This window comes from Streptomyces odontomachi (genome assembly GCF_024435355.1).
GTDB classification, from domain to species: Bacteria; Actinomycetota; Actinomycetes; order Streptomycetales; family Streptomycetaceae; genus Streptomyces; species Streptomyces odontomachi.
The window spans coordinates 632,249-689,466 of sequence record NZ_JAMJWG010000003.1 but is presented as its reverse complement, the minus strand read 5'-3'; the positions used below and the strand labels follow the sequence as shown (position 1 = coordinate 689,466).

The window sequence follows — 57,218 nt, the reverse complement described above, 5'->3', positions numbered from 1 at the left end:
CGGTGGCGATCCTGGTGGCCCTCGCCGACCGCGGCTTCGCCATCGCGCTGTGGGCGCTGGGCGTCGTGATCGCCGTGCAGCTCCTGGAGGGCCACGTCCTGCAACCGCTGGTCCAGAGCCGCACCGTCCAGATGCATCCCGCCGCCGTGCTCCTGGCCCTGACCGCCGGCGCGACCGTCGCCGGCATCCTCGGCCTGCTCCTCGCCGTCCCCCTGACGGCCGCGGCCTTCGGGGTCGTGGCTGAGCTACGGCGGCGGTACCGGTGACGCGGGGCGTTCGCTGCGCGACCAGCCACGCCGCGACCTTGCCGGTCGCCACCGCCCCGAAGGGGCAGTCTCTGTCGCAGCCGGACACCGGCCGGTGCTGGGCTGAGCGCGCAGTTCCCCGCGCCCCTCAGGGAACGCGCCCCTCAGGGAACGCGTCACCCCTCGTCACTCCGCGGGAATGGTCCCCAGGCGGCCGGCCTTGAAGTCCTCGAAGGCCTGGGCCAGCTCGACGTGGGTGTTCATGACGAACGGCCCGTACTGCATCATCGGTTCACGAATGGGCAGACCGCCCAGGAGCACGACCTCGAAGTCGTCCGTGCGCGAGTCCTGGGTCTCGTCGGCACGAAGGGTGAGGGTGTCGCCGCGCCCGAAGACGACCGCCTGTCCCATGCGGAACGGCCGGCGCTCCGCACCGGCGGAGCCACTCCCCGCGAGCCCGTACGCGAGAGCGTTGAAATCCGAACGCCACGGCAGCGCCAGTTCGGCACCGGGGTTGATCGAAGCGTGGATCATCGTGATGGGCGTGTGGGTCGCGCCCGGTCCGGCGTGCCCGGCCACGTCGCCGGCGATCAGCCGGAGCAGGGCCCCGCCGTCTTCCGAGGCGAGCAGTTTGACGGTCTTCCCGCGGATGTCCTGGTACTTGGGCGCGATCATCTTGGCCTCGCGCGGCAGGTTCACCCAGAGTTGCAGGCCGTGGAAGAGGCCGCCGCTGGTGACCAGCTCCTCCGGCGGGGTCTCGATGTGCAGGAGACCGCTGCCGGCGGTCATCCACTGCGTGTCGCCGTTGGTGATGGTCCCGCCGCCACCGTGCGAGTCCCGGTGGATGAAGGTCCCGTCCATGATGTACGTGACGGTTTCGAACCCGCGGTGCGGGTGCCAAGGGGTGCCTTTCGGCTCCCCGGCCGCGTAGTCCACCTCGCCCATCTGGTCCATCATGATGAACGGGTCCAGGTTCTTGTAGTCGATCCCCGCGAACGCGCGGCGGACCGGGAAGCCCTCGCCCTCGAAACCGCTCGGCGCGGTCGTCACCTGGAGGGCGCGTCGCGGCTGGCCGTCCGAGCGGGCAGCGACGCGCGGCAGGATGAGCGGGTTCTCGGCAGTCACGGCAGGCATGGCGTAATCCTCCAGCTCAGACGGGTGTTTCCGCAGGTCAAGGCGTGGCGCGGCAGGGCCCACTGGCGGGTCGGCCATCCTCGCCCCCAGGATAGTTGAACGTAGAACTTCTTGTCCTCGGGAACGGCGAACGCCCGCGGGGAATTCCCGCGGGCGTTCCAAGGGGCTTGAAGGGGCTTGAAGGGGCCTGAAGGAGTTTCAAGAGGATTCAAGAGGTCTCAAGGGGCGGCGTTGCACGGCGCCGGGGCGGGCTGGGCCGTCTCGTTGCGCGCAGCAGGGATCTTGAGGAGACGCTCGGCGTTGCCGTGCGCGATCAGCTCGCGCTCCTCGCCGCTGACCTCGATGTGCCCCAGGAAGGAGTGGGCTTCCTCCATGGACCCGAACGGGTAGTCGGTGGAGAAGAGGATGCGGTCCGGCCCCACGAGACGTCGCACGGCCTCGAACATGGACATCCAGTTCCAGCCGCCGAAGGTGTAGAAGAAGTTCTCCCGCAAGTACGCGCGCACGGGGCGGGCGAGCCCGGTGACCCGCTGCGGGAGGTTTCGCTCGATCCTGGGAAGCAGGAGGGGGATGGTCTCGCCGTGGTGCCCGAGCATGATCTGGAGCCCGGGGAAACGGTCGAAGACTCCGCCGAGGATGAGACGCAGGGCGTGGGTGCCGGTCTCGTGGTGCCAGCCCCATCCCGCACCCGCGAGGCGATACGCGGCCTCCGGCGGGAACTCACCCGCGTAATGTGCGGAGATCACCGGTTCCGGGGGCGGGGTCGGGTGGAGGTAGAACGGTACGCTCAGCCGCTCGGCGGTGGCCAGCACGGGCTCGAACATGGGGTGGTCCAGGTACCGCCCCTGCGAGTGCCCGTTGATCACGGCTCCGACGAAGCCCTCCGCGATGGTCCGTTCCAGCTCCTCGGCTGCCGCTTCCGGGGCTGACATCGGCAGGGCCGCGAGCCCCGCAAGGCGTTCGGGCCACGCGCGCACGGTTGCCTCGAGGTGCTCGTTGGCAGCCCGCGCGGCCTCCACGGCCTCCTCCGGAGCCAGTGGCTCGATTCCCGGCGCGGTCAGGGAAAGTACCTGCATGTCCATGCCGGCTCGATCCATGGCTTCGATGCGGCCGGCGCCCACCTCCAGCAGCTCGGCGACGGTGGTGGCGAAGCCCTCCGCTTCGACCATCCTCCGCGCACCGCCCCTGAGCACGGCTTGCGTGCCGAAGTGTTCCTCGACGCCGATGGTCCTGGAGGGCACGTCGGGCTCATACAGGGGCATGCCTACCTCCTTGATCGGCAACGGCCACATATGATTACGCTCCAGGAACGTAATCATCAAGTGCCGTAATCGGCAAGTGCCGTAGTGATCGAGTGACGCGATGATCAAGTGGAGGTGTGAGGTGACGGACGAGACCAGGCCGGGACCGGGACGCCCGCGCGACCCGCAGGTGCAGGACGCCATCCTGCGTGCAGCGCACGACCTGCTGGCCGACGAGGGCTACGCGCGGATGACCATCGGGAAGGTCGCCGCCGGCGCCGGCGTCGGCAAGCCCACCGTCTACCGCCGCTGGCCCGACAAACACGCCCTGGCGACCGAGGCCCTCCGGTACGCCTTCGAGCGACGCCAGACGGAAGTGGGAGCGCTCGACCTGGCCCACGCGTCTGCGCGCGAGGTCGTCACCCACGCTGTCCAGCGTCTCTTCGGGCGGTCCGACGACGGCAGTGGCGTCCGTATCGTCGCGAAGGTGATGGCCGAGGCGGACCAGAACCCAGCGCTCCTGGACACCCTTCGAACCGAAGCCCTCCAGCCTCGTCGTGAGCTGTTCATCCGGACGTTGCGTGAGCTGCAATCCCGCGGCGCGCTGAACGCGGACATCGATCTGGAGACGGTCGCCGACCTGTGCCTCGGCGGATATCTCGCCGCCTATCTCATGACCGGCCCGGACAACCTCGACGACGACCGAGCAAGGGCGTCCCGCCTCGTGAACGGCCTCTGGCCTTACCTGTCGCGAGCAGCCGACACCTGATACGCCGTCAGCACCCACCCGGGAACGGGGTCCTGGTGCGGTCGGCGGCCTCAGCGACCCGTGAAGTTCCCTTGACACATGTTAGGACTACCGGCCGGTGTTGATCGCCGTCTCGTTCGTCCTCCTTCTCCTGGCCGCTTTTCTGCCGACCCGGCCCTGACAGCGAACCGCATCCTGACGTGCGTGCCCGCCACCACACACAGGCAAGAACCGAGAGACAACAGGAAATTACGCATGAACAAGAGGAATGCGCTGGCGTTCTGCGGCGTCGTGCTTTCCGTCACGCTTCTGAGCAGCTGCGGAGACACGAAGGAGAGCGATGGCTCCGGCGACCGGGCGGCCGTCAGGGAACTGCACGCCGAGATCGACGCCGCATGGAACTCCGGAAACGCCAAGGAATTCGCTGCCCATTGGACGAAGGACGGCACGGTCACCAGCCCCCTGGGGCAGTTGTCACAGGGACGCAGCCACATACAGAAGGACGAGGCAGCGGGGTTCGCAGGCCCGATGAAGGGCACCCGGCACAAGCTCGCCGTGTCGAAGATCTACTGGGTCGGTGCGCAGACAGCCGTCGTGGACGGTGACGCAGAAATCAGTGGGCTCAAAGGCACTGACGGGAAGACGATGGCCCCGCTCAAGGCAAAGTTCACCAGTGTCTGTATCGAACAGAACGGCAAGTGGCTCGTCTCCCACCTGCGCTCGTACGTGTTCCTGAAACCCTGAGCGCCGAACGCGGCGACTCCGCAGGGGGCGATCTTCCCGCTGCCGAGCGAATTGCCGAGCAACGTGGCTCTCTCGGTCCTTGGGCGAGCGCATCTCCCAAGGACCGGGCGACCCCGGCGACAGCCGTCACTCGGAGGAAGCCGTCACCTCGTGGCGCGGTCGGCCGTGCAGTTGCCGGTGGGACTGGGACAGCGGCTGGCCGGCCAGCCGGGCGGTGACGCCCGCGTTGAAGTTGCGGCATTGCGTGATGTCCTCATGGGGGCAGCGCAGTCCGTGCCGGATGGCCTCGCGTGCCGCCTGTGCCCTGGCGATCTGCTCGTCGAGTTCCGTGAGCTTGTGCCGGGCGAGCCGTTCCCATGCACCGGACGTGCTCGTGCGCGGGGCCATGAGGGTCCTCTGCTCGGCGAGGGTGAATCCCGCGTCGCTGTAGAGCAGGATCGTGCCGACGACCCGGGCGGCCGATTCGGGGTAGCGGCGCTGCCCCGAGATCCTGGCCGGCGCGGGGAGAAGGCCGACTTCCTCGTAGTAACGCAGGGCCGAGGTGGTGACGCCGGTGCGGCGGGCCAACTCGCCGATGGTGAGCAGGGCGCCGGGCGCGTTGACTTCAGGTGCGCTTGAAGACGTTGGCTGTCGACCATGGGAAAACGACATGAGGCAAGCGTGCCACGGGCAGTGCGGCGAGCTGTGACGGCGGCCGTCGAGTACGGGGTCGGGCGTGCCGGGATCGCCGTCGTGCGGGCGCTGGACCGCGACGTCATCGGCCAGGCCCATCGCCCCAGGGGCGCGGCCGGGCGCGTGAACGGCTGGATGTTCGCCCACCGCCCGTCCAACCGGCAGCGCAACGGCTGGGTGGTCTCGTTGCTCGACGTGCAGCCCACCGACCACGTTCTCGAAATCGGCTTCGGCCCCGGTGTCGCGGTCGCTGAACTGGTCCGCGCCGGCGCGGGTCACGTGTACGGCATCGACCATTCCGGCGTGATGCTCCGGCAGGCGTCCAGGCGCAACGCTGCCGCCATCAGGGGCGGGCGGGTCACCCTGATGAGGGCTTCGGTCGATGGGATTCCGGCGGCCCTCGAAGGCCCCTTCGACGCCGTCCTGGCCGTCAACTCGCTCGGGTTCTGGCCGGCGCCGGCCGAGCGGCTCGCCGAGCTGCGCCGACGGCTGAAGCCTGGCGGGCGCATCGCCATCGCCTCCCAGCCCCGCTGTCCCGGGGCCACGGCCGGCACGTCACGCAAGGCCGCCCGCGAGATCGAGGACCTGCTGAGGGACGCCGGCTTCACGCACCTGAGCACCGAGACCCTCGCCCTCGCCCCTCCGGCAGTCTGCGTCCTGGCCGCCGGCCCGTCCCGGACGTCCTGAGGTCACGCGTGCGGTCGTCGACATCCCGTCGATGCCGGTCCGGACGTGGAAGGAGCCGGCGTCGATCAGGTCAGGGTGGCGAGGGCTTGCAGGGTGAGGCGGTGCAGCTGCGTCTGTTGCTCCGCGTCGAGGCCGGCCAAGGCCTGCTGGGTCGCCTCGGTGAGGAGGTCCTCTCCGCGTCGAAGGGTCTGTTCGCCCGCGGGCGTGATCGACAGCAGGTGACGTCGGCGGTCGTGCGGGTCAGGTTCGCGGCGCAGATGTCCGGAGTGTTCGAGGTGGTCGAGGACCTTGACCAGGTCGCTGCGGTCCATGGAGACCCGGTCGGCGAGTTCACGCTGGGACAGCCGGCCGTCCTCGCGCAGGCACAGCAGCACGAAATGGGTCCGGGAGGACAGGCCCGCGTCGGCGAAGGCGCCGCGGACGACGGCGTGGGCGAGCCTGCCGAGGCGCACCAGCGCGAAGACCGGCACGTCCAGCAATGCGCCCGATGCCCGCTCCGGCTCCTTCTGGGGATCAGGCGAGGCTGCCGTGGACATGGACACGAACCTATCCTACCCCGATTTTGGATGGCTAACCTATGATGGGAAATCCCACTAACATGGTTGGCGGGGGGAGACAGGATGGCCAGGACCGTTCAGTCGCGTCAGGCGCAGGCAGCGTTGCCGCCGGTGCCGTGGCAGGTGTGGCGGTTGGCGATCGTGGTGGTGCTCGGCTCGTTCATGTCCACGCTCGACTCGTCGCTGGTCAACGTGGGGTTGGACACGATCAGCCGGTCCTTGCGCGCCTCGCTGACCAGCGCCCAGTGGCTCAGCAGCGGCTACGTGGTCGCGTTCGCCGCCGCGCTGCCGCTGAACGCGTGGCTGAGCCGGCGCATCGGCTCGGGCCGGCTGTGGCTGACCGCCCTTGTCGGCTTCGTCGCCGCCTCCGCCCTGTGCGCCGCGGCACCGAACCTGCCGGCCCTGATCGCCTTCCGTGTCGTGCAAGGGCTGACCGGGGCGCTGCTGGTCCCGACCGGGCAGACGATCATCGGCCAGGTCGCCGGCCGGGAGCGGATGGGCCGCGTGCTGAACATCACCAAGATCGTGGTGATCCTCGCCCCGGCCATCGGCCCGACCATCGGCGGGCTGCTGATCAGCGGGCTGTCCTGGCGATGGCTGTTCCTCGTCAACGTTCCCGTCGGCGCGGTGGCCGTCCTGGCAGGCCTGCGGCTGGTGCCACGCGGTACGCCCGCTCGCGGGCGGCGCTTCGACGCCCTCGGGTTCACGCTGGTCGCCGCCGGACTGCCGCTGGTCCTCTACGGCATCACCAGGCTCGGTCGTGCCGGCAGCCTCGCCGACCCCGCCGTGCCGGCCACCCTGGCACCCGGGCTCGCCGCGCTCGCCTTGTTCGTGTGGCGCAGCCTGACCATCGCCCACCCGCTGCTGGACCTGCGCCTGTTCGCCAACCGCGTCTACTCCGCCGCCACCGCCTCGGTGTTCTTCACCGGCGCCGCGCTGCTCGGCACGCTGATCCTGCTCCCCCTCTACTACCAGCAGTTGCGCGGCCAGAGCGTGATCGACACGGGGCTGCTGATGCTCGCCGTCGGTGGTGGTACCGCCGTGTCCATGCCGTTCGGCGGTATGCTCACCGACCGCATCGGTGGTGGCCTGATCTCCATGGCCGGTCTGGCCCTGAGCGCCGCCGGCATCCTGCCGCTGGCGTTCCTGCCCGCCGACACCGGGCTGGTCCTCGCCGGGACCCTGCAAGCGGTCACCGGCTTCGGACTCGGCCTTGCCGCCATGCCCGCCCTGTCGGTCGCCTACAAGACCGTGCCACGCGACCGGCTGCCCGACGCCACATCGGAGGCCAACATCATCCAGCGCGTCGGCGGCTCCACCGGCACCGCGCTCCTCGTGGTCCTCCTCGAACGCGACGGCACCCCCACCGTCGGCGCCTTCCACACCGCCTTCGGCTGGCTGGTCGCCACCTGCGTCATCGCGCTCCTGCTCGCCGCCTGGCTCACCATCGAAGAAGCCCACCGCCGCCACGGCCGAACCGACGAAGCGCCCTAGGAGGTGTCCGAAGCCCCGCCTGCGCGCGACGAGAGGACTTCGAACCTGCTCGGCTAGCCGTACATGCGCCGCATCGCGTAGTCGACCATCTCCTCGACGGCCTTGGCGTCGAAGACCATCCGGTGCTCGCCCTCCATGTCGAGGACGAAGCCGTAGCCGGTGGGCAGCAGGTCGATCACCTCGGCGCCGGTGATCACGAAGTACTTGGAGTCCTTGCCGGCGTACCGGCGCAGCTCCTTGAGCGAGGTGAACATGGGGATCACCGGCTGCTGGGTGTTGTGCAGGGCCAGGAAGCCGGGGTTGTCGCCGCGCGGGCAGTAGACCTTCGAGGTGGCGAAGATCTGCTGGAAGTCCTCCGCCGTCGTCGATCCCGTGGTGAAGGCGCGCACGGCGTCCGCCAGCGACGGCGGAGACGGCTCCGGGTAGAGGGGAGGCGGCTGGCCGTAGCCGCCGGGCATCTGCTGCGGCGGCGGCTGATGGGGTGGCGGTGGCTGTGGCGGGATGTACTGCTGGCCGGCGCCCGGGCCCCCCGCATGCTGGTCGTAGCCGTACATGTACGCAAGCGTACCCAGCTTTTCGGGGGCGAGCGCGCGCTCCGAGCCGTGCGCCCGGCGGCCCGCCACCCGCCGCCGCCCCGGCCCGGCCGCCCACCGGCCACCCACCAGCCGCCCACCCGCAAACGGTTCCGTATGTAAGAGCCTGGTCACACTCGGGCGATAGGGGTTGATTCTTATTACCCGTGGGTAGCATGATCGAGGCTACCGGTCGGTAGACGGACACAGCCGTGCCCCGTCCGCATCCGCACACAGCGGGACGCACACCCCGTGCCCGGCTGCCGGCGGTCATGATCCGCACCAGGACACACAGGACACATCCGCAGAACGAGGACTGAAGCCCTCCGACCCCATACGGAGCCGTTGCCATGGGCCACTACAAGTCGAATCTCCGCGACGTCGAGTTCAACCTCTTCGAGGTGCTCGGCCGCGACAAGCTGTACGGCACCGGCCCGTTCGCGGAGATGGATGCCGAGACCGCCAAGGACGTCCTGACCGAGGTCAGCCGGCTCGCCGAGCACGACCTCGCGGAGTCCTACGCGGACGCCGACCGCACCCCGCCCGTCTTCGACCCGGCCACGCACACGGCCCCGGTCCCCGCGTCCTTCAAGAAGTCGTACCGGACGTTCATGGACTCCGAGTACTGGCGGCTCGGCCTGCCCGAGGAGATCGGTGGCACCACCACGCCGCCGTCCCTGATCTGGGCCTACGCGGAGCTGGTGCTGGGCGCCAACCCGGCCATCTGGATGTACGCCTCGGGCCCCGCGTTCGCGCGGATCCTCTTCGAGGAGGGCACCGAGCAGCAGAAGGAGATCGCCAAGCTCGCCGTCGAGAAGCGCTGGGGCGCCACCATGGTGCTCACCGAGCCGGACGCGGGCTCGGACGTCGGCGCAGGACGCACCAAGGCGGTCCAGCAGGAGGACGGCTCCTGGCACATCGAGGGCGTCAAGCGCTTCATCACCTCGGGCGAGCACGACCTGGAGGAGAACATCTTCCACTACGTGCTGGCCCGCCCCGAGGGCGCGGGACCCGGCACCAAGGGCCTGTCCCTCTTCCTCGTGCCGAAGTACGAGTTCGACCCCGAGACCGGCGAGCTGGGCGAGCGCAACGGCGCCTACGCCACCAACGTCGAGCACAAGATGGGCCTGAAGGTCTCCAACACCTGCGAGATGACGTTCGGCGAGCGGCACCCGGCCAAGGGCTGGCTGATCGGCGACAAGCACGACGGCATCCGGCAGATGTTCCGGATCATCGAGTTCGCCCGCATGATGGTCGGCACCAAGGCGATATCGACGCTCTCCTCCGGCTACCTGAACGCCCTGGAGTACGCGAAGGAGCGGGTGCAGGGCCCGGACCTGGCGAACTTCATGGACAAGAGCGCGCCGAAGGTGACCATCACCCACCACCCGGACGTGCGCCGTTCCCTGATGACGCAGAAGGCGTACGCGGAGGGCATGCGCGCCCTGGTGCTGTACACCGCCACCGTCCAGGACGAGATCGCGGTCAAGGAAGCACGCGGCGAGGACGCCGCGCAGCTGCACGCGCTGAACGACCTGCTGCTGCCGATCGTCAAGGGCTACGGCTCCGAGAAGGCCTACGAGCAGCTGGCGCAGTCGTTGCAGACCTTCGGTGGCTCGGGCTACCTCCAGGAGTACCCGCTGGAGCAGTACATCCGGGACGCCAAGATCGACACCCTGTACGAGGGCACCACCGCGATCCAGGGCCAGGACTTCTTCTTCCGCAAGGTGGTCCGCAACCAGGGCCAGGCGCTGAACTCGCTCGCCGAGGAGATCAAGAAGTTCCTCGCGGTGGGCACCGGCGGCGACGAGCTGTCCGAGGCGCGCGAGCAGCTGTCGAAGGCCGCCGTGGAGCTCGAAGCGATCGTCGGCGTCATGCTGACCGACCTCGCCGCCACCGAGAAGGAAGTCCGCAGCATCTACAAGGTCGGGCTGAACACCACCCGCCTACTGCTCGCCTGCGGCGACGTCGTCGTCGGCTACCTGCTGCTGCGCGGTGCCGCCGTCGCGGCGGAGAAGCTGGCCGGGCCCGGTGTGAACGCGAAGGAAACGGCCTTCTACCGGGGCAAGATCGCCGCCGCCCGGTTCTTCGCCGCGAACGTGCTGCCGGGTGTGGCCGTGCAGCGGCAGATCGCCGAGCAAGTGGCACTGGACCTGATGGACCTGGACGAGGCAGCCTTCTAGTCCCGGACCGTTCACCCCGCGGACGGCCGGGGCCCGGCCTGCCCCACCCTGGGTCCGGGAACCCCCACCCCCGACCGACTGCGGGGCCCTGCCGGTGTGTGCGCACCGGCGGGCCCGCTGGGCGGTCCGGCAGCCGCGACACCACCCCCGTGGCTGCCGGACCTGCTCCTACACTCGTTCGAGGGCCCATTCCCCAACCCGGGGAATGGGCCCTCGAGCGTCGTTAAGGTGAACCCATGAGCAAAAGTGTCCGCCCGTCCCGCAGCGCCGCCGCCTCCGGCAGCGCTCCGCGCGCCCCCCACGGCTTCGACCGCGGCCACACCGACGACCTCATGTCGTTCGTGTCCGCGAGCCCGTCGCCGTACCACGCTGTGGCGAACGCGGCCGCGCGCCTGGAGAAGATCGGCTTCCGCCAGGTCGCCGAGACCGACGCCTGGGACGGGTCGTCGGGTGGCAGGTACGTGCTGCGCGGCGGCGCCATCGTGGCCTGGTACGTGCCGCCGAACGCGCCGGCGCACGCCCCGTTCCGGATCGTCGGCGCCCACACCGACTCGCCGAACCTGCGGGTCAAGCCGCTCCCGGACACCGGCTCGTTCGGCTGGCGGCAGGTCGCCGTGGAGATCTACGGCGGACCGCTGCTCAACTCCTGGCTCGACCGCGACCTGGGCATCGCCGGCCGGCTCAGCCTGCGGGACGGCAGCTCCCGGCTGGTGAACATCGACCGGCCGCTGCTGCGCGTGCCGCAGTTGGCGATCCACCTGGACCGCTCGGTCACCGCCGAGGGACTCAAGCTCGACAAGCAGCGCCACCTCCAGCCCGTGTGGGGGCTCGGCGAGGTCCACGAGGGCGACCTGATCCGCTTCCTGGAGGAGGAGTGCGGGCTCCCCGCCGGGGACGTCACCGGCTGGGACCTGATGACGCACTCCGTCGAGCCACCGGCCTACCTCGGCCGCGACCGTGAACTCGTCGCCGCCCCACGGCTGGACAACCTGCTGTCCGTGCACGCCGCCACCGCAGCGCTGGCCGCCGTCTGCTCCCCGGACTCCGGCTCTGCGGACGCGGGCACCGACGACGCCTCGCCGACCCACATCCCGGTGTTCGTCGCCTTCGACCACGAGGAGAACGGCTCGCAGTCCGACACCGGCGCCGACGGCCCGCTGCTCGGCACCGTGCTGGAGCGCTCGGTGTTCGCACGCGGCGGGACGCTGGAAGACCGGGCGCGCGCCTTCGCCGGCTCCGTCTGCGTCTCCTCGGACACCGGCCACGCCGTGCACCCCAACTACCCGGAGCGGCACGACCCGACCCACCAGCCGCGCGCCGGCGAGGGGCCCATCCTCAAGGTCAACGTGAACAATCGTTACGCTACCGACGGCAGCGGACGAGCCGTGTTCGCCGCGGCCTGCGAGAAGGCGGGCGTGCCGCTCCAGTCGTTCGTCTCGCACAACGCCATGCCCTGCGGCACCACCATCGGCCCCATCACCGCCGCCCGGCACGGCTTCCAGACCGTCGACGTGGGCGTGGCCATCCTGTCCATGCACAGCGCGCGCGAACTCTGCGCGGCCGACGACCCGTACCAGTTGGCGGGCGCGCTGCGGGCGTTCCTGGAGGGGTAGCCGGAGAGGGACAGCCTCTTCCCCCCTGGCCATTTTTCCGTTTTGCCGGACATGGCTCGTGATGGCGTGTCACGAGCCCGTTCCCGCATGCTCGCTGCCCGCCGGGGTACCCGGAGGCGGAACAGCAAACGAGTCAGAGCAAACGAGTCAGAGAGTCAGAACGGCAAACGAGTCAGACCGAAGCATGGCCCGGTAGGACCGGACAGACAGGAGGGGGAGAGACCATGGGTATTGGCGGATGCATCATCCTGATCGCCGTCGGAGCCATCCTCACCTTCGCGACCGACTGGCACATGAGCGGGGTCAACCTGGATCTCGTCGGCATCATCCTCATGGCCGTCGGCCTCATCGGCATCGCCACGTTCAGCGGGATCGCCCGGCGCCGCCGGGTCGTGGTGCCGCCCTCCCCGGTGGTCGAGGAGGAACGCCACCACCATCACCACCCCGGCGGCACGTACGGGGACTACGGCACGTACGAGTGAGCCACGCCACACCACGGCGTGATGCGGCGGCGGACTGCCGCCATCTGCCCCGGACGGGGCGTCGGACGGGCGTCAGACGTCCGTCGTGAGATCGGGGAGCGCATGCGCCGCACCGATCAGGCGCATGGTCTCCGGAAAGTCGTGCAACCGGGTGGCGAGCGTGTCGAGCAGCGCCACCAGGTAGTCGGCGGGTATGCCGCGGGTGGCCTGGACGGCCGCCGCCCACCGGATGAAGTCGGTGAAGAGATCCGCGTCGTCGCAGTACAGGGACGCGGCCAGGTAGTCGACGACCCGGGCGATGTCCGCGGCGACCTCCGGCAGATGAGGTTCCGGCAGGACCTCCACCGTCCGGGCCTGCTCCATCAGCTCGGTGTGCGTCGCGCGCACCAGCTCGGGCGCGTCCCGGGTGAGGTCCAGGTACTCGTGGTGCGCCGCGGCTGCGCGGCCGTCCACCGGCCTGGGCCGGCCCGGGCCGTGCGGTTCGGGCAGGCCTTCGGCGAGCCGGGCCGCGGCGGCCCGGGCGTCGGGCGCCCAGGCGTCGGCCCCGAGCAGCCGTGCGTAACGACCGTCGGCGCCGAACGCGGCGCCGCCCACGAACACCGGCACACCGGTGGCCTGGCAGGCGGTGATCGCGGCGTGCGCGGTGGGCAGCCGCACGGGCAGCGAGCACGACAGGGCCACGGCGTGCGGATCGGTGCGGTACACGTCGGCGACCAGGTTGGGCAACGGCAACTGACCACCCAGGTAGTGGATCCGCCAGCCGTGCAGCCGCAGCACCTCGGCCAGCAGCCGGGCGGGCAGGGCGTGCCACTCGCCGTCCACGCAGCACACCGTGATCCGGCCGCGTTCGCCGCCGTGCGCCGCGGGGCCGTCGGTCGCCGCCGGATGGGCCATGATCGCGGTGACGACCTGGTCGGCGACGGCGGTGGCGGCGTGCTCCTGTGCGACGGTGATCCGGTCGGCCGCCCATTCGAGGCCGACCCGCCGCTGGAGCGGGGCGACCACCTCCAGCAGGGCGTCCTCCACAGGAACGCCGTCGTCCAGGGCCGCCACGGCGACCCGGCACGCCCGCCGCTCGTCGGAGTCGCGCAGGGCGTCCCACAGCGCGTCGCGTGCGACGGCAAGGCGTTCGGACGCGGACGATGTCCGGTCCGGTGCGTTCGGGGTGCCTGAGGTGCCCGGGGTGTCCGGGGGCCCAGGGGTGTCCGGGGCGTCTGAGGCGCTCATGTCGCGCTCCCCCCGGGGCCGTGCGGGGAAGCGCCGGCCGGAGGCGCGGGGCCGCGTGCGGTGGTGGTGGTGGTGTCGCACGGGGCGGTGACGGCGAGCAGCGCCATGTCGTCGTGGCGGCCCTCGCCGACCCACTGGGTGGCCAGCATCTGGACGTGCGCCACGACGGCCTCGGCGGGCATCCGCGCGCACTCGGCGAGCGCCGCCGCCAGTCGCTCCTCGCCGAAGAAGGCCCGGCCCATCGGCCCGCCGCGGGCCTCGGTGATGCCGTCGCTGTAGAGCAGGCACGTCTCGCCGGGCGCCAGCCGCACCGGGACCGTCTCGGCCTCGACCTCGTCCAGCACGCCGACCAGCGTGCCGCGGGTGGCCACCTCCGACACCCGCCCGTCGGCGCGCACGACGAGCGGTGGCGGGTGCCCCGCGCCGGTCAGCCGCAGGTGCACGGTGTCGCCGCGGCGGACCGCCGAGGCCAGCACGAGGGTGGCGAACCCGTCGTCGGTCAGCAGGGTGTGGTTGAGCATGCGGAGCACGCGCCGGTGGTCGTCGCCCAGGGGCAGCAGCGCCTGGAGGGTGTGCCGGATCTTTCCGGTCAGCACGGCGGCCTGGAGTCCCTTGCCGCAGACGTCGCCCAGGACGGCGAGCGACTCGTCCTCGGGGTCGCTTCCGGGGTGGACGGCGTAGAAGTCGCCGCCGATGCGCTCGGCGCGGCCTGAGGCGCGGTAGCCGCCCGCGAAGTCCACGCCGTGCACCTCGTGCAGGTGCGGCGGGAGCAGGTCGCGCATCAGGGTCTCCGTGATCGCGGACTGCCGCGCATAGATCCGGGCCGCGGCGAGGGCCGCCCCTGCACGCGTTGCGAACAGACGTACGAACAATTCGCCGTTCTCGCCGTTCTCGCCGTGCTCGCCGTTCTCGCCGTGCTCGCCGTGCGGCCGGTCGGGGTCGGAGTGCAGCAGGATCAGGGCACCGGCAGGGATCCCGTGCCCCGGCAACGGCACCACCCGGACGGAGCCGACGTCCCCGTCGAACCCCGGGGGCACCGCCCACCGGGGCAGCCGGTCCGGGGGGATGCGGTGGGAGGTCACGGGCGGGAAGCCGTGCAGCGCCTCATGAAGCACGGGCACGCCGGCCACGGCGTCTTCGGAGACGGTGCCGTGCCCTGCGGGGGCGCCGTCGATGCCGTAGGCCAGCGCGAAGTCGTCGCCCTCCTGCGGGGCGACCACCACGGCGCCGTCCGCGAGGTGGCCGGAGGCGAGCCGGGCGCCGACCTCCATGCAGCGGTCGGAGTTCAGGGTGGTCAGCAGGGCGCTGGTGGCGCTGACCAGGAACGCGGTGCGCTCCGGGTCCTCGTGCAGCGCCGCCCTCAGCTCGCCGGACCGGTCTCCGGACCGGGCCGCTGCGCGGGTGTCCGAGGTGTCGTCGATCAGCCACCACACAATCTGACCGCCCTCACCAGGGGTCGGCCATGCGTCGAAGTACCGGCCGGCCGCCCGCCCGCGCACGCTGCGGCCGGTGTCGCCCGCCGGAGCGGCGACGGCGAGCCGCCGGTGGCCCCCGGCGAGCCAGGGTGGGGTGGTGTCGTCCAGCAGCGCTCCGGGCACCGCCGTCGGAAAGAGCCGGGCGGCGGCGCCGTTCACCTGACTGATCACGCCGGAGGGCCGGACGACCAGCACGGGGCAGGGCGCGTGCGCCAGCACGCTGGCCGGCTGGGGCCCGTGCGCGCGCCGGGCCGCCGACCGGCCGACCGGTGAACCGGCGGAAGCGCTCACTGGCTCGGGTCGTCTGCGAGGGACGACCCCTCACCCCTTTTCGACCTTGTCGATGGGCCAGGCATATCTGGATATACCTGGGTCTACCAGACACGATGCCTCTGCCGGGACGCGGGGGCAACAGCAGGCGCCCGTGCGTCGGGCACTCAGTGCCCACCCTCAAGGGGCGCGGGGAACTGCGCGACCAGCCACGACGAAACCGTCAGATCGCCACCGACCCCAGGGGGCAACGCCTCGCGCGCCAGGCCACCAGCCGACCGGGAGAAAGGGGCGCGGGGAACTGCGCACCGCACCCAACCACCCCCCGGCGCTCAGCCCGCCGCGTCGTCCATCCCCGCCAACACCAGCGGCAGGCGCCGCGCGCCGTTCTCGGTGAGGCGTACCGGGACGCCCCAGTCCTGCTGGTGTACGTGGCAGGCCGCGTACTCGGAGCCGTCGTCGTCGCAGGAGGCGGCCATCGCCGAGACATGCAGGACGCCCTCGCGCACCGCCGGGTCGAGGTCCAGGGTGCGGGCCAGGTCGGTGCCCTGTCCCGCGCCGTCGCGCAGCAGCTCGGGCGGGGTCGCGGAGACCAGCAGTCGGGTGGCGGGGCCGAAGCTGTCGTCGAGCTTCTGGCCGGCCGGCGGCTGGAAGATCACGTCGAGCCGGAACTCACCGGGGGCGACATCGGTCGCGGCGCGCTGCGTGCGGTGGGCGACGCCCGCCACGCGTACCGCCTCCTCCGGCAGCCGCAGCCGGGTCAGCCGGTGCCGGGCCGACTCCACGACCAGCAGGTCCTCGCCGACGACCACGGCGTCGGAGGGTTCCCGCAGGTCCGTGGCGAGGGTGGTGACCTCGCCGGTGGCGGGGTCGTAGCGGCGCAGCGCGTGGTTGTAGGTGTCGCTGACCGCGACCGAGCCGTCCGGCAGGACCGTGACACCCAGCGGGTGCTGGAACAGCGCCTGCGCGGCGGGCCCGTCGCGGTGCCCGAAGTCGAAGAGTCCGGTGCCGACCGCGGTGTGCACCGCGCCGTCGGTGTCCACCCAGCGCAGCGCCGACGTCTCGGCGTCCGCCAGCCACAGCCGGTCGCCGCCGACCGCGAGCCCGGACGGCTGGGCGAACCAGGCCTCGGCGGCGGGGCCGTCGACGAGACCCTCGTTGGTGGTGCCGGCCGCCACCTCGACCGTGCCCGCCTCCGGGTCGTAGGTCCACAGCTGGTGCACGCCCGTCATGGCGATCCACACCTTGCCGCCGAAGACGGCCACGTCCCACGGCGAGGAGAGGGCCACCTCGCGTGCCGGCCCGCTGGTCGGTGAGCCCTGCCACCACTGGCGTCCGGTGCCGGCGAGCGTGCTGACCGCGCCGGTGGCGAGGTCGACGCCGCGCAGCGCGTGGTTCACGGTGTCGGCGACCACGACCGTCCGCTCGTCCAGCAGCGCGAGCCCCTGCGGCTCGCTGAATCCGGCACTCTGCGCGGTGCCGTCGGCGAAGCCGCGCTCACCGGACCCGATCCTTCGTACGACGCTCTCGCCGTCCGGCGCCAGCTCCACCAGCTGGTGCCGGCTGGTGTCGGAGACCAGCAGGTTCCCGGACGGCAGGACCAGCACGTTGCCGGGGAAGCGCAGGTCGGCCGCGACCGGCTCGGGCGGCACGTACGGCCCTTCCCCCCGGTGCAGCGTGCCCTTCGCCTCGTGCTCCGCCTCCAGCTCCTCGACCAGCTGCGCGAGGGCGTGCGCATGCCCCTCACCGGCGTGCTGGGCGACGACGTACCCCTCGGGGTCGATCACGACCAGCGTCGGCCAGGCCCGCACCGCGTACTGCTTCCAGGTGACCAGCTCCGGGTCGTCGAGCACCGGGTGCGCCACGCCGTACCGTTCCACGGCGTCCACGACGGCCTGGTGCTCGGCCTCGTGGACGAACTTCGGCGAGTGCACGCCGACGATCACCAGGGTGTCCCGGTGCTTCTCCTCGAGCTCGCGCAGCTCGTCAAGGACATGCAGGCAGTTCACACAACAGAATGTCCAGAAATCAATGATGACGATGCGCCCGCGCAGCTTCGCGAGGCTCAGCTCCTTGTCGCCTGTGTTGATCCAGCCACCCTGCCCGACCAGCTCGGGAGCGCGGACTCGTGCACTCTTTGCCATGTTTCAAGCCAACCACACAGCCGACCGTCCCATTCCGCATGTCGCGCCCGCCGAGGACCTGTGTGCCCGGGCTCGTCCCGTCGACCCATCGGCCGGTCTCGGCCCGTCGGCCCGTCGACCCGTCGACCCATCAGCCCATCGGCGGCGTCCCCGGCCGGCCGCCGGGGAACCGGTACAGGTATGAAATTCCTGGTACGCGATCGGCTCCTCGGCATCGGCGAGGACTACTGGATCGAGGACGAACACGGGGCCAAGGTCTACCTCGTCGACGGCAAGGCGTTGCGGCTGCGGGACACCTTCGAGTTGAAGGACCGGCAGGGCCGTGTACTCGTCGAGATCAAGAAGAAGATGTTCGCGCTGCGCGACACGATGATCATCGAGCGGGACGGCGACACCCTCGCCACCGTGAAGCGCAAGCGGCTCTCCCTGCTCCGCAACCACTACCGCGTGGCCCTGGCAGGCAGTGAGGGAGGCTCGGAGCTCGACGTCAGCGGCAAGATCCTGGACCGCGAGTTCGTCATCGAGTTCGACGGCGACCTGCTCGCCCATGTCTCACGGCGCTGGCTGCGGCTGCGCGAGACGTACGGCGTCGAGATCGTGCGGGACGACGCGGACCCGGCGCTGATCATCTCCGTCGCAGTGTGCGTGATCCATCTGGCGGAGAAGGACAGGGCGGGCGGGGACGACTGACGACCTCGCCGCGCCCCCGGCGTCCACCGCAGCGCCCGCCCGACGTCAGGGGGTCCGGCGTGCCCGCAGCGAGTACATCAGCGGGATCTGCGGGGCACCGGGGGGAAAGGCCCCCCCGCCGGTGCCGTCGGCGCTCCCCTCCAGTACCGGGAAGCGCCGGAAGAGCGTGGTCGGGTACTCGTGCAGGAACTCGATGCGCAGCCCGGCCGCGGCCAGCGAGGTGATCACCTCGCCCAGTGAGTGCTGCCACTCGACGTGGACGGGCTCGGCGAGCGGCGGGCCGTCGGTGTACGTGTACGGAGAGTCGTAGCGGGCGCCCTGGGCGTCCCCGAAGTAGTCGTACGCCACGGTGCTGCCGTCCTCGTCGAGGACGTCGGTGAACGGATGGAACTCCGCCAGATGGAGGAATCCGCCGTCGGCCAGGAGGGACACCACGATCTGCGCCCAGCGGGGGAGGTCGGGCAGCCAGACGAGCGCGCCGACGCCGGTGACGACGATGTCGAAGCGCTGCCCGTCCAGGGCCTGGGGCGCCGCGTAGACATCGGAGACCACGAAACGCGCACGGTCCGCGAGACCGGTGTCCTCGGCCAGCGCGCGGGCGGTCCGGATCGCCGGGGCGGAGAAGTCCAGGCCGGTGACGTGTGCCCCGCGGCGTGCCCAGGACAGGGTGTCCTGGCCCATGTGGCACTGGAGGTGCAGCAGGCGCCTGCCGGTGACGTCGCCGACCTCGTCGAGGTCGAGCGCGCGCAGCGTGGAGCGCCCGGCCCGGAACCCCGCCAGGTCGTAGAGCTCGCTGGCGGCGTGCACGGGAACCCGGGCGTCCCAGTTCGCGCGGTTGGTCCTCAGCCAGTCCGGGGCGGGGGCGGGGTCTGCCTTCGGTGCCGGTCCGGTTTCCGTGTGCGCCATGGGCGGGACGGTACTGAGCGGACCGGACGCGCCGCATCCGGATTTCACCACGCCGGGATGGACCGGGCGCGGCGGCCGGGCTCACCCCTGCGGTTCCGCGGGGCCGTCCGCGGGGTCCACCGCATCCGCCGGGCCGGCGGCGAGCGTCTGGGCGAGCAGGACGAGCCAGCCCTCCGGGCCGTGGTCGGCGGGCGGGTCGACCTCCATGCCCAGTTCCGCGGTGGCGAGCCCGAGGCGGCTCTCGTCGAGGCCGAGGGCCAGCAGCTCGTGCGCCTCGCCCACGGCGCGGGCGACCAGCGTGGCGGCGCTGGTGGCCAGGTAGTCCGCGAGGGCGGCTTCGTGATCGTCGAACTCGTCGCTCATGTCCTGCGAGAACCAGCCGCCCAGCAGCTGCGCCAACTCGGGGAACCGGGCCTGCCACTCCCAGTGGGTCGCGGGCGTGGCGGGCGGCGGGACGTCGCCGTCGGTGACGCTCTGCTTGATGTGGTCGGCGAGCCTGACGAACCACTCCTGGAGCTCGGTACCGGTCAGGCCGACGTCGGGGACGGCGTAGTACTCGCCGAGGCGCAGCCGGAGCCGGCCGGGCGGGTTGTCCGCGAGGTCGCGCAGCTGGCGCTCGGCGACGGCCAGGGCCCAGGGGCGGCTGTGCCAGGTGTGACGCAGGTAGGCGGTGAGCGCCGCGCTGCGCTGCTCGTCGGTGTCGTCGGCGCGCTGTCCGAGGTAGGCGCGGAGCACCTGGTCCAGCTCGCCGTACTTGCGGTCGTGCTCCAGCGGCTTCAACGGCATGGGTCGCGGTCTCCTTGGCCGAGCGCTCTACAGGAAGATCGGGAACGTGGCGTGCACGCGGAACCCGTTCGGGCTGTCCGCGTCGCGCCTGAGGATCACGCGCGCCGCGCGGACGTCCACGGCCCCGCGCCCGGCCAGCAGCATCGCCTGGAGCAGCACGCGCCCGACGGGTTCGTCCCGGGACGGCCAGGCGGCCTCGATGGTCAGCCGGTCCCGGGTGCCCTGCGCCAGCCAGCGGTGGATGACCTGCTCGTTGCGGGTCACCACCTGCTGGGTGGCCCACTGGGCGGTCTCCCGGTCGGGGTAGGTGGAGGTGCGGGTCTTCATGGTGGGTGCCTATCACGAGGCGGGTCTGGGAGGTCGTGCGGCAAGGAGCCCCGGCGAGCGGCGGCCGGCTGTCATCGGGTCCGCGGCTGGGTGCGGTGAGCGGTCGCCGACCCGGTCCGGTGCTCGGCCTTCATGTGCTCGCAAGCGGTGTCGACGATCAGAGCGAGCGCATCGGATGTCAAGTTCATGAAAGTCTCCATGCGCTTTCGGAATTTCCGGTGTTGCTTGCAGAGGGCGAGCGCTTCCATGCCCTGGGACGCCAGCGGCGGTACCGCCTCGTCACATGAGGCAGGGTGGCCCATGAGGACGGCGGTCCGGACCGCTTCCGCCGTCTCCAGGTGGGAGGCGTCGTCCACGTAGTCGCGCACCTTGCAGAGGTTCGGATACCGCTGCTCGGCTTCCCAGCGGGCCAGCGGGATCTCGTCGTAGTCGGGTGCGGGCCCGGTACCGGCCAGGCGCATCAGGTCCGCCAGCGTGGCGAGCAGCTCGGGAACGCTGCCGCCGTGTACGCGGGCCGCCCGCTCCCACACGTACCGCACATCCGGCGTGCAGGCCGCCAGGCAGTCGGGGTCGAAGGTCCGTGCGACGTAGTCCAGTTGTGCGGCCACGGAATCCGGCCGCTGCCGGAAGGCGGAGTAGGCCATGTACAGGTCCATGAGCCGCCGGTAGCGCAGCACTTCCCATTCGACGGGCTCCGGCTGGGGGTCATGAGGCCCCGCCGGAGCGCGGCCGAGCACCTGAACCAGCTCATAGATGGGATCGTGGTAGAAGAATTCCGCCAGGCTCCCCGACATGGATTTCCCCTGAACTGTGAGGCGATTCACTGGTACTCAATTGGACGGGTAAGAAGTTCCCACGACATACGGCGGGTGAAGATCCGACCGGTACACGAGCGTGACCTTCGCGACGTGCGTTTCCGTCACTTGAGGCGGGAGGACTCTGCTGTTCACACTGCGGCCGGTGACTTCGTTGCCGAAGTTCAGGGAAAAGGCAGGCGACCAGTCATTGTCCTTGCGCTTGTCGCTGTTCAACCACTGGGCAATCTTCGCTTGGTTCTCAGGCGCGTCCAGCACTTTTTGGGTATATTCCTGCGCCTTGGCGAGGCTCTGGTAGGAGGACGCGTTCTCTCTTCTTTCGTCGCGCATGCGCTCGACGAGTTGCACATCGGTCTGACCCACATGCTTGTCCAGGGTGTGTGTGGTCCCTCCCTTGTCATCGACCTCGTATCCTTCCTGGTTCGCGAGGTCGACAGGGTACTTGTGCTTCCCGGGATCGTCCCCGGGGACGGTGTAGAAGGGCGCCTTGAAATCACTGAGCGACCGTGCCCCGAACCCCTCGGCGCGGGCCTCCTCCGCCTGGAACTTCGGGGCCCTGCGCGCCCCTATGACCAAGTCCTCCTCGTACTTCATCAAACCCTTGGCCGCTGCGGTCGCCTTGCCCTCGTAGTCGCCCATGGCCTTGTTCAGGGCTTCCTGGTCGACGCTGGCCAGGAAGGTGACCACCGCCTCCGCGGCCACGGTCGCCACCAGCGCCCTGATGTTCCCGCCCTCCAACGCCAGGTCGACGAGGATCTCTTTCCCGAGCGATTTGACGGTCTTCTTGAGCGCCTCCCAGAAGATGTGCTTCAGCGCGCCCCGGACGTCGTCCCCCGCCTGGGCCCACTGCGTGCAGGCGGTGGCCATGCCGTTGGCGGCGTTCTTCTGCGTTTCCATGATGGGCTTGTCGCCGCTTGCGGCCTGGCTTCCGGTGTGCCCCCACGCCATGTTCCCGCCGCGTGCGGCGCTGTAGCGCTCATGGCCCCATGCCGTGGTGCCCCAGACGCTTCTACAGAACGTGTGCATGGCCTGCTGCCATTCACCGTTCTTGTCGTCCGTGATGTACGAGACCGCACCGTCGAAGCCCGACCCCATGGTCTGAACGTCCCGGGCCGCCTGCTGCCAGCGCTGGGCCTCGTCGCGCATCGCGCCGGAGTCGACGAGGGGTAAGTTCGCCACCAGCCGCTCGAAACCCTTGAACTTCTCGAAGAGGATTTCCGCCAGCAGCAGTTCCAACTCGTCGTGGCCATCGACGAAGTCGTGCCAGTCCAGACCGTCGTCGCTGTTGAAACCGTGCTCCACGTGCTCCAGCGTCGGGTACTTGGGCGCCTTCTCTATGACGTCGGGCGGAGCCACCTTGGGCGCCGGGCCCTTCTTCTTGGGATCGGTGGCGTGCTCGGCGGCGGCGTAGTTGTTGGCCGTGCGGTTCAGGCCGATCGCCACGCCGCCGATGCTCTCCACGCTGGCGGCCCACAAGGCGAAGGCGTACCGACCGACCTGGTTGTACTTCTTGCTGAACTCCCCTGCCGCGTCGCCGCCACCGCCGCACGGATGCCGGTCGTTCAGGTCGTTGATCAGGTTCACGGCGTGCTTGTTGTACTCACCCTGCGCGTAGGCGATCTGTCGCGACACGTAGTGCACGTGCTCGGGTTCGACGGCGAAGCTCCCGTCGCTGCGCCTGGGGTCGTGCGCCGGCTTCGCCGGCCCTCCTCCCGGGGGCGTCGAAGGGGGAGGGGGCGATTGCGACGGGGACTGCGAAGGCGACTGGCTCGGGGACTGGGTGGGCGTCTGCGTCGGCGTCTGCGTCGGCGTCGGGGTGTGCGTGGGGCTCGGCGTGTGCGTCGGACTCGGGGTGTGCGTCGGGCTCGGGGTGTGGGTCGGCGTCGGGCTGGGCGGTGTCGACATCAGACCGCTCCCCAGCCGCGCAGCACCGCCCGGTGGGCCGCGGCGTAGTTGAGGTGCCCGGTCGTGACCATCTGGTGCAGCCAGCGCTGGGCGCCCTCCATGTCCTGCATGGCGAGGTCCCAGCGGTCCAGGTGGTCCACGCAGGTGTCGCGCGCCTCGCCCTCCCAGCTGAGCACGACCTTCTCGGTGCGCGTGAAGAGGTCTTCCAGCTGGCGGTTGAGGTCCTTGAGGATGAGCTCGAGTTGTTCCGACAGGTGGTGCAGGGTGCCGATGTCGATGTCCAGGTTGCCGTCGTCCGCCATGTGGGTCCCCCTCGAAACCGTGCGGGTCGATCGGGTCGGTGGACCACCGGTGCCGTCAGTAGGCGTCGAGCCGGCTCCGGGGATCCTGGGGCGGCGCCGGCGCTTCGTCGGCAAGGGCGAGGATCTCCCGTTCGCCCTCGGGCGTGGCCTCCAGCCGCTTGATGCGCAGCATGATCTCCAGGTCCTGGGCGCTGAAGCCGTCCCGGCCCAGCCGGACCGCCTGCTGGATGGCGAGCAGCATCTCCCTGATCCGCAGGGCATCGCGGTTCACGCTGCGCTGGAGCTCGCGGTACACGGTGGCCGCTGGGCTCTTCCAGCCCACTTCCGCGGCCTCCACCAGCTGGTCGAGATGGCGGATCTTCTTGTGCAGGTCCCGTTCCATACGACCGAGATCATCCGCAAGCTTGGTCAGCTGGTGCTGGCTGACGTTGAGATTCTTGCCGTTTCCCTTGCCCATGTCGCCCGCCCCCAGGGTGGTGCACAGATGGGTCGAAACCGCTTTCGTCTGTCGAAATAGTGGCACGCACGCTCGAGGTCGACGCCGCCGCGCTCGGCACTGTGACCAATTCACGGCATACCCGTGACGGAACGAAAGGGAAACGGAACGAACAACGAACGAACCAGGCGGATTTCGGGGCGCCCGTGCCGGGGCACCCGCCGGCCGCCCCTGGCCCCCTGGCCGACACCCGAACCCCCTTCAGAGGGCCACCGCCGCACGCCTCCAGGGAGTCACCGGCCGCCCACCCCCAGGGAGTCACCGCCGCGCCGTGCTCACCGCCGCGGTGGCGTCAGCCCCAGGACGCGGTCCTTGAGGACCGGGAAGCGCTCGCGGGTCTCGCCGACCTTCGCCGGGTCGAGGTCCACCGTCAGGATCTCCTCGCCGGGGCCGGCCTCGGCGAGCACCTCGCCCCACGGGTCCACGGCGATGCTGTGCCCGGCCTGCGGGACGCCCGCGTGGGTGCCGGCGGTGCCGCAGGCCAGGACGTACGCCTGGTTCTCGACGGCGCGGGCCTGCGCCAGCAGGGTCCAGTGGGCGCGGCGGCGCTCCGGCCAGCCGGCGGGGATCACCAGGACTTGCGCCCCCTCGTCGACCAGCCCCCGGAACATCTCGGGGAACCTGAGGTCGTAGCAGGTGGCGATGCCCACCGTGGTCTCCGCGAGCGGCAGGGTGACCAGCTCGGAGCCGGCGCCCATCAGGGTCGCCTCGCCCTTGTCGAAGCCGAAGCGGTGGATCTTGCGGTAGGACGCGGCGAGTTCGCCGGTGGGGGTGAAGACGAGGGAGGTGTTGTAGAGGGTCTCCCCGGTGCCGGAGCCCGCGGTGCCGGAGCCCGCGGCGCCGGGGTCCGCCGGACCCAGCTCCGGGATCGACCCGGCGTGCAGCCAGACGCCGGCGTCGCTCGCCGCCTTGGCCATCACCTCGCAGGTGCGCCCGCGCAGCGGCTCGGACTCGGTGTCGAACGCTTCGTAGGCGAAGGCGCCGCAGGTCCACAGCTCGGGGAGGACGACGAGGTCGGAACCGAGCGCCGCCGCGTCCTGCACCAGGGACACCGCGCGCTGCCGGCGGGCCTCGACCGATTCGTCCTCGTCTACATCGATCTGGATCAGAGAGGCGCGCACACTACCACCGTCCTGGCTGTCGAGCCGTGCATACCGGCATACCATCGTCCCAAAGGACTGCCGGGGTCCCTCCCGGCAGCGTACTGTGCCTTTCCGGGGGCATTCCCCGGACCCTCACCAGCCATGCAGGACGTCACCCCCGCATGCTCAGCACTCCCAGCACCACCAGGGGCCGACGCCCTGACCACCCGTCACACCGATGCAAGCAACAACCGCCCGAGGGGTCTCGTGAGTCTCCATCCCAGCCTTCAGACCTACGCCGATGCCTGGACCCACTCCGTGGAAGCGATAAGCGAACTGGTTCAGCCGCTGTCGGAACGGGAGTGGAACAAGCCCACGCCCTGCCCCGGCTGGTCGGTGCGGGACATCGTCTCCCACGTCATCGGTCTCGACTGCGAAGCGCTGGGCGATCCGCGGCCGATCCACACCCTGCCGCGGGACCTGTACCACGTGAAGACGGATCACCAGCGGTACATGGAGATGCAGGTCGACGTGCGCCGGCACCACACGGCGCCCGAGATGACGGCCGAGCTGGAGTACACGATCATCCGCCGCTCCCGGCAGCTGCGGAACGAGTCGCGTGACCCGCAGACCATGGTCCGCGGCCCGCTGAGCACCGAGGACACGCTGGAGAACTCGCTGTGCCGGCGGGCGTTCGACGTCTGGGTGCACGAGCAGGACCTGCGCACGGTGCTCGGCAAGCCGGGCAACCTCGACTCGCCCGGCGCCTACGTCACCCGTGACCTGCTGCTGTGGGCGCTGCCCCGGGTCGTCGCCAACAAGGCGAAGGCGCCGGCGAACTCGGCGGTCGTCTTCGACGTGAGCGGCCCCGTGGAGTTCCTGCGCACCGTCCGCATCGACGCCGACGGCCACGGCACCATCGACAGCTCCCCCTCGTTGGGCCCCGTCGTCACCATCAGCCTCGACTGGGAGACGTTCGCCCGGCTGGCCTGCGGCCGCACCGCGTACGACGCGGACGGGGCGCGGGACCGGATCAAGATGGAGGGCGACATGGACCTCGCCCGCACCATCCTCAGGAAATTCGCGATCACCCCGTGACGCCGTAGCACGGCGGTGCGGGCCCTCTCCGAAGCCCGGTCGGCGGAACCCGCCGACCGGACGGACGCGTCCCAGGCAGCGGAAGCGACGGGAGCGACCGGAGTGGTGGGAGGGACTCGACGTGCCGGAACTCGTGGTGCTCGGGGAAGACGGGCCGTGGCAGCAGTTCACCCCTGAGGCCGCCCAGGTCGCCAGGGCCGCGCACCTCGACGACCCGCCGCACGTCTTCGCGACCCGTGGCATCTCGCCGAGCACGATCCACCGGGTGTACGCGTTCCGGGACGGGCTGGTGCGCCAGGACCACGCCAGGCAGCCCCAGGCGTTCCGGTGGGACATGATCACCGAGACCCGCGAGTCCGTCTCGGACGTCTACCTGACGACCGGGGGTGCGCGTCGCTACCAGCAGACCCGGTTCACGTTCGCCCTCACCCGGCGGGACGGCGCGCGGGTGAAGATCGCCGGCGCCCATCAGGCCGGCCCGCGTGCACAGCAGCCCCCGCCGCCCGGCCCGGTGCCCGGGAGCGCGTCGGTGCAGTGCCACCGCTACTTCGAGTTCGGCAAGGCCGCGTGTGCCGAGGTCGCCAGGGCCCGGCTCCCCGCTGCGCTGGCGTCGCTCGACCGGGGCGAGAGCGTCGCGTTCGGTTCCGTCCGGGTCAGCCGCACCGGCCTCCGGCGTGGCATGCGCCGCCCGGTGCCGTGGGCGGGGCTGACCATGCGGGTGTCCGAGGGCTGGCTGACCATCGAACGGCACGGCTCCCGCCGACCGGTGTTCAGGAAGTCGGTGGCCGACATCCCCAGCAGCACGCTCTTCCGCACCGTGGTCACCGGCCTGCTAGACGGGTCCTGAGCGGGTCCTAAGCCGGGTCCTGAGCCGGTCTTGAACGGGTCCTGAGCGCGTGCGGCGACCGCCGCGCACCCGGGCCAAACACCACGAGCCCCGCCCCGACACCACAGGACCTCGACACCACAGGACCCGACATCACGGGCCCCCGGGCGCCGAACCCGTCACCGATGGACCGGCTTGCGTCCCGTGGCCACCCGGGAGACCACCACGCGCTCCCGTTCCCGGCGGGCCGCACGGCCTCGCAGCCGCAGGATCTGGCTGAGTCCCAGCGCCTCCAGCACGAAGATCACGGAGAACGCCACGCGGTAGTCGTCCCCGGTGGCGTCCAGCAGCACGCCGACCACGAGCAGGGTGGTCATGGAGGCGATGAAGCCGCCCATGTTGACGATGCCGGACGCGGTGCCCAGCCGCTCGGGCGGGTTCGCCGGCCGTGCGAAGTCGAAGCCGAGCATGGACGCCGGACCGCAGGCGCCGAGCACCGTGCACAGCAGGACGAGCAGGCCCGTCGGCACCCGCTCGCCCGGGTATCCGAGCGTGACCGCCCAGATCGCCGCGGTCGCCGCGACCGTGCCGAGCGCCAGGGGCATGCGCGCCGCGTGGTGCCGGGCCACGATCTGGCCGTAGATCAGGCCGATCACCATGTTGGAGATCACCACGAGCGTGAGCAGGTCGCCCGCGCCGGCCCGGGTCAGCCCCTGGGCCTCGACGAGGAACGGCAGCCCCCACAGCAGCAGGAACTGCATCGCCGGGAACTGGGTCGTGAAGTGCACCCAGAGCCCCAGCCGGGTGCCCGGCTCCCGCCAGGCGGCGACGATCTGCCGGCGCACGTACGCGGCCCCGTGGTGCGGCGCGGACGGCACCTCGTAGCCCTCGGGGTGGTCCTTGAGGAAGAGCAGCACCAGGGCGAGGACGAGCACTCCGGCGAGCGAGCTGCCGGCGAACGCGGCGGTCCAGCCGACCGAGTGCAGCAGCCGGGCGATGACGACCGTGGCGACCAGGTTGCCCGACATGCCGATCAGGCCGGCGAGCTGTGCGACCAGCGGGCCACGCCGGGCGGGGAACCACCGGCTGCCAAGACGCAGCACCGCTATGAAGGTCATGGCGTCGCCGCAGCCCAGCAGTGCCCGCGCCGCCAGCGCCATCCCGTACGAGGGGGAGAGCGCGAAGGCCAGTTGCCCGACCGTGAAGAGCGTGGTGCCCAGCACCAGCACCTTCTTGGTGCCGAGCCGGTCGACCAGCAGCCCGACCGGCACCTGCATGCCCGCGTAGACGAGCAGCTGGAGGATCGAGAACGCCGACAGCGCGGCGGCGTTCACATGGAACCGGTCGACGGCGTCCAGGCCCGCCACGCCGAGGGAGGTGCGGAAGATGACGGCGACGAAGTAGACCGCGACGCCGATGCTCCACATCACCACGGCCCGCCGGCCGCCCGGCGGATCACCGGGCCGGATCAAACGACCGGACGACGGAGGGATGAAGGGGGGAGGAGTGGACGGGGGTTGGTCGGACGGGGGCTGGTCGGACGGTGAGCCGCTCATCGCAGCTCGCCCCTGGCCAGGTTGGAGAACCAGCTGACGTGACGGTGCACGAGCGCCACCGCAGCCTCCGCGTCTCCGGCGCGCAACGCCGCCAGGAGCTCCTCGTGCTCGGTGAGCGTCTTGGCGATCCGGTCGGGGTGTGCGTGCATCACGGCGACGCCCATCCGCAACTGCCGGTCGCGCAGCTGGTCGTAGAGGCGGGAGAGGATCTCGTTCCCCCCGCTGCGGACGATCTCGGCGTGGAAGCAGCGGTCGCTCACCGCCGCCGCGGCGAAATCGCCCTCGGCGGCCTGCTGCTTCTGCTGCTCGAGCAGCTCCTCAAGGCGCTCGATGAGCCCCGGCGGGGCGGGTACCGCCTTGCGCGCGGCATGCGCCTCCACCAGCTGCCGCGTCTCGACGACGTCGGCGATCTCCTGCGCGGAGACGGGCAGCACCAGGGCGCCCTTCTTCGGGTAGAGCCGGATCAGTCCCTCGACCTCGAGCCGCAGCAGCGCTTCCCGCACGGGCGTGCGGGACACCCCGACGGCCACGGCCAGCTCCCCTTCGGTGAGCAGCGTCCCGCCTTCGTAGCGGCGCTCCAGCACGCCCTGCTTCACATGACCGTAGACACGGTCGGCGGCGGGCGGTTGCTTGGCGGGGGCGGCAGGGACGACGGGAACGGAGTCGGAGTCGGAGTCGCGTACAGGGTCGGGGACGGGGGCGGTACGGGTGGCCGAAGGCATGCGTACAGCATAGATACAAGATGTACGTATGATTTTCTGCGTCCAGGATGTGGACGGATGGTGCGGGAATGGGGTACGGGTCGGGCGGATCCCGGCCGTCGTTCCCGGTCCCGTTTCCGGCCGTCGTGGCTGGCGTCACACCTGGTGCCGTTCCGGCTGCCGTTGCCGGTGCCGTCCGGGTGGCGTTCGGATGCCGTTCCGAGTGATCCGACCGTGACACATACGCAGCACGATGCCGGTTCAGCGAACCGGTGATTGTCGCTAGCGTGAGTTAATCGTTCAACCTACGGCTGCGTCGGGGGTACGGGGCACAGTGGTCAGTCCGCTCACGTCAGAGGATCCGCAGGAGGTCTCCGGGTACCGCCTGCGCGGGCGGCTGGGGTCCGGGGGGATGGGCAGCGTGTATCTGTCCACGACCCGCGGCGGCCAGCCGGTCGCGTTGAAGGTGATCCGCCGCGAGTACGCGGAGAACCCGGAGTTCCGACGCCGCTTCGCCCGTGAGGTGGCGGCCGCCCGGCAGGTGCAGGGGACCTACACGGCCGCCGTGATCGACAGCAACACGGAAGGCGAGCAGCCCTGGCTCGCCAGCGCCTACGTGCCAGGACCCTCGCTGGCCGACGCGGTCCAACGCCACGGCCCGCTCCCGGTCACCAGCGTGCTCACGCTCACCGCCGGGGTCGCCGAGGCCCTCCAGTCCGTGCACGCCGCCGGGGTGGTGCACCGCGACCTGAAGCCGTCGAACGTGCTCCTCGCCTCCGACGGCCCGCGCGTCATCGACTTCGGCATCGCACGCGCAGGCGACGCAACGGCCCTGACGGGCACCGACGTACGGCTCGGCACGCCGTCCTACATGGCGCCCGAGCAGGCCGAAGGGCGCACCGCGGGACCCGGGATCGACATCTTCGCGCTCGGTCTGGTGGTGTTCTTCGCCGCCACCGCCCGGCATCCCTTCGGCGAGGGCGACGGCCTCGGTCTGCTGTACCGCATCGTGTCCCAGCAGCCCGACCTGACGGCCTGCCCGGAGCCGCTGCGGCCGGTGGTCGAACGCTGCCTGGCCAAGGACCCCGCCGACCGGCCCTCCCTCGACACCGTCATCGAGGACTGCCTGCGCATCGCCGAGGCGCAGGGCGTGGACCTGATGCGCGGGGAGGGCTGGTGGCTGCCCCGCACGGTGGCGGCCGAGGCCACGGCCCTGGAGCTCCCCGCACCGACGCTTCCGGCACCGCCCGCGCCGGCACCGCTGCCGGCCACCGCGCCCGCGCCGCACGCGTACGTGCCGACCCAGCGCGACGGTGCCGTGCACCCCCAGCCCACCGACACCTCGCCCGCCCGCCCCGGCGAGACGCCCCCCGCCCCGCGGCGGCTGCTCCGTACCCGCCGCGGGCGGCTGACCGCGGTGATCGGCGCGGCCCTCGTCGTGCTGGCCGGGGGCATCTTCGCCGCCGTGCAGATGAACGGTGCCGGTGCCGACGGGCCGACCAGCTCCGCGGACTGGGCGATCATGGATGGCAAGCAGAGCGTGGCCGTCACCTTGAAGGCACCGCCGGCTAAGAACGCCCCCGCGGCCTGGTCCTGGCGGAGGTGCGCCGGCGAGAACGGGAGCACGCTGCACAGCACGTCGTGGCTCGACCTGCGCACCCTCGAGGCCAGCGAGCACGGCGAGGACCTCTCCAGCGGCGTTCCCCAAGGCTTCGACATCCGCTACACCAACTGCACGGACGGCACCGGCGACGAGGTCCCCACCAACGGCCTCACCCTGATCGAAGGCCACGGTTCCTGGGGCACGGTCGACCACCACGACGTCACCGGCGACGACTGCCACAAGGCGGCGACGTCCAAGAACCTGCCGTCGCAGGTGAGCATCGGCAAGCTCCAGGCGGGCCAGGCGCTGCACGCGAACATCGGCATCTGCATCCTCACCAAGCAGCAGACCCTGGTACTGCTGTGGATCGACAAGGCCGTCCCCCGCACGGACAACCTGCGGGACTTCGCGATGACGGCCACCGAGTGGTCCTCGGACAAGGGCTGAGGACCACCCGGGTGCGAGCCGAGGAGCGCCCGGCCGGCTGGCCGGCTCAGCGCGGTACGCGCGCCCGCGTCGGATAGTGGTCGGCCACCACCTGGGCCATGGCGCCGGTCGGGTCGGCCACCACCTCGTTCGCCGAGAAGTAGACGTTCCCGCGCACCTGCGGCCACGCCTCGTCGAAGGTGAGGTGGCGGCTCAGCTCCGCCGGGTCCTGCCACGGTGCCGGCTGACCGGCCGCGCCCTGCTTGTACAGCGCCTCGCCGATGTACAGCTTCACGTTGGTGTGCTCGACCGCCATGGCCCACCAGGGGACCAGCTTGGCGTAGTCGGCGGCGGCGAAGCCGATGTTCCAGTAGACCTGCGGGAGGATGTAGTCGATCCACTCCTCCTGCACCCAGCGCAGCGTGTCCGCGTGCAGGTCGTCGTAGGTCTGGACGCCGGCGGTGGTGTCCGAACCGCGCGGGTCGGTGGCGGCGTTGCGCCACACCCCGAAGGGGCTGATGCCGAAGCTGGCGCCTGGCCGCATGGCGCGGATCCGCGTCGCCGTCTCGTGCACCAGCAGGTCGATGTTGTTGCGGCGCCAGGCGTCCCGGTCGGTGAAGTCGCCGCCGTACTGGGCGAAGGCGGCGTCGTCATCGAAGACCTGTCCCGCCACGGGGTACGGGTAGAAGTAGTCGTCCCAGTGCAGTCCGTCGACCGGGTAGCGCTTGACGCAGTCCAGCATCGCGTCCTGCACGAAGTGCCGCACCGCGGGGATGCCCGGGTTGTAGTAGAACTTCCCGCCGTAGGGGACGACCCATTCCGGATGCCGGCGGGCGGGGTGCCAGGAGGCCAGCTCGTCGAGGTCGCCGCTCTGGGAGATGCGGTAGGGGTTGCACCACGCGTGCAGTTGCAGCCCGCGGCGATGCGCCTCCCGCACGGCGAAGCCCAACGGGTCCCAGCCGGGGGAGGTGCCCTGCGTGCCGGTGAGGTATTGCGACCAGGGCTCGTACGGGGACGGCCAGAAGGCGTCGGCGGTCGGTCGGACCTGGAGGTAGATCGCGTTGAGCCGGCGCTCCACCGCGACGTCGAACAGCGCGGTCAGCTCGGCGCGCTGCTGGTCGGCCGGCAGCCCGGGAGCCGAGGGCCAGTTGCCGTTGCCCACCGAGGAGATCCACATGCCGCGCAGCTGCTCTACGGGACGCCCCTTGCCGTCCGCACGCGCCTTGTCGCCTGCGTGGGCCGGCACCCCGCCCGCCAGCACCGTCGCCGCCGCGCCGACCGATACCGCCGCGAAGCCTCTGCGGCTGATGTGCGTCATCCACGCCCCCTGAAATACCCGTCGGTTCTCTTTCGCCCGCCCGATCATGGGCCAGCGCACGGTCACGGGCAATGCTGTGACGGCACCTTCTTGGGCTTCGCCCTCGCAGTAGCCTGGTGGTAAGGGAGGGGTGGACATGTCACGCGCACGGAAGATCACGGTTGTCGCACTGCTGGTGGCGATCATCGGCTGTTGCTGGAAAGGGCGGTATGCGCTCTTTTACATGTGGGCTACCTGGCGCGAAAGCAGGTCCGACAACTGACCCGAAGGAAACGCCCTCTTGTCGGCTGAGGCGCCGGCTGAGATGCCGGCTGTGCTTACCTGTCGGGGTTCGTGGCCTCGCCGAGCGGAGGAACGCAGATGCGCAGCGGTCTGGAACTGGCCGGCCGGTACCGGTTGGAGAAGCCGCTGGGCCGGGGGGGGGATGGGCGAGGTGTGGCGGGGGCTCGACGTCCAGCTGAGCCGTTCGGTGGCCGTGAAGATCCTTCCGTTGCCCGTCGCGACGAACCCGGCCGACGTTGCGCGTTTCCGGCGCGAGGCCCAGGTCGGCGCGGGGTTGAGTCACCCCGGCATCACCGCGGTCTTCGACATCGGCGAACACCGGGAGCAGGACGACCGGTGGCTGTTCTTCGTGATGGAGCTGCTGGTCGGACGTGATCTGCGGCATCTTCTGACGGCCAGCCCCGAGGGTCTACCGATCGAGCAGGTACGGGAGTTGGCGGCGCAGGCCGCGGACGCGCTCGCAGTCGCCCACCGTCATGGCGTGGTCCATCGGGACATCAAGCCGGCCAATCTGTTCCTGGCGGAGGACGGCCGGGTGAAGATCTGCGACTTCGGCATAGCCCACCTCGCCGACGCGACCCGGCTCACCAGTACGGGGCAGGCGGCGGGCACGCCGTTGTACATGGCGCCCGAGCAGATCCAGGGCCGGCAGGTGGATCACCGCACCGACCTGTACGCCTTCGGCTGCGTTCTGTACGAACTGCTCACCGGCCGCAGTTGGATACGGACCGACACCAACGTGGGTGCGATCCTTTACCACCACATCGACCAGCAGCCGGCGCCACCGCGGTCACTGCGCCCGCAGATCCCGGTCGCCCTCGACGAGCTGGTACTGGAGCTGCTGGCCAAAGACCCTGATCACCGGCCCGCGGACGCCGCGTCCGTCGCCGAACGCCTACGTCGGCTCCCGGACGGCCTGTCACTGCCAGACGTACCCCCGCCCCCGCCCGTACCGCCGTACACGCCGTACACGCCGACGCAACCCGTGCCCGCGCCCCGCCGGCTCGGGCGCCGCGGCCTCGTGCTCGGCGGCCTCGGAGCGGCGGCCCTCGTCGGCGTCCCGACAACCGTGCTGCTCCTCGGCCCGGACAAGGGCAAGGACACGAGCGGGAACAAGGGCGAGGATTCCGGCAGCGGGGCCCAGGCCGGCAAGGTCGGCGCGGGCCAGACCGTCACCATGGGCTACATCCCCTGGGACGAGGGCATCGCCACGACCTACCTCTGGAAGGTCCTGCTGGAGCGGCGCGGCTACCACGTCAACCTCAAGCAGTTCGACACGGCCCTGCTCTTCTCGGCCGTCGCCAGCGGCACCGTCGACTTCCACACGGATGCCTGGTTGCCGACCACGCACCAGACGTACTGGGACAAGTACCGGAGCCGCCTCGACGACCTCGGCAGCTGGGACGCCCGGACGTCGCTGGAGCTGACGGTGCCGTCGTACGTCGAAGACGTCGACTCGCTGGCGGACCTGAAGGGCAGGGCGGACACGTTCGGCGGGCGCGTCGTCGGTATCGAGCCCGCCGCCGGGATGATGACCCTCCTGAACGGCAAGGTCCTGGACGCCTACGGTCTCAAGGATGAGTACGAGGTCGCCTCGTCGAGCACGGCGTCGATGCTGACCGAACTCGACCGGTCCGTCCGGAACCACGAGCCGATCGTGGTGACGCTCTGGTCGCCCCACTGGGCGTACGCCAAGTACGACCTGAAGAAGCTGAAGGACCCGAAGGGCTCCTGGGGCAAGGGTGACCAGATCCACACGGTGGCCCGCAAGGGCTTCGCCGCGAAGGCGCCTACCGTCGCCGGCTGGCTGAGGAACTTCAAGCTGGACGATCAGCAGATCGACGGCCTGGAAAACGCGATCCAAGCCGTCGGCTCGGGCCGCGAGGAGGACGGCGTGAAGTCCTGGCTGGCCGAGAACCCCGGCATGGTGGACAAGCTGGCGCCGGTACCGGACGGCTCCGCCGGGGAGGGCTGACTGGCGTTCAGCGCTCCTCGTCAGCGGTGACGGTTCCCTGAACGAAGTCCTCCCACGCACCAGGTGCGACCCGTATCAGGGGGCCGTCCGGCGCCTTGGAGTCCCGGACGGCTATGAGGCCGGGTATGTTGCGGGCGACTTCGACGCATTCCTGCGCATCCTTGCCACCGCTGTAGCTGGACTTCATGAATCTGAACTCGGTCACGCTTCCATCCCTTGGCTGATCTCTTTGATCAAGTCGAGCGACTTATCTGGCGGAAGACTGAGTTCCGCCGTGCTGTCGAAATACGCGCGATACGCCGGGCCCTCGTCGTTCTCGACCCACACGGTGGAGGTCATGGTGTCGGCGTGAACCACGTCCACTGCCCCGGGTTCGGCGAACGAGAGGATCGTGAACGAACCGCTCACGCAGGGATGTCCACCGGACTGGAACGGCAGTACCTGGAGGCACACGTTCGACAGCTGGCTCAGCTCCAGCAGATGCTCAAGCTGTCGCCCCATCACCCCTGGGCCACCTACAAGCTGACGTAGTGCACCCTCCCAGATCACCACCCGCAGCTGAAGAGGGTTCTCCCCACCAAGCCGGGCCTGTCTTCTCCTCCGTACCTCGACTACCCGCTCGATATCCTCGGGATTTTGACGCATACCATCGCTGACCACCAGCGCCCTCACGTACTCCGGCGTTTGCAGCAGACCTGGAATCAGTGAAAGCTGCCACGTCCGCACCGAGGTGGCTGCATCCTCCATGGCGATGTACTCCGTCAGACCACCGGCATGCGGCGGGTGCTGCCACCACCCCTTCGCCCTTCGGCGATCCCGATCGAGCCGGGCCAGGTTGAGCAGTCCTTCCGAGGTCTCCTGATCTGCGGCATAGAGCTCACACAGGGCCTTGACGTCCAGATCCCGCATCGGCACCCAGCCGCGCTCCATCTTCACGATCTTCGAGTTGGTCGCGCCGAGTACTTCAGCAGCCTGGACCTGGGTCTTCCCAGACACGACCCGCAGCCGCAACAGCTCGCTGCCGAGCCGGCGCCCCAGAACGGTGGACGTCCGATTTCCGAGTTGAGGTGATCCCTTCACGCACACAGTGTCCCCCATCCACAGCAGAGCGTCGAAGCATGGAGACAATTGTCTCGGCAAATATCTCGGAGCTACTTGCCCTCACAGTTGCTCTATCGCTACGTTGAGTGTCCAACCGCTCGCAGAGCGCCGTCGCTTGGCGGAAGCGCACCGTGCTGCCCGGAACGCCCCGGGCCGGCCGGCGAGCCACCGCCCCGTACCCCGACGTCGCCGCACCGGGCACCGGATCCGTACACGAGGAGGCGCGGCATGACCGCAGTTCACGAGGGTGAGGCACGGGGCGACGGTGACGTCGAGGTCGAGTACGTCGCGGTGACCCCGATGCCCGCGGCCGTACCCGGTCCCGTCCTCCGGGAAGACGCGTTGAACTACACGCCCAACGCCCGCAGCGTGAGCCTCGCCCGCCGGCGCGCCGAGCGCCTCGTCACCGAATGGGGGCACGGCGGCCACGCCGAGTCCGTCGCTCTGATCGTCAGCGAGCTGGGCGCCAACGCCCTGCTGCACGGCGGCGTTCGGGAACGTCTCTTCCAGGTACGCCTCGTGCTGACCGAGGACATCCTCCGGATCGAGGTCAGCGACGCGCGCGGTGACCGTCCGCTACGGCCGCGGAGCCCGGGGGACTCCGACACCTTCGGGCGCGGGCTCATCGTCGTCGACCACCTGGCGCACCGGTGGGGCGCCGCGCCCCGCGTCGTCGGGAAGACGGTGTTCGCGGAGCTGGCGCTGGGCGCCGGTCCAGGAGAGGGGCGGACAGCCACGTGAGGCCCCTGGCTCCCTGGCTATGGGCGCGCGTTCCTGTCGGGAGCGGTGGGTGTCAGGAGGGGAAGCAGCAGGTCGTCGACGATGGTGGTGAGGACCTCGTCGGGGATCGGGGCGCCGCGGACCAGGAAGTGGTAGTCGACCAGGGCCGGGGCGAAGCTGATCACCTGGGGTTTGATCGCGTCTTCTGCGATCTCGCCGCGGGCCGCGGCGCGTTCGAGGATCTCGCGCATGAGGCGGTTGCGGGAGGTGAACATGTTGGCGCGTAGGTTCTCGGTGTCCTCGGGGCTGGTCAGGCTCTCGGCCATCAGGCCTCGGACCGCCTCGCCGAAGAGCCCGTTGAGGCTCTTCGCGCCGTGCCGCAGCAGTGCCAGCACGTCCTCGCGCAGGCTGCCGGTGTCCGCAGGTCCCGCCAGCGGGGGGCCGCCGTGGTGCCGTAGCGCGGCGACGACCAGTTCGGCCCGGTTGGGCCACCGGCTGTAGAGCGAGGCCTTGCTGGTGCGGGCGCGGGCGGCGACCCGCTCCATCGCCAGCTTGGCGTAGCCGACCTCGCTGAGCTCGGCGATGGTCGCGTCCAGGATCGCGGCGCGAAGCTCCTCGCCACGGCGTCGCGGACCCTTGCGGTGATCAGCCGCCGCGGTCCACTCGGCGGGCTCGGCCACAGTCCGCACCTCCCGGATTCCGCTGCTGTTGACCGCTGACCGTAGCAAGGACGGCAGTCCGACGCCGGGTGGGTACGGTCCGTTCTCTATTGATGCTACGGTACCCAAGATAGAGAACGGACCGTTTAGTTTCTGGGGGGATCCATGCGGGCCTTCGGGCGATGGGCGGTACGGCGCCGCTGGTGGGTCATCGGCGGCTGGGTGACGCTGGTGCTCATGCTCTTCGGGGTGGGCAGGGCGGCCGGCGGCGCGAGCTACCAGGACGCGTTCACCTTCCCCCGGTCCGACTCGCAGACGGCCCAGTCCATCGCGGCGCGCGCCTTTCCCTCGGACTCGGGCGACGCCGACCGGATCGTCTTCCACACCTTTGCCGGCACGGTCGACGATCCGGCGGTGCGCGAGCGTGTACAGCCGATGCTGGCGAAGGTCGCCTCGCTCCCTCACGTGGCGCACGTCGAGAGCCCGTACGCGGCACATGGTCAGGCGATCTCGCGTGATGGCAGGACGGCATACGCCACGGTCACCTTCGACGCGGCGGCGAACGACCTCCCCGAATCCGCTGTCGGCGCTGTGGTCGACACCGCGCAGTCGGCCCGTACGCCGGCGCTGCAAGTGGAGTTGGGCGGGCAGGCGGTCGCCGAGGCCCGGTCGTCCGGACCCGGCCCGCTGATGGCCATCGGCCTCGGGGCGTCCGCGCTGGTACTCCTTGTGCTGTTCGGATCCGTGACGGCGATGGCGATGCCCCTGGTGACGGTCCTTGTAGCGCTCGGGGCCGGGATCAGCGTGACCGGTCTGGTCACCCACGTCATGGACATCGGCAGCGCCACCGAGGGGATCGCGTCGATGATCGCGCTCGGCGTCGGCGTCGACTACTCGCTGTTCATCGTCTCCCGCTTCCGCACCCTGCTCGCCGAGGGCCACGATCCGAAGCAGGCCGCCGCCGAGGCCATGAACACCTCAGGGCGGGCGGTGCTGTTCGCAGGCACCACCGTGGTGCTCGCGCTGCTGGTGCTGCTGCTGTTCGGGGTGAGCGTCACCAGCGGGATCGCCGTCGGGTCCGCGATCGAGGTGTTCTTCACCATGGCCGCGGCGCTCATCCTGCTCCCCGCGGTGCTGTCGCTGCTCGGCCACCGGGTCAACAGCCTGCGCGTGCCCGGCCGCCGGCTCACCCCCGCCACGGCCGTCTCGCCGCGCTACCGCCGCTGGGCACACCTGGTACAGCGCCGGCGGTGGATCGCCACCGTCGGGGTGACCGCCGTGATGCTCCTGCTTGCGCTGCCGGTCCTCGGCCTGCACCAGGGCAATCCGGACGCCGGCACCGACCCCTCCCACACCACCACCCGCAAGGCCTACGACCTGCTGGCCGACGGATTCGGACCGGGCTTCAACGGGCCTCTGCAACTCGTCACCACGCTGCCGTCCCCCTCCGACGTCACGGTCCTCGACCACCTCGCCCGTACGATCGCGGCCGAGCCCGGGGTGGCCTCGGTGAGCCCGCCGCGCACCGACCCGGCCGTCACCACCGCCGTGCTGTCGGTCGTACCGACCACCGCCCCGCAGGCCACGGCCACCGGAGACCTGGTGCACCGGCTGCGCGACACGGTGATCCCCCGCGCTGTCGCCGGCAACGACATAGCCGTGCACGTCGGCGGACCGACCGCCGGCTACATCGACCTGTCCTCGGCGCTCAGCAGCCGGCTGCTGCCCTTCATCGCCGTCACCCTCGCGATCGGGTTCGTCCTGCTGCTCGTGGTCTTCCGCTCCCTGGCGATCCCCCTCACCGCCGCCGCGCTGAACCTGCTGTCCATCGGTGCCGCCCTCGGCCTGGTCGGCTTCCTCTTCCAGCACGGCCTGACCGGACTGCCACCCTCACCGGTCAGCTTCGCGGTACCCGTCATGATGATCGCGATCGTCTTCGGTCTCTCCACCGACTACCAGGTGTTCCTCCTCACCCGCGTGCAGGAGGAATGGCTCGTCCACCGCGACAACGCCCGGGCCGTGCGCGAGGGCATGGGACGGGTCAGCGGCGTCATCACCGGCGCCGCCGTCATCATGATCGCCGTCTTCGGGGCGTTCGCGCTCGGCGGGCAACTGCTGTTCCAACAGATCGGCATCGGCTTCGCTGCGGCGGTGGCGCTGGACGCCTTCCTGCTGCGCTTCCTGCTCGTACCCGCCGTCATGTACATCCTGGGCGACCGGAACTGGACGCTGCCCCGATGGCTGCGCCGGCTCCCGCACTTGCACATCGAGGCGGAAGGACGTGCCGAGCCCGCGCTGCCCGTGGCCGCAAGGCACCCCGAAGGGAAGCGCTGACGGACAGGACACGCCGCGCCGCGCGAGGAACCCGGCGGGTCCGGGCGGGCCAGGACGGCGCCCTACTACCCGTACTCGACGTCACCCCTCTTGATCGCCACCGGCCTCCATACAGGCGATGAAGTCCGCATTGCTCACCGTGGGCACGCCGGAGCTGCCGGAATTCGGCAACGTGGTCGACTCGCTCGGCGCCCGCTGCACGGCGCCGTCCGCCTCGGCGCGCTGCACCGGGTGGTCACCCTCCCGGGCTCCGGCGGCGGACGACGCCGACGGCATCGGCTGGTCCATCACGGCGTGGGCGTTGGCCTCCGCTGCGCGCTCGAAACGGTCGCCGGGGTCGGAGACCTGGAGACCCGACCCGTTGTCCGTGCCGGCGACGGGCCCTTGGCGTTGCTGGACGACGTGGGTCAGCTCGTGGGCGAGCGTGTGCCTGTCGGTTCCGCCCTCGCCGATCACCACGTGGTTGCCGGACGTGTAGGCGCGCGCACCCAGCTCGGCGGCCGACGCCCTGGCCGCGGCGTCGGTGTGGAGGCGGACGTCGGAGAAGTCGGCGCCCATGCGGGCCTCCATCTCCTGCCTGAGCGGACCGTCCATCGGTCGGCCACCACCGCTCAGCACCTGGTGCACGGCGGTGCTGCGCTGTACCGGTGCCACCGGCTTCACCGGCTGGTCCTGGTGCTGTCCCTGCTCCGAGGGCTGATGCCCGCACCCGGGACCGTGCGCGTGCCGCGCCTGTTGCAGCATCCGGGAGACGGCGGCGTTCCCGGCCGTGCGTTGCAGGGCGAGGATCGACGCCGGTGACGTGTCGCCGACCACGAGCGGGTTCCGCACCGGCAGGGCAGGGCTCTTGGCGGACGGAGATGATCGCCGGGCCGGCTTCGCCCGGCGTGTCGCGTCGTGATCGTGATCGTGGGCCTGCATGGCCGCAAGTACCTCCCGTGGCACCGGTGGACCTCAAGCGAACTGCGCCTCTGTGAAGTTCAGCCCAGTCTGATCACGTTGGGCAAGGAGCCTGCGGGCACTGTTCGGTGCCCGAACGGGACACTCCGCACCGCGATCGCGGCACATCAACTGCCGTTTACATGAAGGTAGTTGGCCGGTATGTGGACGCCCTCACGTCCCGGAATCAACTCTCGGCCGGCTGAGGGCCGGCACTCACCAGCCCCGACTCATAGGCGCTGATGACCAGCTGTGCGCGATCACGCGCGCGCAACTTGCTCAGCAGGCGGCCGATGTAGGTCTTCACGGTGCCGTTGCTGAGGTGCAGGTACGCCGCGATGTCGGCGTTGGACAGGCCCCGGGCCACCAGCACCAGGACCTCGCGTTCGCGGTCGGTGAGGTCCGGCAACGACGAGACCGGCGCACGGTGCGCGTGCGGGAGGCGGGCGAACTCGGCGATGAGGCGGCGGGTCACCGACGGCGCCAGGAGGGACTCGCCGGCGGCGACGGTGTGGATGCCCGTCAACAGGGCGTCGGGGGAGGTGTCCTTGAGGAGGAAGCCGGCCGCCCCGGCGCGCAGCGCGCCGTACACGTACTCGTCGAGGTCGAAGGTGGTGAGGACGAGGATCCGGGTGCCGGCGGTCTCCGCTGATCCGGCTATCCGCCGGGTCGCCTCGATGCCGTCCAGATCGGGCATCCTGATGTCCATCAGCACCACCTCCGGGTGGAGCTGCCGCACCCGCTCGACGGCCTCGGCGCCGGTGCCGGCCTCGCCCACGGCGGTCAGCCCGGGTGCCGTGTCGACGAGCAGCCGGAAGCTGCGGCGGAGCAGGGGCTGGTCGTCGGCGACGAGCACCCGGATCGGATCGGTCATGCGGTCCCGGTCCCTTCCTTTCGGCAGGCGTTCGTGGAGTTCGCAGGTTCCGGCGGGAGAGGCCCCGGCGAGGGACGTTCCGGCGAGGGACGTTCGGGCGGGGGCAGCCGGGCCGAGACGGTGAAGCCGCCGCCGGGCCGCGGTCCCGCCGCCAGCGTCCCGCCGTACATCATCACGCGCTCGCGCATCCCCACGAGTCCGTGACCGCCCTTGAAGTCCGCCCGGTCGAGGCCCGCCCGGTCGGAACCGGCCGCACGTCCGGCGCCGTCGTCCACCACCTCGACGGCCACGCCGCCCTGCCCGTCCCCCGTGATCGTCACCTGGCAGTGCGTGCCGTCGCCGGCGTGCTTGACCACGTTCGTCAGCGCCTCCTGAACGATCCGGTACACGGCCAGCGCGGTCCCCGCGGAGAGCGCGGCGGTCAGCTGCGTGCGCCGCGTGCCGTGCGCGCCGTGCGTACCGTGCGCGCCATGCGTACCGTGCGTGCCGAGTTCGACACGGACGCCCGCCTGCTCGGCGCGCCGGACGAGCCGCGGCAGGTCGTCGAGGCCGGGCGGCGGTGCGGTCTCCGGTGCGCCGGGGGCGCGCTGATCGGTTGCGTCGCCGCGCAGTACCCCCAGCGCGCGCCGCATCTCCGTGAGCGCCTCCCGGCCGGTCCGCTCGATCGCCTGGAGGGCGTCGCGGGTCTCCTCGGGGCGTTCCTCGGCGACGTGATCGGCGACCGCCGCCGAGACGACGATCACGCTGAGGCTGTGCGAGACGATGTCGTGCAACTCCCGGGCGATGTCCAGGCGTTCCTCGGACCGCGCCTCCTCCGCCAGCCGCAGTTCCTGCCGAACCGCCCGAGCGCGCCGTTCCCGCACCACCCGGCCCGCGCCCCACGCGGCACCGACCACCAGCCAGACCAGCGCCGACGTTCCGACCGCTGCCGACCACGGTCCGGACGGCGTCAGGGCCGCCTCACCGGTGATGACCGCGAACGCCGCGACCGCCAGGGTCAGGGCCAGCGCCGCGGCGGCACGGCGAGCCGGCTCGACGAGCGCCACCGCGTACGCGGCCAGCGCCGTGGAAACGTAGGGGTCGCGGGTGATGTCGAGCAGCGTCGCAGCCGCCGAAGCGGCCAGCACCACGGCCAGGGCGGGCAGCGGGAACAGTCGCCGAACGGACAGCGGTGCGCCCACGCCGACCGCCACCAGCCAGCCCACCCACGCCGGACCGACGAAGTGGGGCAGGCCGTCGGACCCGCTCTGCCCGGCCAGGGCCCCGTACCCGACCGTCATGACGACCGCCGCGCCGACGTCGAGCACCAGCAGGTGCGGGCCCGTCCGCAGACGCCATCGCACGGTGCGCATCACACGACGGTACCGAGCGCCGCGACCGCTCCTCCTGCCTGCGCGCATCATCCCGCCTGCCCGAAGAAGAACATCGCGGTGCCCGCGAGGCCGACCAGGAGAAGTCTCCCGGCGACCGTCGCCGCCCGCGGCACCGGCCCGGTGCGCCACGCGGCCACGCCCAGCGGGACGAGCGCCACGCACAGTCCCGCGGCAGCGGCGATCGACCAGGCGGTCGTCCCCTTCAGCACGCCCAGCGGCATCGCCGACGCCAGCCCCAGGGCCGTCGCACGCAGCGGTCCGAGCACCCGCGCACGGTAGGCACCGAAGGCCAGCAGGATCCAGCCGCCCATGATGGCCGCGTTCAGGATGCTGAAGACGTGGAACGCGCCGTAGGTCGCGCTCACCGTGCGGGTCGCCGTTGCCGCTCCCTGCACGGTCACCAGGTGGAGGTCCAGGTGGTCCACACCGGCGTGGAAGGTCCGCGCGAACAGGCCGAGGACCGTGAGGACGCCGCCCCACACGGCCAGCTCCCGGAACCGTTCACCGATCCGGGCGGCGAGCAGCGTGATGCCCGGCCAGAGCAGTACCCAGCCCGCGGAGACCAGGCTGTACGAGGCCGTGACGAGGCCCGGATGGTGCTCGTACGCGCGCAGTTGCGCGGGGTAGAAGAAGTCGAAGCGGAATCGCAGCAGCACGCCGGACAGGACCAGCAGGGGCCCGACGACCAGGGAAGCGGCGCCTACCCAGCGGCCCGGGAAGACGGGAGGGACGGCAGGGGCGGGAGGGTCGGGAAGAACGGAGTTCGACCCGGCAGCCGGCTGCGACGCGGCGGTTGGCTCACTCGTGGCGGTCATGCGGCAACGATGCTGCCGCATGGCCCCCCACGTCGTCGGAGCACGGGCCACACTCCTGGATCAGACCGTGGTCGTACCGGCACGCGTGGCGGCCGCGGCCCAGTCCGCCGCCGTCAATGCATCAATGCCGTAACCGAGTTGCGCCCATACCGGCCGAAGTCGCGTGACCGGCGACAATGTGAGCGTGCCCACTTCGACTGAGACCGAGTTCGACGACGGTACGCCCGTCAGGTTCGTCCTTGCCCCCGGCACGGTGGGAGGGACCCCGGCGGACTCCGACCTTCCCGAAGGCATGGGCAGGGCCGTGCCCGTGGCCGCCGGGGGCCGTGTCGTGGCCGACGTCGCCGCCAGTGTGCTGCGCGGGGCGCTCAAGCCGCTCGGGCCGCTGCTCCAGCAGGTGCACGACGCGGCGAAGGCGACACCCGAGCCGCCCACCGAGCTGAGCGTGACCTTCGGCGTGCAGGTCGGGCAGGACCTGAAGTTCGGGATCGTGGGCGGCAGCGGTCAGGCCCACCTCACCGTCACCGCCAGCTGGAAGCCGCTCGCCGCGGACCGCCCCGACGCCACGCACACGCCGGAGTGACCTTGGGGTGGTTCACAACCCCGGCAGCGGCGCAGGCCGACCCGTCCCTGCATGTCGTGAGCATCCGGCGAGCGGCCAACGGCAACGTGGCGGGCGCGGGCTTCGTGTTGACCGCCAACACCGTGCTGACCTGCGCCCATGTCGTCAACGTCGCGTTGAACCGTGCCATGCTCGAGGACCGCTACCCGGGCGACAGCGTGGTCTCCGTCCAGTGGCGCGAACGGGAGCGGGAGCGCTCGTGTCCCGCATGGGTGGAGCACTGGATCCCGCCGCGCACGGGGCGCGGCACGGCGGTCGGCGACCATGACGACGAGTGGTTCGGTGACCTCGCCGTGCTGCGCGTCGACACGCCCGTCACCGATCTGCCCGGAGCGGCGAGCCGGGCCGCCATGGACCCCGGCCAGGAGGTGCGCGCCTGGCACGGCAACGGCCGGGCCGCCACGGTCGCCCGGCTGAACGTCGTCTCGGTGCACGGGGGGTTGGGCTACCTCGACGGGGACGCCACCGGCATGGCGGTCGGCACCGGCTACAGCGGCGGTCCCGTGTGGTCCCCTACGGACCACGCCGTCGTCGGCATGGTCGTCGCGCACTACATGCCGCCGACGGATGCCGGTGGGATGCCGCTTCCCTACAGTCCCCAGCACCTGCTGCGGCGCAGCTGGGCCCTGCCGTGGCAGCACATCGAGGACGAGCTGCGTCCCTTCGGCGTGCTCGGCCGATTCGGCCGGGCGGCCCTCGATCCCACGGACTCCGCCCTCCCGCTGCTGGTGAAGGCGATCGAGGACGCCTTGCTGTCGCCGGGCGACCGTATCGAGATCGCCCGGCGCCTGGCCCAGGTGTGCGAGGTCCAGCAGGGCAGCCTCGTCACCCCGCCCACGGCCGAGGAGATCGCCGCGTTCCTGCTGACGCATCCGCGCGCACTGGCCGCGTTCTCCGGGCTGCTGCGGCGCCCGCATCCGGAGGCCGCTGACCGCATCCTGGCCTTCGGCGCCCTCTCGGGCGTCCCGCGGCTGCTGTCGCCGCAGGAGCACACCGAGCTGCGCAAGCACCTGGACGGCCTCGACCGCGAGGTGCTCAACCGGCTCCCCGAGGCCGCACGTGCCGCCCTGCCGCACCTCGCCGAGCTGCCCCGCAGCGGCTCACTCGACGGCCTGCTCGACGACCTGGAGTCGCTGCACGGCGACGGCCGTGCCACGCCGGGGGAACGCCGGGTCCCCGCGCTGCTGCGCGTCATGGAGTACGCCGGTGCGCTCTGCCCGGTGACCAAGCGGGCGCACCTGCGGCTGTGGGCGGACGGTGTGGCCCAGCGGCTGGGCATCAACCGGACCGCGTTGGGCGAGCGCAGGTCCGACGCCCAGGAGTGGGCCCGCTCGCTGCGCGACCGCGCGCGGGTACGCGTCCTCGTCCAGGTCACCCGGGCCGACCAGGGCCGGCACGGGCTGCGCATCTGGTGCGACGAGGGCGCGGGCCCCCGCCAGGTGACGCAGGACAGCACCACCACGTACTCGGCGTCCGAGGCGGCCCGTGCGGTGCTGCGCACGCTGAACTCCCTGACGCTGCCGGACGACGACGAGCGCCCACCGCTCGTCGAGGTGCTGGTGGACCGGACCAGCCTGAACCTCCCCGTCGACGAATGGACCGCGCTGGTCCCCGGTGAACTGGTACCGGGTGTGCTCGGCGTGGAGTTCCCGCTGGTCGTGCACTGCCCGGAACTGCTGCGCCGGCACCAGCGCTTCATGCCCCACTGGCGCAGCAGGTGGAACCGGCTGGACTCCGGGGAGACCCTCGTCGTCTCGGCGGCCATGGACCAGGAGAAGATCTACACGAAACTGGTCAACCAGCTCGACACGGTCCGCGTCTGTGTCGACGTACCGCCCGACTCGCGGGACGCTGTCGTGCAGACCTGCCTCGCGCTGGGCATACCCGTGGTGGTGTGGGACCGCGAAGGGGAGAGCGCGTCGCACGTCATCACGCACACGGCCCAGACCGCCACCCGAGAGCTGCCCGACGAGATCCGCGCCTACCGCGCCGGCGCCAGTCACTGCCCGCCCGACTATCCCGGCCGTCCCGTGCTGGCCTGGGCCGACGCCGACCGACCGCTGCCGAGACTGCACCTGTCCGAACCCCAGGAGAACGTATGACCTCCGCTTCCGAGGCCCCGTGGCGACTCTTCCGCGGTGACGGTTCGGCCCGGTCCGTCACCCTGCCGTCCGCCCCGCCCTGGCGTAGCTTCACCCCTGCCCAGGCCGCCCGTCCGGAACTCCCCTACCTGATCGAGGAGCGCCACGCCAACGTCGTCAACGCCGCGCTGCACCTGCGCCGCCCCCTGCTGGTGACGGGTCCCGCGGGCACCGGCAAGTCGTCGCTGGCCCGCGCGATCGCGCACGAGCTGGGCCTCGGCCGGCTGCTGCGCTGGCCCATCAACAGCCGCTCGACCGTCAAGGACGCCCTCTACCAGTACGACGCCATCGGCCGGCTCAGGGAGACCACGCTCAGCCGGGACCGCGGCGAACGCGAGCCGTCGATCGGCACCTTCGTCCGGCTCGGCCCTCTCGGCAACGCCCTGGTGCCGTCCGCAACCCCCAGGGCCCTGCTCGTCGACGAGATGGACAAGGGCGACGTCGACCTGCCCAACGACCTGCTGACGGTCTTCGAGGAAGGCGTCTTCGACATCCCGGAGCTGAGCCGGCTCCCGGAGGACATGGCCGAGGTCGAGGTGCGCACCCACGACCACCAGGGCACCGTCCGCGTGCACCAGGGGCTCGTGCAGTGCACCGAGTTCCCCGTCGTCATCATCACCAGCAACGGGGAGCGCGACTTCCCGCCCGCCTTCCTGCGCCGCTGCATCCGGCTCGATCTGCCGGTGCCCGACAAGAAGCGGCTGTGCTCCATCGTCGCGGCGCACCTCGGCCAGGACGCGCTGCGGGACGCGGACGACCTGGTCGAGGCCTTCCTGCAACGCCGCGGCACCGAGGAACTGGCCACCGACCAGCTGCTGAACGCCGTGTTCCTGCGCACCGGCGGTGTCGACCTGGCGGCGGACGGCCTGCTGAACGCCGTACTGCACCAGCTCACCGGGGCGATGTGAGCATGGCCGGCGGCGGTGCCCGGCTCGTCGAGGCGCTGCGGGTCCTCTCGGCCTGCGGCCACGAGCTGGACGCCGACCAGGTGCTGGACGTGCTGTGGCTGGCGCGCCGCATGCCCGCCGGCCCGGACGCCCCGCTGCATCCGGACCCGGCGGAGCCGGACCCGCCGCCCACGCCACCGCCCGCTCCGGAACCGGCCCGTGACGGTCGGCAGCGCCACGCCCCGGACCCGGACGACCCCGACCTGCCCGACCTCACCAGCCCCGCGCTGTATGCGGCGGCCCGTCAGGCCCCGGTCGCCGAGATCCGGGCCGTCGCGCCGGAGCAGGAGCCGCGCAGGGCGATGCCGGTGCGGGTGCCGGAGGACAAGGCGCTGGCCGACGAGCTCCAGCTCGGCCGGGCACTGCGGCCCCTGCGCCGGCGCCACGACAGCCGGTACCGCACGGAGGTCGACGAGGAGCGAACCGCCGCCGAGCTCGCGGAGACCGGCCTGGCCGACGTGGTGGAGCGGCCGGTGCGGGAACGCTGGCTGAACCTGGTCCTGCTGGTCGACGACGGCCTGTCCATGCTGCTGTGGCACCGGCTCGGTGCGGAGCTGCGCACCCTGCTGGAAAGGCTGGGCGCGTTCGCCGTCACCCGGGTCCTCGGACTCGACACGCGCACCGCACGCCGTCCGCGGCTGCACGCCCGCCCGTTCCTGCCGGACAGCACCGAACTGCCCCTGAGCACCGTCAACGACCCGTCAGGACGGACGCTCCTGCTGGTCGTCAGCGACGGCATGGGCGCCGCGTGGCGGGACGGCACCCTGCACGGGCTGCTGGAGGAGCGCGCCGCCCACGGCCCGGTGGCGGTGCTGCACACCCTGCCGCCCGAGATGTGGGAGGCGTCCGGCATCTTCGCCGAGCGCTGGCAGGTCACCACCCGGCGGATCGGCGGCGCCAACACCGCCTGGAAGGTCGTCGACCCGGTGCTGCCGTCCGGTCTCGGCGGCTTCGACGGGGTGCCGGTGCCCGTCGTGGAACCCACCCCCGGCGCGCTCCACGACTGGGCCCGACTGCTCGCCTCGCCCGGGACCAGCGCCGTGCTGCCGCTGCTGGCCCGGCCCGGTCAGTACACCGCCCCCGCCGCACCGCGCGAGACACGCAGCGCCCAGCACTTCCGGGACGCGGCCACCCCGGAGGCGTACCGGCTGGCGGCGCACCTGGCCGCGGTCTCCCCGCTGACGGTGCCCGTGATGCGGCTGGTGCAGCGGGCCGTCCCGTGGCCGGCCAGGACCTCCCACCTCGCGGAGGTGTTCCTCGGCGGACTCCTCCAGCCGCATCCCGCACCGGTGGCCGGTCCGTTGCCCGCGAAGCACCGGGTCTTCGACTTCTCCGAGGCGTCCAAGAGCACCCTCCTGGACGCCGTCCCGCAGGGCGAACTCCTGCGTACCAGTGGCGACATCGGACGTCACCTGGAAGAACTCGTCGGCAGGTCACCCGACTTCCCGGCCTGGCTCGCCCACCCCGAAGGGCCCGCCGACCTGCCCGGTTCGCACCAGCCGTTCACCAGCGTGGAACGGCGGCTGCTCACCAGGTTCGGCATATCTCTCGGCGGTACGGCGGGCGCCGCGGGCACACCGCACGCAGCGGCCGTCGCCGACGCGGACGACTGGGCGCCGCTCACCGAGGACGACCCTCGGGAGCTGGGCGAATACACCTTGAGAGGGCGCCGGCGAGGCCGCCGCACCACCGTCTACCTGGGCACCGACGAGCAGGGCGACATGGCGGCGCTGCGGGTCCAGCGACCTGACTGGGCGACCGCGAATACCCGGCTGTTCATGACCGAAGTGGAGGCGCTCTCCCGGCTCCAGGGGCAGTACGCCCCCCACCTGCTCGTCACCGAGTACAACGGCTCGCCGCCCTGGATCGCGATGACGCTGATCGCCGACCCGGACACCCCGACCGCCCAGCCGCCCCGGCTCGGAGAGATCTTCACCCAGGCCATGGCGGACAGCACCGCCCCGTTCGACACCCTCCGCGGGCTCCTCGTCGGCTGCTACCTCGCCAACGCCCTCGCCCTGTGCCACGCCAACGGACTCGTGCCCGCCGACTTCGGCCCCGACAGCGTCTTCGTGCTGCGCCGCACCATCGTCCTGGCGGATCTGTCGGACTGCGTCATCGACGGCGAGTACCCCCTCGCCGGGCCGGTCCCCACCCCCGCGGACAACGTGCACTCCCTCGGTGAACTGCTCCAGTTCATCAGCAGCAAGGCGGGCTGGGACATGCCGGGCATGCCGGACGGGATGCACCTGTGGCAGGGCGACACCTGGGAGAGCCTCCGGCGGATGGTGTCGCGGTGCCTCGACGCGGATCCGGCGCAGCGACCGGCGGCCAGCGAAGTCGCCGAACTCCTGGCCCGGTACGTCGCCCAGAGCCGCTTTCAGCACGGCGGCGAGCAACCGGTCGCGCCGGCCCCCGTGGCGGTGCCGGCGCGGGTGCCGCTCGCCGTACCCCCGCCGCCCGCCGGAGCCGACCGGCCGAGACCGCCGGAGCTGCGCCTGCCCCGTTTCGGAGCCGCCCGCCGTGCCGCCGAGGCACGCCTGGCGCGGCTGCGCGCCCCGTTGCGGTACGGCAGACGGCTGACCCTGGTCGGCGCCGACCGCTACAGCGGCCGGGCCACCACGACGATGGTGCTCGGCTCGCTGCTCGCCACCGCGCGCGGTGAACCGGTCCTGGCACTGGACGGCGCCCCGTCCGAGGGAGCGCTCGACGCCTTCCTCACGATCACGCACCGCAACGAGGCGGTGCTGCGGACCCTCGCCGCGCTACCGCCGAACCCTTCGCACGACCAGGTCCGTGCCTGCACCACCCGGCTGTCGTCGGGCCTCGAAGTGGTGGCGCACCGCGGCGGGCACTTCACCGTCAACCCCGCCCACGCGGCGGAGTACGCCCGCGTGCTGGAGCGCACCGCGCCGCACTACCCCTTCGTGCTCACCGACTGGGAGCCGCTGTACGTCGACCGGTCGGCGGACGTGGTGCTGGACCGCACCGACCGGTTGATCCTGTGCTGCGGCAGCGCCGACCGGTTCCTCGATGGGGCGGTGCGCGCCCTGGACGCGGTGTGGGACGCCGGGCACGAGCGGCTGGTGAACGAGGTGATCGTGGTGGCGGCCGAGCTGAACGGCCGCGCTCCCCGTGACCTGCCGGCGGTGCTCGCCCAGCACCTCGGCATCGCTCCCGAGCAGGTGGTGCAGGTCCCGTTCGATCCCGTCCTGCAATCGGCGCACTGGGACCTGGACCGGCTGCGGGCGGCCACGACGAGCGCGTTCCTGGAACTCGCCGAGCTGGTCATGAGCGGGCCAGGACCGGAAGCCGGGGCCGAGCCGGATGCGGAACCCGGGTCCGGGGCCGGCCCCGGAAGCCCCTTGAACCCCGGAAACCCCGCAAACCCCGGAAACACCGGAAACACCGGAAACACCGGAAACACCGGAAACGACTGACCGTCAGCCGTCGCACTGCGCCAGCATCACCCGCTTGTCGGCAGCCGTCACAGGAAGGTCGTACGTCAGCGACACCTGGGCGAAGCGCAGCGAGTAGGCGCAGCGGATCTGCTTGTTCGGGGGCAGCCAGGACGCCGGGCCCGAATCGCCCTTGGCGGCGTTGGTCGGGCCGTCGCTCGGGATCAGGTTGAGCGGGTCGTTGGCGATGGCCTCCCGCTTGCTCTTCGGCCACTGCGCCGCGCCCATCTGCCAGTCGTACGACAGGGGCATGACGTGGTCGATCTGCACCGTGGTGGCGCGGGACTTGGTCCACCGGATGGTCTTGCCGGTGTACGGGTCGTGCAGCGTCATGGCGGTGACCACGCAGTCGGAGCCGGAGCGGAAGCGCAGGTCCTGGCCGTCGCGGCGGAGCAGGTCGTTGCGGGTGTCACAGCCGTTGTGCGCCAGCGGGACACCGTCGGCCGTGTCCATCCACGCGTAGCCGAACTCGTCGCGTTCGTAGCCGGTCCTGGGCCCGCGGCCCTTGGTGCGTAGCTGGTCGATGACCCGGCGGGCCGACACCCGGTCGTCCAGGGTCGTGATCGGGGCGAGGCCCGGCTTCGTGCCGTGCGGGTTCTTCAGCGGGCTGGTGGGGTGGCCGGCCTGGGCGGGCGCCTTCGAGGGCAACTCCGAGGGCGTCTTCGAGGCACCGGAGGATGCGCCGGCGGACGAGGAGGAGTGCGCGGGGGCCGGGTCGTCGCCCGGCGTCTTGCATGCGGAGGCTGCCAGGAGCAGCCCGGGTATGAGGAGCAGGGTGGGCACCCGCCCCTGCCTGCGTGGTCTCGTGGACACCGGTCGCTCCCCCACTCTCCCGCCCGGTCGGGCGTACCCGCCCCGGTCGGGACGGACCCCCTCATCATCCGGTCACGCCCCCGGATGGCAACACACCGTGCCGGGAACCGCCCGACTTCGGCCGGTTGGCTTCGCCGTCGGCCGATCAGTTTCCGCCTCAGCCAATGGGTTTCGGCCCCCGTGCGCGGACCGCGGTGCGGGCCCCGGTGCGGGCCCGGCGCGGACCGCGGTCAGGAAACCGCCACCGGACGGCCCCGACACCGGACGACCGGACGAGCCCGGCACCAGCCGACCATAGGAAGCGGCCACGTCGACACGGTCATGGAGACGCGCCTGCCAACCGTGCGCACGGAGCCGGGCGGGCGCCTCCGTCCCCAGTCCGCCCTTCCACAACGCCCGGTAGGGATCCATCGAGGGAAGCCGCCACGCCTGGGCGAGCAGCGCCGAGTCGGCGATATGGCCATACTCGAAGGCGAGTCGACCACCCGCCGCGGACAGCGCGCTCACCCCCGCCACCAGCCCCTCCGCGGCCTCGGGCGTGAGATAGACCAGCAGCCCCTCCGCCAGCCAGGCGGTCGGCGCAGCACGGTCGAACCCGGCCGCGACCAGCGCATCCGTCCACGGCTCACGCAGATCGGCCGGCACGACCACGCGCTCACACCCCGACGGCTCGACGCACCCGGCGAGCAACGGCTCCTTGAAGGCGAACACCTCGGGCAGGTCCACCTCGAACACCCGCGTCCCGGCAGGCCACGCCAACCGCAGCGCCCGGGTGTCGAGACCGGCGGCGAGCAGCACCACCTGACGGCACCCCGCCTCGGCAGCGGCCAGCAGGTAATCGTCGAAGAACCGCGTGCGCAGCACCCCGTGATGGGCGAAGGCCATGCCCAGCTCGGCCATCGGCCCCAGTGCGGCGAACGCACCACCTCCCGCGGGCTCTTCGGGGAACGCCCCCGGCGCGGCATCCAGAAAGCGCTGCGCATACGGGTCGTCAAACAGCCGATCCGACCGCCGGCTCTCACCCGCGCGCACCGCCGCCACCCCCAGCGCCGTCTTCGCCACACCCCGCAGGACCTCATCGGATCCCATGCCCGCCCCCTCGACGACCGGCCCTCGCGTACCGGCCGGCCACGACAGTCGCCACCGCCCGACTACCTACATCGCCAACGATACATCGCCACAGATGCATTAACCCATCAAGACATCGAGGCATCAAGGCATCGAGGCATCAAGGCATCAAGGCATCAAGACTTCAGGTCGCTTACACCTCCGCGCCGACTACATCGCCGGCGCTACATCGCCGGCGCTACATCGCCGGCGCTACATCGGCGGCGATGCAACCTTGTAAGATCCACCGCATGGACGGCGGCGGACTGCACCGGCTCGGGAAGCGGCTGATCGAACTGTCCTCCCAGGTCACCGGCGAGAGCGGCGACCTTTCACTGACGCCCGGCGAGGCCGCTGCGCTGGAGGACGTCATCAAGCATCCGGACAGCTCGATCAGCGAGATCCAGCAACGGACGGGCTTCGTGCAGAGCCATGTCTCGGCATCGGTGTCCCGGCTACGGAAGCGGGGCCTCGTCCAGGCCTCGCCCGACCCGCACGACGGGCGCCGCACGCGCATCCGCGTCGCGGACGGCACCCTGCACGCGATCAGCCGCCGCGCGGCCCGCGACATCGGCGAGGCGGTCGCCCGCGCCGTTCCGGACCCCGACCGAGCCCGCCGGGCGACGGCACTCCTGGAGGAGCTGGCCGAGCTCCTGCTGTGATGCGGAGCGGCACGACGCCTGCATGTCGACCCACACATCGGGCATAAAGCCCAATATGGGCATAGGACACATCGACGACACCGCCGCGCTCACCGTACTGCGGGACGGATTCGAGGGCACTCTGCTCACCCCCTACGACCCGCCCTACGACGAGGCACGCACGATCTTCAACGCGATGATCGACCGGCGTCCGGCCGTCATCGCCCAGTGCGAGACCCCACGGGACGTCGCCGCAGCCATCCGCTACGGGCGCGAGCACGGCCTGGACATCGCGGTACGCGGGGGCGGTCACAGCGTCGCCGGGCAGGCCGTGGTCGACGAGGGCCTCGTCATCGACCTGCGCCGGATGAACCGGGTCGTCGTCGACCCCGAGGCCCGCGTCGCCACCGTCGGCGGCGGCGCCACCATGAGCGACCTCGACCGGGCCTGCCAGCCGCACGACCTGGTGACCACCGGCGGCCGCGTCTCCACCACGGGCGTCGGCGGGTTCACGCTCGGCGGCGGATCCGGATGGCTGGACCGCAAGTACGGGCTGGCCTGCGACAACCTGCTCTCGGTCGACCTGGTCACGGCCGACGGCGGCTTCGTCAGGGCGAGCGAGGACGAGAACCCCGAACTGTTCTGGGCGCTGCACGGCGGCGGCGGCAACTTCGGCGTGGCGACGTCGTTCGCCTTCCGGCTCCACCGGCTGCCGTCGCTCACCGCGGCGCTGATGTTGTGGGACGCCGCGGAGGGCCCACGGGTGCTGCGCGCCTACCGCGACTTCCTCCAGGACGCGCCGGACGAGATCGGCGGCGGGATCCTGTTCCTCACCGCGCCGCCGGAGGAGTTCGTACCGGAACACCTGGCCAACCGGCTCGCCTGCCTGATGCTGGTCACCTACGCGGGTGAGGAGGCGGCGGGGCGCGCGGCGACCGCGCCGATGCTCGAACTCGGCCATCAGGGCGGGATGATCAGCCAACTGCCCTACGCCGAGGTCCAGTGCATGTTCGACGACCCGCCCGGCTACCGCAACTACTGGTCGGCCGAGTACCTTGCGTCCTTCCCGGACGAGGCCGTGGACCGGTTCTGCGCCCGCGCCGACGACATGGTCGTACCGTCACCGTCGCAGCACGTGCTGTTCCCGCAGGGCGGCGTCGCCGCGCGGACCGGGGGCGACTTCCCGCTGCCGTGGCGGCAGGCGCCGTGGGTGGTGCACCCCTTCGGCATGTGGAGCGATCCGCACGACGACGAGCGGGGCATACGGTGGGCCCGCCGGACCCGGGCCGACCTGGAGCCGTGGTCCACCGGTGCGGTGTATCTCAACTTCATCGGCGACGAAGGTGCGGGGCGGCGCCTCGCGGGCTACGGCGCCGATCACTATCGCCGGCTCGCCACGGTGAAGTCGGCGTACGACCCGAACAACGTGTTCCGCTTCAACCACAACGTGCCCCCTGACGGGGCGCAGCGTCTCCCGTGACCTTCCGGTCAACGGCCACCACGCCGTAGCCCCCGCCGGCCGGTGACGACCTCTCGCCCTCGTCGTGGGCGGTCGCGCCCGCGCGGCGAAGCCGCAGAGTGTCACAGCCCCGCGCCCCTTATACGTGGGCACTACGTGCCCGACACGGGGCCCAGGGGGGCGCAACGCGCCCACACCCTAGGGGCGCGGGGAACTGCGCGAGCAACCACCCACCGGCCGGCGGCCCGAACACGACAGAAACAGCCCCCTCGGGACAGTGACGACCCGACGGCCTCGTCGTGCCCGGTCGCGCAGTTCCCCGCGCCCCTGATAGGTGGGCACTACGTGCCCAACACAAGCCCCCAAGGGGGACGCAACGCGCCCACCCCTCTAGGGGCGCGGGGAACTGCGCAAAACCCCCCACCCGCCAACGGCCAAGACACAACACAAACCACCCCACCCCCAGGGGCGCGGGGAACTGCGCAAAACCCCCCACCCGCCGACGGCCGGGACACGACGCAAACGGCCCCGCCCGGCCGGCCGGCAAGGACCCGACCCGCAGGGGTCCCGCCGAGACCGAGGAGCCCCCCTAGGGGGGACAGGGGGGAGGGAGTTTGGGGGCTACCCCCAAGTGATCAACCGCTTGGGTTCCTCCAGAACCGCCGCCACATCCGCCAACACCTTCGACCCCAGTTCGCCGTCGACCAGGCGATGGTCGAAGGACAGGGCCAGCGTGGTGACCTGGCGTGGCTTGACCTTGCCCTTGTGGACCCACGGCTGCGCCTTGATCGCGCCGACCGCCAGGATCGCCGACTCGCCGGGGTTGAGGATCGGCGTGCCGCTGTCGATGCCGAAGACGCCGACATTGGTGATCGTCACCGTGCCGCCCTGCATGGCACCGGGGGACGTGCGGCCCTCGCGTGCCGTGCCGACGAGGTCCGCGAGGGCCTCGGCCAGCTCCGGCAGGGTCTTGGCGTGCGCGTCCTTGATGTTCGGCACGATGAGGCCGCGTGGCGTGGCCGCGGCGATGCCCAGGTTCACGTAGTGCTTCTGGACGATCTCCTGGTTGGCCTCGTCCCAGGAGGCGTTGACCTCCGGGTTCCGCTTGATCGCGACGAGCAGGGCCTTGGCGATCAGCAGCAGCGGATTGATCCGCAGACCGGTCAGGCCGTACTTGTCGGCGTCCCGCTTCAGCTCGTCGACGAGCTTGACGGTGCGGGTCACGTCCACCGTGACCCACTCGGTGACATGCGGCGCGGTGAACGCGGAGCCGACCATCGCCTGCGCGGTCGCCTTCCGCACCCCCCGGACGGGAATCCGGGTCTCCCGGCCGGCCGCGTCGGCCAACGCAGCCGCCGGGACGGACGGCTCGCCCGTCACCTGCTGCTCGGCCCGTGCGACCCGCTCGGCGCCGGGTCGGCCGGCCGGCGCCGCCGCGGGCGCCTGCGTGGCCGCGGCGTGCACGTCCTCGCGGGTGATGATCCCGTCGGGTCCGGACGGCACGACGGACGTCAGGTCGACGCCCAGGTCCTTGGCCAGCTTGCGCACCGGCGGCTTCGCGAGTGGCCGTTCGCCCGGGACGCTCGCGGGAGCCGGCGGCGCCTCGGCAGGGGCCGCCGGCACGGCGGACGGTGCCGCCGGGGGTGCGGTGTCCACGTGACCGTTCAGTTCGGCCTGGACGGCGTCGGCCGCGGGTGTCGCGGCAGCGGTGGCGGCCGGGGCCTTGCGCGGGCGGCGTCTGGTGGTGGACTGCGAGACGCCGTAGCCGACCAGGACCGGCTGGCGGCCCTCCGGCTCGGCATCGGCGGCCCCCGCCCCTTCGCCCGCACCGGCCGCTTCGTCCGCGGCGTCGGACGGCCCGCCCGCCGCGCCCCCGGCCACCTCGACGGCGATGATCGCCTGACCGACGTCGACCGTGGTGCCCTCGGGGAAGTGCAGGTCACGCACCACGCCGTCGAACGGGATCGGCAGCTCGACGGCGGCCTTGGCGGTTTCGACCTCGCAGACCACCTGGCCGTCCGTGACCGCCTCACCCGGCTGTACGTACCACTTCAGGATCTCGGCCTCGGTGAGCCCCTCGCCCACGTCGGGCATCTTGAATTCGCGCACGGATCCGCTCGCGCTGGTCGCCTTGCTCATCCTCACGCCCCCTCAGTAGGCCAGCGACCGGTCGACGGCGTCGAGCACCCGGTCCAGGCCCGGAAGGTACTCCTCCTCGAGACGCGCCGGCGGATACGGGGCGTGATAGCCGCCAACCCGCAGCACGGGCGCCTCCAGGTGGTAGAAGCAGCGCTCCGTGATACGCGCCGCGAGCTCCGCGCCGGTGCCCAGGAACACCGGGGCCTCGTGCACCACGATGAGCCGGCCGGTCTTCTCCACGGAACGCTGCACGGTGTCGAAGTCGATCGGCGACATGGAACGCAGGTCGACCACCTCAAGAGAGGTGCCTTCCTCCTCGGCGGCGGCCGCGGCCTCCAGGCAGACCTTCACCATCGGCCCGTAAGCGGCGAGCGTGGCGTGACCGCCCTCGCGGGCCACCCGGGCGGCGTGCAGCGGCGCCGGGATCGCCTCCCGGTCCACCTCGGACTTGTCCCAATACCGTCGCTTGGGCTCGAAGAAGATCACCGGGTCGT

General features: G+C 71.3%; 51 protein-coding genes (2 of these 51 running past the window's edge). 21 read left to right on the top strand and 30 right to left on the bottom strand.

Translation table 11 applies throughout. The annotated features are described in order from the left end of the window. Window positions 1-266, top strand: the 3' portion of a protein-coding gene (locus NQO67_RS10935; protein ID WP_255949606.1) for an AI-2E family transporter. Its footprint begins 772 nt before the window's first position; the window shows 266 of its 1,038 coding nt (coding positions 773-1,038); the start codon falls outside the window, past its left edge; its stop codon occupies window positions 264-266. Window positions 267-431: 165 nt separating this feature from the next. Here NQO67_RS10935 and NQO67_RS10930 read toward each other — a convergent pair whose 3' ends face one another. Together NQO67_RS10930 and NQO67_RS10925 are read right to left on the bottom strand one after the other, a co-directional pair. Next, entirely contained in the window at window positions 432-1,379 is a 948-nt protein-coding gene (locus NQO67_RS10930) for a pirin family protein (RefSeq protein WP_255949605.1), read from the bottom strand. 218 nt (window positions 1,380-1,597) lie between these two features. Next, window positions 1,598-2,641, bottom strand: coding sequence for an amidohydrolase family protein (locus NQO67_RS10925; protein WP_255949604.1), 1,044 nt, complete (start codon window positions 2,639-2,641; stop codon window positions 1,598-1,600). 121 nt (window positions 2,642-2,762) lie between these two features. On the opposite strand from NQO67_RS10925, the gene NQO67_RS10920 reads away from it, so the two are divergent. After that, window positions 2,763-3,389, top strand: a complete 627-nt coding sequence (locus tag NQO67_RS10920) for a TetR/AcrR family transcriptional regulator (protein ID WP_255949603.1) — start codon at window positions 2,763-2,765, stop codon at window positions 3,387-3,389. Between the two features lie 234 nt (window positions 3,390-3,623). Continuing rightward, window positions 3,624-4,112, top strand: coding sequence for a YybH family protein (locus NQO67_RS10915; protein WP_255949602.1), 489 nt, complete (start codon window positions 3,624-3,626; stop codon window positions 4,110-4,112). 126 nt (window positions 4,113-4,238) lie between these two features. Here NQO67_RS10915 and NQO67_RS10910 read toward each other — a convergent pair whose 3' ends face one another. After that, window positions 4,239-4,763 carry a MerR family DNA-binding transcriptional regulator gene (locus tag NQO67_RS10910; protein WP_255949601.1) on the bottom strand — a complete coding sequence of 175 codons (525 nt, stop codon included), beginning with the start codon at window positions 4,761-4,763 and terminating at the stop codon, window positions 4,239-4,241. A 9-nt stretch (window positions 4,764-4,772) separates the two neighbouring features. On the opposite strand from NQO67_RS10910, the gene NQO67_RS10905 reads away from it, so the two are divergent. Then, window positions 4,773-5,471 carry a class I SAM-dependent methyltransferase gene (locus NQO67_RS10905; RefSeq protein ID WP_255949600.1) on the top strand — a complete coding sequence of 233 codons (699 nt, stop codon included), beginning with the start codon at window positions 4,773-4,775 and terminating at the stop codon, window positions 5,469-5,471. 65 nt (window positions 5,472-5,536) lie between these two features. Here the strand turns inward: NQO67_RS10905 and NQO67_RS10900 are convergent, their stop codons facing one another. Beyond that, complete coding sequence (locus NQO67_RS10900; RefSeq protein ID WP_255949599.1) at window positions 5,537-6,007, bottom strand: MarR family winged helix-turn-helix transcriptional regulator; 471 nt, start codon at window positions 6,005-6,007, stop codon at window positions 5,537-5,539. Between the two features lie 84 nt (window positions 6,008-6,091). On the opposite strand from NQO67_RS10900, the gene NQO67_RS10895 reads away from it, so the two are divergent. Then, complete coding sequence (locus NQO67_RS10895; protein ID WP_305125594.1) at window positions 6,092-7,522, top strand: DHA2 family efflux MFS transporter permease subunit; 1,431 nt, start codon at window positions 6,092-6,094, stop codon at window positions 7,520-7,522. Window positions 7,523-7,575: 53 nt separating this feature from the next. Here NQO67_RS10895 and NQO67_RS10890 read toward each other — a convergent pair whose 3' ends face one another. Further along, on the bottom strand, window positions 7,576-8,076 hold the full coding sequence (locus NQO67_RS10890) for an SseB family protein (RefSeq protein WP_255949598.1): 501 nt from the start codon (window positions 8,074-8,076) through the stop codon (window positions 7,576-7,578). 368 nt (window positions 8,077-8,444) lie between these two features. Here NQO67_RS10890 and NQO67_RS10885 point away from each other — a divergent pair, with 368 nt between their 5' ends. The 3 genes from NQO67_RS10885 (at window position 8,445) to NQO67_RS10875 (ending at window position 12,372) form a co-directional block, all read left to right on the top strand. Then, on the top strand, window positions 8,445-10,277 hold the full coding sequence (locus tag NQO67_RS10885; protein ID WP_255949597.1) for an acyl-CoA dehydrogenase: 1,833 nt from the start codon (window positions 8,445-8,447) through the stop codon (window positions 10,275-10,277). A gap of 236 nt (window positions 10,278-10,513) precedes the next feature. Next, a complete protein-coding gene (locus tag NQO67_RS10880) occupies window positions 10,514-11,890 on the top strand; it encodes a M18 family aminopeptidase (protein WP_255949596.1) in 1,377 nt (458 codons plus the stop codon). A gap of 224 nt (window positions 11,891-12,114) precedes the next feature. Continuing rightward, window positions 12,115-12,372: a DUF6458 family protein gene (locus NQO67_RS10875; RefSeq protein ID WP_255949595.1), complete on the top strand. Its 258-nt coding sequence runs from the start codon at window positions 12,115-12,117 to the stop codon at window positions 12,370-12,372. 72 nt (window positions 12,373-12,444) lie between these two features. On the opposite strand, the gene NQO67_RS10870 is transcribed toward NQO67_RS10875, so the two are convergent. From NQO67_RS10870 to NQO67_RS10860, 3 genes are all read right to left on the bottom strand, one after another. Beyond that, window positions 12,445-13,599, bottom strand: coding sequence for a cobalamin B12-binding domain-containing protein (locus NQO67_RS10870; RefSeq protein WP_255949594.1), 1,155 nt, complete (start codon window positions 13,597-13,599; stop codon window positions 12,445-12,447). Then, window positions 13,596-15,365, bottom strand: a complete 1,770-nt coding sequence (locus tag NQO67_RS10865) for a SpoIIE family protein phosphatase (protein WP_374118953.1) — start codon at window positions 15,363-15,365, stop codon at window positions 13,596-13,598. Before NQO67_RS10865 ends, NQO67_RS10870 begins: the two co-directional genes overlap by 4 nt. A 311-nt stretch (window positions 15,366-15,676) precedes the next feature. Beyond that, window positions 15,677-17,488, bottom strand: a complete 1,812-nt coding sequence (locus tag NQO67_RS10860) for an NHL domain-containing thioredoxin family protein (protein WP_255949593.1) — start codon at window positions 17,486-17,488, stop codon at window positions 15,677-15,679. 180 nt (window positions 17,489-17,668) lie between these two features. Between NQO67_RS10860 and NQO67_RS10855 the strand changes: the two genes are divergently transcribed. Further along, on the top strand, window positions 17,669-18,178 hold the full coding sequence (locus tag NQO67_RS10855; protein WP_255949592.1) for an LURP-one-related/scramblase family protein: 510 nt from the start codon (window positions 17,669-17,671) through the stop codon (window positions 18,176-18,178). Window positions 18,179-18,223: 45 nt separating this feature from the next. On the opposite strand, the gene NQO67_RS10850 is transcribed toward NQO67_RS10855, so the two are convergent. The 8 genes from NQO67_RS10850 to NQO67_RS10815 form a co-directional block, all read right to left on the bottom strand. Continuing rightward, window positions 18,224-19,084: a class I SAM-dependent methyltransferase gene (locus NQO67_RS10850; protein ID WP_255949591.1), complete on the bottom strand. Its 861-nt coding sequence runs from the start codon at window positions 19,082-19,084 to the stop codon at window positions 18,224-18,226. Between the two features lie 81 nt (window positions 19,085-19,165). After that, complete coding sequence (locus tag NQO67_RS10845) at window positions 19,166-19,870, bottom strand: contact-dependent growth inhibition system immunity protein (protein WP_255949590.1); 705 nt, start codon at window positions 19,868-19,870, stop codon at window positions 19,166-19,168. A gap of 27 nt (window positions 19,871-19,897) precedes the next feature. After that, entirely contained in the window at window positions 19,898-20,197 is a 300-nt protein-coding gene (locus NQO67_RS10840; protein ID WP_255949589.1) for an RNase A-like domain-containing protein, read from the bottom strand. Window positions 20,198-20,268: 71 nt separating this feature from the next. After that, window positions 20,269-20,991, bottom strand: a complete 723-nt coding sequence (locus NQO67_RS10835) for a hypothetical protein (protein WP_255949588.1) — start codon at window positions 20,989-20,991, stop codon at window positions 20,269-20,271. Between the two features lie 36 nt (window positions 20,992-21,027). Then, the gene (locus NQO67_RS44225) at window positions 21,028-22,653 is read right to left on the bottom strand and encodes an RNase A-like domain-containing protein (protein WP_255949587.1); all 1,626 of its coding nucleotides are present in this window, start codon (window positions 22,651-22,653) and stop codon (window positions 21,028-21,030) included. A gap of 263 nt (window positions 22,654-22,916) precedes the next feature. Continuing rightward, window positions 22,917-23,219: a WXG100 family type VII secretion target gene (locus tag NQO67_RS10825; protein ID WP_255949586.1), complete on the bottom strand. Its 303-nt coding sequence runs from the start codon at window positions 23,217-23,219 to the stop codon at window positions 22,917-22,919. A gap of 55 nt (window positions 23,220-23,274) precedes the next feature. Then, the gene (locus tag NQO67_RS10820) at window positions 23,275-23,676 is read right to left on the bottom strand and encodes a WXG100 family type VII secretion target (RefSeq protein ID WP_255949585.1); all 402 of its coding nucleotides are present in this window, start codon (window positions 23,674-23,676) and stop codon (window positions 23,275-23,277) included. Between the two features lie 314 nt (window positions 23,677-23,990). Beyond that, a complete protein-coding gene (locus tag NQO67_RS10815) occupies window positions 23,991-24,836 on the bottom strand; it encodes a carbon-nitrogen family hydrolase (protein ID WP_255949584.1) in 846 nt (281 codons plus the stop codon). A 228-nt stretch (window positions 24,837-25,064) separates the two neighbouring features. Between NQO67_RS10815 and NQO67_RS10810 the strand changes: the two genes are divergently transcribed. Then, complete coding sequence (locus tag NQO67_RS10810; RefSeq protein ID WP_255949583.1) at window positions 25,065-25,895, top strand: maleylpyruvate isomerase family mycothiol-dependent enzyme; 831 nt, start codon at window positions 25,065-25,067, stop codon at window positions 25,893-25,895. Window positions 25,896-26,016: 121 nt separating this feature from the next. After that, a complete protein-coding gene (locus tag NQO67_RS10805) occupies window positions 26,017-26,742 on the top strand; it encodes a hypothetical protein (RefSeq protein WP_255949582.1) in 726 nt (241 codons plus the stop codon). Window positions 26,743-26,900: 158 nt separating this feature from the next. Here the strand turns inward: NQO67_RS10805 and NQO67_RS10800 are convergent, their stop codons facing one another. Both NQO67_RS10800 and NQO67_RS10795 read right to left on the bottom strand, forming a co-directional pair. After that, the gene (locus NQO67_RS10800) at window positions 26,901-28,148 is read right to left on the bottom strand and encodes an MFS transporter (RefSeq protein ID WP_255949665.1); all 1,248 of its coding nucleotides are present in this window, start codon (window positions 28,146-28,148) and stop codon (window positions 26,901-26,903) included. 125 nt (window positions 28,149-28,273) lie between these two features. Next, window positions 28,274-28,999 (bottom strand): GntR family transcriptional regulator, encoded by a 726-nt coding sequence (locus NQO67_RS10795; RefSeq protein WP_255949581.1) that lies wholly within the window; start codon window positions 28,997-28,999, stop codon window positions 28,274-28,276. A gap of 313 nt (window positions 29,000-29,312) precedes the next feature. On the opposite strand from NQO67_RS10795, the gene NQO67_RS10790 reads away from it, so the two are divergent. After that, window positions 29,313-31,028: a serine/threonine-protein kinase gene (locus NQO67_RS10790; protein WP_374118952.1), complete on the top strand. Its 1,716-nt coding sequence runs from the start codon at window positions 29,313-29,315 to the stop codon at window positions 31,026-31,028. A 46-nt stretch (window positions 31,029-31,074) separates the two neighbouring features. On the opposite strand, the gene NQO67_RS10785 is transcribed toward NQO67_RS10790, so the two are convergent. Next, a complete protein-coding gene (locus tag NQO67_RS10785; protein ID WP_255949579.1) occupies window positions 31,075-32,325 on the bottom strand; it encodes a glycoside hydrolase family 10-like protein in 1,251 nt (416 codons plus the stop codon). Between the two features lie 424 nt (window positions 32,326-32,749). Between NQO67_RS10785 and NQO67_RS44220 the strand changes: the two genes are divergently transcribed. Then, on the top strand, window positions 32,750-34,582 hold the full coding sequence (locus tag NQO67_RS44220; protein ID WP_308295640.1) for a glycine betaine ABC transporter substrate-binding protein: 1,833 nt from the start codon (window positions 32,750-32,752) through the stop codon (window positions 34,580-34,582). A gap of 7 nt (window positions 34,583-34,589) precedes the next feature. Here NQO67_RS44220 and NQO67_RS10770 read toward each other — a convergent pair whose 3' ends face one another. Together NQO67_RS10770 and NQO67_RS10765 are read right to left on the bottom strand one after the other, a co-directional pair. Then, complete coding sequence (locus NQO67_RS10770; RefSeq protein WP_255949578.1) at window positions 34,590-34,787, bottom strand: DUF397 domain-containing protein; 198 nt, start codon at window positions 34,785-34,787, stop codon at window positions 34,590-34,592. Beyond that, window positions 34,784-35,662: a helix-turn-helix domain-containing protein gene (locus NQO67_RS10765; protein WP_255949577.1), complete on the bottom strand. Its 879-nt coding sequence runs from the start codon at window positions 35,660-35,662 to the stop codon at window positions 34,784-34,786. Before NQO67_RS10765 ends, NQO67_RS10770 begins: the two co-directional genes overlap by 4 nt. Before the next feature lie 249 nt (window positions 35,663-35,911). Here NQO67_RS10765 and NQO67_RS10760 point away from each other — a divergent pair, with 249 nt between their 5' ends. Next, a complete protein-coding gene (locus tag NQO67_RS10760; protein WP_255949576.1) occupies window positions 35,912-36,424 on the top strand; it encodes an ATP-binding protein in 513 nt (170 codons plus the stop codon). A 17-nt stretch (window positions 36,425-36,441) separates the two neighbouring features. Here NQO67_RS10760 and NQO67_RS10755 read toward each other — a convergent pair whose 3' ends face one another. Continuing rightward, window positions 36,442-37,083, bottom strand: coding sequence for a TetR/AcrR family transcriptional regulator (locus NQO67_RS10755; RefSeq protein ID WP_255949575.1), 642 nt, complete (start codon window positions 37,081-37,083; stop codon window positions 36,442-36,444). A 144-nt stretch (window positions 37,084-37,227) separates the two neighbouring features. Here NQO67_RS10755 and NQO67_RS10750 point away from each other — a divergent pair, with 144 nt between their 5' ends. Continuing rightward, complete coding sequence (locus NQO67_RS10750) at window positions 37,228-39,396, top strand: MMPL family transporter (protein ID WP_255949574.1); 2,169 nt, start codon at window positions 37,228-37,230, stop codon at window positions 39,394-39,396. Between the two features lie 81 nt (window positions 39,397-39,477). Here the strand turns inward: NQO67_RS10750 and NQO67_RS44545 are convergent, their stop codons facing one another. The 4 genes from NQO67_RS44545 to NQO67_RS10730 form a co-directional block, all read right to left on the bottom strand. Then, window positions 39,478-40,317 carry an eCIS core domain-containing protein gene (locus NQO67_RS44545; protein WP_374118951.1) on the bottom strand — a complete coding sequence of 280 codons (840 nt, stop codon included), beginning with the start codon at window positions 40,315-40,317 and terminating at the stop codon, window positions 39,478-39,480. A 205-nt stretch (window positions 40,318-40,522) separates the two neighbouring features. Then, window positions 40,523-41,209: a response regulator gene (locus NQO67_RS10740; protein WP_255949573.1), complete on the bottom strand. Its 687-nt coding sequence runs from the start codon at window positions 41,207-41,209 to the stop codon at window positions 40,523-40,525. Then, on the bottom strand, window positions 41,206-42,561 hold the full coding sequence (locus NQO67_RS10735; RefSeq protein ID WP_255949572.1) for a sensor histidine kinase: 1,356 nt from the start codon (window positions 42,559-42,561) through the stop codon (window positions 41,206-41,208). The genes NQO67_RS10740 and NQO67_RS10735 overlap by 4 nt, the downstream gene beginning before the upstream one ends. Before the next feature lie 47 nt (window positions 42,562-42,608). Next, a complete protein-coding gene (locus NQO67_RS10730) occupies window positions 42,609-43,397 on the bottom strand; it encodes a hypothetical protein (protein ID WP_255949571.1) in 789 nt (262 codons plus the stop codon). Window positions 43,398-43,581: 184 nt separating this feature from the next. Here NQO67_RS10730 and NQO67_RS10725 point away from each other — a divergent pair, with 184 nt between their 5' ends. Genes NQO67_RS10725 through NQO67_RS10710 form a run of 4 tightly spaced genes read left to right on the top strand, consistent with a single transcriptional unit; the run spans window position 43,582 to window position 50,547 of the window. Then, the gene (locus tag NQO67_RS10725; RefSeq protein WP_255949570.1) at window positions 43,582-43,980 is read left to right on the top strand and encodes a CU044_2847 family protein; all 399 of its coding nucleotides are present in this window, start codon (window positions 43,582-43,584) and stop codon (window positions 43,978-43,980) included. A 2-nt stretch (window positions 43,981-43,982) separates the two neighbouring features. Further along, window positions 43,983-46,121, top strand: a complete 2,139-nt coding sequence (locus tag NQO67_RS10720; protein WP_255949569.1) for a VMAP-C domain-containing protein — start codon at window positions 43,983-43,985, stop codon at window positions 46,119-46,121. Continuing rightward, window positions 46,118-47,068, top strand: a complete 951-nt coding sequence (locus NQO67_RS10715) for an AAA family ATPase (protein WP_255949568.1) — start codon at window positions 46,118-46,120, stop codon at window positions 47,066-47,068. The genes NQO67_RS10720 and NQO67_RS10715 overlap by 4 nt, the downstream gene beginning before the upstream one ends. Window positions 47,069-47,070: 2 nt before the next feature. Beyond that, on the top strand, window positions 47,071-50,547 hold the full coding sequence (locus NQO67_RS10710; protein ID WP_305125689.1) for an SAV_2336 N-terminal domain-related protein: 3,477 nt from the start codon (window positions 47,071-47,073) through the stop codon (window positions 50,545-50,547). Between the two features lie 3 nt (window positions 50,548-50,550). Here the strand turns inward: NQO67_RS10710 and NQO67_RS10705 are convergent, their stop codons facing one another. Both NQO67_RS10705 and NQO67_RS10700 read right to left on the bottom strand, forming a co-directional pair. Next, complete coding sequence (locus NQO67_RS10705) at window positions 50,551-51,378, bottom strand: HNH endonuclease family protein (RefSeq protein ID WP_255949566.1); 828 nt, start codon at window positions 51,376-51,378, stop codon at window positions 50,551-50,553. Between the two features lie 72 nt (window positions 51,379-51,450). Then, window positions 51,451-52,440 (bottom strand): SAM-dependent methyltransferase, encoded by a 990-nt coding sequence (locus tag NQO67_RS10700; RefSeq protein ID WP_255949565.1) that lies wholly within the window; start codon window positions 52,438-52,440, stop codon window positions 51,451-51,453. Between the two features lie 296 nt (window positions 52,441-52,736). Between NQO67_RS10700 and NQO67_RS10695 the strand changes: the two genes are divergently transcribed. Beyond that, window positions 52,737-53,147: a helix-turn-helix domain-containing protein gene (locus NQO67_RS10695; protein ID WP_255949564.1), complete on the top strand. Its 411-nt coding sequence runs from the start codon at window positions 52,737-52,739 to the stop codon at window positions 53,145-53,147. A 55-nt stretch (window positions 53,148-53,202) separates the two neighbouring features. After that, complete coding sequence (locus NQO67_RS10690) at window positions 53,203-54,606, top strand: FAD-binding oxidoreductase (protein WP_255949563.1); 1,404 nt, start codon at window positions 53,203-53,205, stop codon at window positions 54,604-54,606. A gap of 600 nt (window positions 54,607-55,206) precedes the next feature. On the opposite strand, the gene NQO67_RS10685 is transcribed toward NQO67_RS10690, so the two are convergent. Continuing rightward, window positions 55,207-56,724, bottom strand: a complete 1,518-nt coding sequence (locus NQO67_RS10685) for a dihydrolipoamide acetyltransferase family protein (RefSeq protein ID WP_255949562.1) — start codon at window positions 56,722-56,724, stop codon at window positions 55,207-55,209. A gap of 12 nt (window positions 56,725-56,736) precedes the next feature. Further along, on the bottom strand, window positions 56,737-57,218 hold the end of the coding sequence (locus NQO67_RS10680; protein WP_374118949.1) for an alpha-ketoacid dehydrogenase subunit beta. It continues 514 nt past the right edge of the window; only the last 482 of its 996 coding nucleotides appear in the window; the start codon falls outside the window, past its right edge; it ends in the stop codon at window positions 56,737-56,739.

Coding starts and splice junctions, on each gene's coding strand:
- NQO67_RS10930 (WP_255949605.1), bottom strand. CDS start 1,379: ATGCCTGCCGTGACTGCCGAGAACCCGCTCATCCTGCCGCGCGTCGCT.
- NQO67_RS10925 (WP_255949604.1), bottom strand. CDS start 2,641: ATGCCCCTGTATGAGCCCGACGTGCCCTCCAGGACCATCGGCGTCGAG.
- NQO67_RS10915 (WP_255949602.1), top strand. CDS start 3,624: ATGAACAAGAGGAATGCGCTGGCGTTCTGCGGCGTCGTGCTTTCCGTC.
- NQO67_RS10910 (WP_255949601.1), bottom strand. CDS start 4,763: ATGTCGTTTTCCCATGGTCGACAGCCAACGTCTTCAAGCGCACCTGAA.
- NQO67_RS10900 (WP_255949599.1), bottom strand. CDS start 6,007: ATGTCCACGGCAGCCTCGCCTGATCCCCAGAAGGAGCCGGAGCGGGCA.
- NQO67_RS10895 (WP_305125594.1), top strand. CDS start 6,092: ATGGCCAGGACCGTTCAGTCGCGTCAGGCGCAGGCAGCGTTGCCGCCG.
- NQO67_RS10890 (WP_255949598.1), bottom strand. CDS start 8,076: ATGTACGGCTACGACCAGCATGCGGGGGGCCCGGGCGCCGGCCAGCAG.
- NQO67_RS10885 (WP_255949597.1), top strand. CDS start 8,445: ATGGGCCACTACAAGTCGAATCTCCGCGACGTCGAGTTCAACCTCTTC.
- NQO67_RS10880 (WP_255949596.1), top strand. CDS start 10,514: ATGAGCAAAAGTGTCCGCCCGTCCCGCAGCGCCGCCGCCTCCGGCAGC.
- NQO67_RS10875 (WP_255949595.1), top strand. CDS start 12,115: ATGGGTATTGGCGGATGCATCATCCTGATCGCCGTCGGAGCCATCCTC.
- NQO67_RS10870 (WP_255949594.1), bottom strand. CDS start 13,599: ATGAGCGCCTCAGACGCCCCGGACACCCCTGGGCCCCCGGACACCCCG.
- NQO67_RS10860 (WP_255949593.1), bottom strand. CDS start 17,488: ATGGCAAAGAGTGCACGAGTCCGCGCTCCCGAGCTGGTCGGGCAGGGT.
- NQO67_RS10855 (WP_255949592.1), top strand. CDS start 17,669: ATGAAATTCCTGGTACGCGATCGGCTCCTCGGCATCGGCGAGGACTAC.
- NQO67_RS10850 (WP_255949591.1), bottom strand. CDS start 19,084: ATGGCGCACACGGAAACCGGACCGGCACCGAAGGCAGACCCCGCCCCC.
- NQO67_RS10845 (WP_255949590.1), bottom strand. CDS start 19,870: ATGCCGTTGAAGCCGCTGGAGCACGACCGCAAGTACGGCGAGCTGGAC.
- NQO67_RS10840 (WP_255949589.1), bottom strand. CDS start 20,197: ATGAAGACCCGCACCTCCACCTACCCCGACCGGGAGACCGCCCAGTGG.
- NQO67_RS10835 (WP_255949588.1), bottom strand. CDS start 20,991: ATGTCGGGGAGCCTGGCGGAATTCTTCTACCACGATCCCATCTATGAG.
- NQO67_RS10825 (WP_255949586.1), bottom strand. CDS start 23,219: ATGGCGGACGACGGCAACCTGGACATCGACATCGGCACCCTGCACCAC.
- NQO67_RS10820 (WP_255949585.1), bottom strand. CDS start 23,676: ATGGGCAAGGGAAACGGCAAGAATCTCAACGTCAGCCAGCACCAGCTG.
- NQO67_RS10800 (WP_255949665.1), bottom strand. CDS start 28,148: ATGTGGAGCATCGGCGTCGCGGTCTACTTCGTCGCCGTCATCTTCCGC.
- NQO67_RS10795 (WP_255949581.1), bottom strand. CDS start 28,999: ATGCCTTCGGCCACCCGTACCGCCCCCGTCCCCGACCCTGTACGCGAC.
- NQO67_RS10785 (WP_255949579.1), bottom strand. CDS start 32,325: ATGACGCACATCAGCCGCAGAGGCTTCGCGGCGGTATCGGTCGGCGCG.
- NQO67_RS44220 (WP_308295640.1), top strand. CDS start 32,750: ATGGGCGAGGTGTGGCGGGGGCTCGACGTCCAGCTGAGCCGTTCGGTG.
- NQO67_RS10760 (WP_255949576.1), top strand. CDS start 35,912: ATGACCGCAGTTCACGAGGGTGAGGCACGGGGCGACGGTGACGTCGAG.
- NQO67_RS10750 (WP_255949574.1), top strand. CDS start 37,228: ATGCGGGCCTTCGGGCGATGGGCGGTACGGCGCCGCTGGTGGGTCATC.
- NQO67_RS44545 (WP_374118951.1), bottom strand. CDS start 40,317: ATGCAGGCCCACGATCACGATCACGACGCGACACGCCGGGCGAAGCCG.
- NQO67_RS10740 (WP_255949573.1), bottom strand. CDS start 41,209: ATGACCGATCCGATCCGGGTGCTCGTCGCCGACGACCAGCCCCTGCTC.
- NQO67_RS10735 (WP_255949572.1), bottom strand. CDS start 42,561: ATGCGCACCGTGCGATGGCGTCTGCGGACGGGCCCGCACCTGCTGGTG.
- NQO67_RS10730 (WP_255949571.1), bottom strand. CDS start 43,397: ATGACCGCCACGAGTGAGCCAACCGCCGCGTCGCAGCCGGCTGCCGGG.
- NQO67_RS10715 (WP_255949568.1), top strand. CDS start 46,118: ATGACCTCCGCTTCCGAGGCCCCGTGGCGACTCTTCCGCGGTGACGGT.
- NQO67_RS10710 (WP_305125689.1), top strand. CDS start 47,071: ATGGCCGGCGGCGGTGCCCGGCTCGTCGAGGCGCTGCGGGTCCTCTCG.
- NQO67_RS10695 (WP_255949564.1), top strand. CDS start 52,737: ATGGACGGCGGCGGACTGCACCGGCTCGGGAAGCGGCTGATCGAACTG.
- NQO67_RS10690 (WP_255949563.1), top strand. CDS start 53,203: ATGGGCATAGGACACATCGACGACACCGCCGCGCTCACCGTACTGCGG.
- NQO67_RS10685 (WP_255949562.1), bottom strand. CDS start 56,724: ATGAGCAAGGCGACCAGCGCGAGCGGATCCGTGCGCGAATTCAAGATG.